The following is a 55563-nucleotide window of genomic DNA, read 5'->3' on the forward strand; positions in this document are numbered from 1 at the left end:
TATGCGGACGCGGTCACCTGGACGCGCGCCCGGCTGCGCGGCGAGACCCCGCCGGGAGCAGCCGACGCGTCACCCGACAAGGGGACGCCGGCCTGAGACGTAGGCCCACGGGCGCAGCTGCTCGACGGCCGTGCCGACGCGGAACACCGTCGCGTCGTCGTAGGTCCGGCCGACGATCTGCACGCCCGTCGGCACGCCGTTGGCGGCGAAGCCGGACGGCACCGAGAGCACCGGGCAGCGCGAGCAGATGTTGAAGCCGATGGTCATCGCCATCGCCATGTAGTGCTCCTGCTCCACCCCGGCGATGGAGAGCCCGGTCTGCGTGTACTCGTCGTCGGCCGCGAGCGCGGGTACCGCCGTGGTCGGGCAGAGCAGCGCGTCGTAGCGCTCCAGCACCGCGCCGAGCTCGGCGTAGAGGCGGCCCTCCAGCTCCAGGCCCTCCAGGAAGGTGATCTTCCCGGCGGCCTCGGCGGCCCGCTCGGCGAACGCGCGGGCGTAGCCGGTCAGCAGCTCCGGGGACTCGGCGGCGGCCTGGCCGATGGACGGACCGAAGATGGCGCCGAAGTGCGCCCACGCCGCCTGGTCGAGCAGCTCGCGGGTCCAGCCGAGCCGCACCTCCTCGACGACCGCCCCGGCCTCGCGCAGCGCCTCGGCGACGGCGCGGGTGTTGGCCTCGACATCCGGGTCCACGTCGTAGTCGCCCAGGTTGACGCAGAGCGCGATCCGCAGGCCCGCGACGCCCTCGTAGGACAGCGGCAGCTCCAGCTTGGGCCGCAGCGAGACCACGTCGCCCGGCCACGGACCGGCGATGGTGTTCTGGAGCAGCGCGGTGTCTGTGACCGTGCGGGCCATCGGGCCGTCGTGGCAGAAGGTGTCCAGGTTGAACGGCGGCATCGCCGGCACCCGGCCGTAGGGCGGCTTGAAGCCGACGACTCCGTTGAACGAGGCCGGGATCCGGATCGACCCGCCGATGTCCGAGCCCGTCGCCAGCGGCGCGTTGCCCGCCGCGAGCGCGGCGCCGGAACCGCCGGAGCTGCCGCCGCAGGAGTGGGCGAGCGACCACGGGTTGCGGGTGACGCCCCACAGCTTGGACTGCGTGAACGCGGCGCAGCAGAACTCGGGGGTGGTGGTGCGCGCGTGGATGATGCCGCCGGCGGCTTGCACGCGGGTGATCACCGGGTGGGTCTCCTCGGCGACCTCGTTCGCGAGCAGCAGCGAGCCCTCGGTGCACAGGCGTCCCGCGATCGGGTGCTCGTCCTTGGCGGCGACGGGCAGCCCCTCCAGCGCGCGCGGGGCGGGGCCGTGGCCGGCGTAACGCTTCTCCGCCTCCCGCGCGGCGGCGAGGCCCTCCTCGAAGAGCCGCTCGCTGAGGCAGTTGACGTCCGGCTCGGTGCGGTTCGCTCGCGCGATGACGGCTTCCATGAGCTCCACCGGCGACAGTTGCCGGGAGCGGAAGGCGCGCAGGGCGTCGGTGGCGGGGAGGTAGGCGAGTTCGAGTGAGTCCATGCGGACACCCTGAACGGAGTCAATGCCAGTGTCAATGGCGTTGACGCTGCACTCTCCAGGGGGACGGGGCTCTGCCGATATGCGGCTCCGCCGCGTGGGCGCGACAAGCCACCCACGTAGGTAGAGCCCCGAACGCGCAGGGCCATCCGCATGCCGGTGGTTTCTCGCGCAGTTCCTCGCGCCCCTGGGGGAAGGTGCAACTCCTCGCCCATGTAAACTGGCCCGAGCGAGATGTCCCGTGCCGCGTCGCAAGACGCGGCATCACCGGCGGGGCGTCATACAGGCCGCCCGCCCGCGAGGGCGAGCGGCAGGAGCGTTGCGCACCCTCTGGGTGTCGCGTGCAGCCCACCACCCTCACGGGGCGGTGGGCCACTCGCGTGCAGCACGTTGTGCCCGGTCCTGGGAGCGGCTCTCCCTCGATCGCGAGAAGCGACCTCCTTCAACAGCGGTGAGCCAGTAACAACCGAAAGAGGTAATGGTTCATGGCGAACCAGAAGCGTCCCAAGGTCAAGATTGCCCGCGCCCTGGGCATTCCGCTGACCCCGAAGTCCGTCAAGTACTTCGAGGCTCGCCCGTACCCGCCGGGTCAGCACGGCCGTGGCCGCAAGCAGAACTCGGACTACAAGGTCCGTCTGGTCGAGAAGCAGCGTCTGCGCGCCCAGTACGACCTGTCCGAGACCCAGCTCTCGCGCGCGTTCGACCGTGCCCGCAAGGTCGAGGGCAAGACCGGTGAGGCGCTCGTCGCCCTGCTGGAGACCCGCCTCGACGCCCTGGTCCTGCGTTCGGGCATCGCCCGCACCATCTACCAGGCCCGTCAGATGGTCGTCCACGGCCACATCGAGGTCAACGGCGCCAAGGTCAACCGCCCGTCGTACCAGATGAAGCCCGGCTTCGTCGTCACGGTCCGCGAGCGCTCCAAGGAGAAGACCCCGTTCGTCGTCGCCCGTGAGGGTGGCAACGCGGGTGAGGGTCAGACCGCGAAGTACCTCGAGGTCAACCTGAAGGCCCTGGCCTTCCGTCTGGACCGTCTGCCCCAGCGGCGTGAGGTTCCGGTCATCTGCGACGAGCAGCTCGTCGTCGAGTACTACTCGCGCTGACCCGCGAGCGGTTCTCGCAGCGCCCCCACGGCCTTCGGGCCGTGGGGGCGCTGTGCTGTCGGAGCCACCGCGCGCGGCGGGGTGCGCAGGGCGTGGCCGACGACCTCGTCGAGGGCGAGGCTCGTGCCGAGACGGAACGATTCGGCGCACTCGCCCGCCGGCAGGCCCTCCCGGACCCGTCGGTCGCAGACCTCGTGCGCGGCGTTGAAGCTGCCGGAGCCGAACAGGGGCTCGCCGACCGAGCGCCACAGCGTGTGCGCCGCGCCCTGGAGCAGCGCCGCCTCCCGCAGGTCGCCCGCCGCGCCCTGCTCGTCCGGCTCCGTGGCCAGCAGGGCCAGCAGCTCCACGCCCAGCACCAGGCCGACCAGGTCGCGGAACGCGTGGTTGAGCCGGACGCACTCGCGCGCCCGCTCCCGCGCGGCCGTCACGTCCCCCACCGACCAGGCCGCGTAGGCGGAGGCGAAGAGCCCGTAGGCGTAGGCCCAGCGCTCGCCGAACCGCACGCACTCGGCCAGCACCTTGCCGATCCAGGCCGCGCCGGTGGCCGCGTCGCCGCGGAAGGTGTGGGCCAGGCCCAGCTCGAACATGCCCATCAGCACGTTGCTGTTCAGCTCGCCGAGCTGGTCGTAGTGCCACAGCGCCTCGTCGAACAGCTCGACCGCCCGGTCCAGGTCGTCGGCGATCAGGGCGGCGCAGCCCTGCCGGTGGACGGCGTAGGCCAGCGCGCGGTCGTCGCCCGTGTCGAGGGCCTGCTGGCGGCACTCCTCCAGCAGGGCCAGCGCGTGCAGCCGGTCGCCCTGGAGGATCGACAGGTAGCCCGTCACCCACAGGGCCTTGGCCCGCGCCTCCGTCGGCTCGGGGGAGAGCTCCAGCGCGCGGTCCAGCCAGACCCGGCCCTCGCCGAGGTGGCCGCAGCCCACCCAGAAGTACCAGAGGGTCCCGGCCAGGAAGAGCGCCAACTGCTCCTCGCCCGGCTCCACCAGGCAGTACTCCAGCGCGGCGCGCAGGTTGCTGTGGGCGGCCTCGGTGCGCACCGACGTCTCCAGCTGGCGCGGGCTGAACCACTCCACCTCGCCCCAGGTGGCCAGGCCCAGGTACCAGTCACGGTGACGGCGGCGCAGCAGCGGCTCGGCGGTGGAGGCGCGCAGCCACTGCGCGCCGTACTCGCGCAGCGTGTCGAGCATCCGGAAGCGGGCGTCCCCGTCGACCAGGCCGGGCTCGCGCAGGACCACGGACTTGGCGACCAGCGCGCCGAGGATCTCCAGCACCTGGTCCGCGCTGAGGCCCTGGCCCGCACAGACGTACTGGGCCGCCTCCAGGTCGAAGGAGCCGACGAAGACCGTGAGCCGTGCCCACAGCAACCGCTCCTGCGGCGTGCACAACTCGTGGCTCCAGCCGATCGCGGTGCGCAGCGTCTGGTGACGCGGCAGCGCGGTGCGGGCGCCCCCGGTCAGCACGCGGAAGCGGTCGTCGAGCCGCTCGGAGATCTGCTGGACGGACAGCACGGGCAGCCGCCCCGCCGCGAGCTCCAGCGCCAGCGGGATGCCGTCCAGCCGCCGGCACAGCGCCGTGACCTGCTCGACGTTGTCGGCGGTGACGGCGAAGCCGGGCAGGGCGGACGCGGCACGCTCGGCGAAGAGGGCGACGGCGTCGGGGCGGGGCCCCTCGGTGGGCAGCGGGTCGAGCTGGAGCAGCTGTTCGCCCTCCACGCGCAGCGGCTCGCGGCTCGTGGCCAGCACCGTCAGCCCGGGCGCGGCGGCGAGCAGTGCGGCCAGGAGCGGGGCGGCCTGCACGACCAGGTGCTCGCAGCCGTCGAGCACCAGGAGCAGGGCCTCGCGATGGGAGAGGAAGTCCCGCAGCACCTCGACGGCGGGACGGGTGGTGCTGTCGGTCAGCCGCAGCGCCTCGGCGACGGCGTGCGCGAGGAGCGCGGGATCGCTCAACTCGGCACAGGGCACCAGCCAGCAGCCGTCCGGGAAGTCCGGCGTCGCGGACGCGGCGACACGCCGGGCGAGCCGGCTCTTGCCGACCCCGCCGGCGCCCACGACCGTCACCAGCCGCCAGCGGCGCAGCAGCCGCCGTGCGGCGGCGAGCTCGACCCGTCGACCCACGAACCCGGTGAGCTCGGCGGGCAGATTGCCGGTGCCTGGCATGGGACCCCCTTCGAGGTGGCACATCTCCTACCCCTGAACGGCTCAACGAGATGACTGATCGGTAGGTTACGGAGCGCTCCACTTGCGCATACCGGAAACCACCGACCTACCGATGACGCCGCCCCTTCGGTGATATGGCCAGCGCGTGGCCCCGGTTCCAGTCGGGAACTCGGTCCGCTTCGCGATAGGGTTTCGCAGATAGAACGGCTTTTGCTGCGAGGGAGCGCCAAGGTGTCGGGTGGAGAGGTTGCGGGCCTCGTCGTCGCCGTGTTCTGGGCGGTGCTGGTCACCCTCCTCGCCGTGGTCCTGGTCCGGCTCGCCCGCGCGCTGCGGGAGGCGACCGTGCTCGTCGAGGCGGTGACCGAGCGCGCCGTGCCGCTGCTCGACGAGGCCGCCCAGACGCTGCGCGCGGCCAACGACCAGCTCACCCGCGTCGACGCGATCACCGCGGACGTGCAGGACGCCGCCGCGAACGCGCAGGCGCTCTCCTCGACGATGGCCGCGACGCTCGGCGGCCCGCTGGTCAAGCTCTCCGCCTTCAGCTACGGCGTCCGCAGCGCCGTGGCCAAGCAGCGCGCGGCCGGGCGGCCGGAGAAGTACGTCCCGCACCAGTCGGAGCGGGAGATCATCGAGCGGATGGTGAAGGCCGAGGTGCAGCGGGTGACGGTGCGCCGCAACGGGCTGCTGCGCCTGGTGGGCCTGGGAAGGAGGAGCTGAGCCGATGCGCAGGATCTTCTGGATGGCGGTGGGCGCAGGCGCCACCGTCTGGACCATCAACAAGGCGAACCGCGTGGCCCGTTCGCTCACTCCCGGCAGCCTGGCCGAGGGCGCGGCCCTCGGCTCGCTCGAAGTCGGCCGAGCCGTGCGCCACTTCAGGGACGAGGTGAAGGCCGGCATGCTCCAGCGGGAGCTGGAGCTGAACCGTCAGCTCGGCCTCGACGGCAGCGTGCTGGCCACCCCCGGCTACACCGAGGACGCGAAGGTGCTGCGCGCCGCCGCGGTCCGCTCCGCGCTGCCGCGAGGCAGCGCGCCCGCGCCCGCCGAGTCGATCGACCGGGCGCCCCTGGAACTCCAGAGTCACACCACCATCAAGCTCGACCGGAATGAGGACCTGTAATGGAGTCGGCTGAGATCCGCCGCCGCTGGCTGCGCTTCTTCGAGGAGCGCGGCCACACCGTCGTCCCCTCGGCGTCGCTCATCGCCGACGACCCCACCCTGCTGCTGGTCCCGGCCGGCATGGTGCCGTTCAAGCCCTACTTCCTGGGTGAGGTCAAGCCGCCGTTCCCGCGCGCCACCAGCGTGCAGAAGTGCGTGCGCACGCCGGACATCGAGGAGGTCGGCAAGACCACCCGGCACGGCACCTTCTTCCAGATGTGCGGCAACTTCTCCTTCGGCGACTACTTCAAGGAAGGAGCCATCAAGTACGCGTGGGAGCTGCTGACCTCCTCCGTCGCCGACGGTGGCTACGGCCTGGACCCGGAGCGCCTGTGGGTCACCGTCTACCTGGACGACGACGAGGCCGAGCAGATCTGGCGTGACGTGATCGGCGTCCCCGCCGAGCGCATCCAGCGCCTGGGCAAGAAGGACAACTTCTGGTCCATGGGCGTCCCCGGCCCCTGCGGCCCGTGCTCGGAGATCAACTACGACCGCGGACCGGAGTTCGGCGTCGAGGGCGGCCCGGCCGTCAACGACGAGCGCTACGTGGAGATCTGGAACCTGGTCTTCATGCAGTACGAGCGCGGCGCGGGCGACGGCAAGGAGGACTTCCCGATCCTGGGCGACCTCCCGGCCAAGAACATCGACACCGGCCTCGGTCTCGAGCGCCTGGCGATGATCCTCCAGGACGTCCGCAACATGTACGAGACGGACACCCTGCGCGTCGTCATCGACAAGGCCACCGAGCTGACCGGCGTCAAGTACGGCGCCGCCCACGCCTCGGACGTCTCGCTGCGCGTGGTCGCCGACCACATGCGCACCTCCGCCATGCTCATCGGCGACGGCGTCACCCCCGGCAACGAGGGCCGCGGATACGTGCTGCGCCGCATCATGCGCCGCGCCATCCGCAACATGCGCATCCTCGGCGCCACCGGCCCGGTCGTCGAGCAGCTGCTCGACGTCGTGATCACCACGATGGGCCAGCAGTACCCGGAGCTGGTCACCGACCGCAAGCGCGTCGAGACCGTCGCGCTCGCCGAGGAGGCCACCTTCCTCAAGACGCTGCGCGCGGGCACCAACATCCTCGACACCGCCATCACCGAGACCCGCTCCGGCGGCGGCACGGTGCTGTCCGGCCAGAACGCCTTCCAGCTGCACGACACCTACGGCTTCCCGATCGACCTCACCCTGGAGATCGCGGCCGAGCAGGGCGTCTCCGTCGACGAGGACGGCTTCCGCCGTCTGATGAAGGAGCAGCGCGACCGCGCCAAGGCCGACGCCAAGGCCAAGAAGACCGGCCACGCGGACGTCCACGCCTACCGCTCGATCGCCGACAGCGCCGGCGAGACCGAGTTCACCGGCTACAACAACAACGTCACCGAGGCCTCCGTCGTCGGCCTGCTGGTCGACGGGGTCTCCTCCCCGGCCGCGTCCGAGGGCGACGACGTCGAGCTCGTGCTCGACCGCACCCCGTTCTACGCCGAGGGCGGCGGCCAGCTCGCCGACCACGGCCGGATCAAGACCGACACCGGCGCCGTCATCGAGATCCACGACGTGCAGAAGCCGGTCCCCGGCGTGGTCGTGCACAAGGGTGTCGTCCAGGTCGGCGAGGTCACCGTGGGCGCGCCCGTCCACGCCGAGATCGACGTGCGCCGCCGCCGGGCCATCGCCCGCGCCCACAGCGCCACCCACCTGACGCACCAGGCGCTGCGTGACGCGCTCGGCCCCACGGCCGCCCAGGCCGGTTCGGAGAACTCCCCGGGCCGCTTCCGCTTCGACTTCGGCTCGCCGACCGCCGTCCCCGGCACGGTGCTGACCGACGTCGAGCAGAAGATCAACGAGGTGCTCTCCCGCGAGCTCGACGTCACCGCCGAGATCATGGGCATCGACGAGGCCAAGAAGGCCGGCGCCATCGCCGAGTTCGGCGAGAAGTACGGCGAGAAGGTCCGTGTCGTCACCATCGGCGACTTCTCCAAGGAGCTGTGCGGCGGCACCCACGTGCAGAACACCGCCCAGCTGGGTCTGGTGAAGCTGCTCGGCGAGTCCTCCATCGGCTCCGGCGTGCGCCGCGTCGAGGCGCTGGTGGGCGTGGACGCCTACAACTTCCTCGCCCGCGAGCACACGGTCGTCGCCCAGCTGACCGAGCTGGTCAAGGGCCGTCCGGAGGAGCTGCCGGAGAAGATCTCCGGGATGCTCGCCAAGCTCAAGGACGCCGAGAAGGAGATCGAGCGCTTCCGCGCCGAGAAGGTGCTCGCGGCCGCCGCCGGGCTGGCCGAGGGCGCCGAGGACGTGCGCGGCACCGCGCTCGTCACCGGTCAGGTGCCGGACGGCACCGGCGCCGACGACCTGCGCAAGCTGGTCCTGGACGTGCGCAACCGCGTCGGCCAGGGCGGCCGCTCGGCCGTCGTCGCGCTGTTCACCGTGGCGAACGGCCGTCCGCTGACGGTCATCGCCACCAACGAGGCCGCGCGCGAGCACGGCATCAAGGCCGGCGAGCTGGTCCGCACCGCGGCCAAGACGCTCGGCGGCGGCGGTGGCGGCAAGGACGACGTCGCCCAGGGCGGCGGCCAGGACGCCGCGGCCGTGCCGCAGGCGATCGAGGCCGTGCGCGCCCTGGTCGCCGAGAAGGCCTGAGGCTGTTTCCGTGAGTGAGATGCGCCGGGGGCGCCGGATCGCGGTGGACGTCGGTGACGCCCGGATCGGGGTCGCCTCCTGCGACCCCGACGGGCTGCTGGCCACCCCGGTGGAGACGGTCCCGGCGGGCAAGAAGTCACTCGGACGGCTGACCGCGATCGTCGCGGAGTACGAGGCGATCGAGGTCGTGGTCGGGCTCCCGCGCTCGCTCAGCGGCCGTGAGGGCCCGGCCGCCGCCAAGGTCCGCGAGTACGCGGCACGGCTGGCGTTCCGGGTGTACCCGGTGCCGGTGCGCCTGGTCGACGAGCGGATGACGACCGTCAGCGCGGCGGCCGGCATGCGCGCGGCAGGAGTGAAGGCGAAGCAGGGCCGCTCGCGGATCGACCAGGCCGCGGCCGTGGTCATCCTCCAGAGCGCCCTGGAGACCGAGAAGACGAGCGGACGTCCTCCCGGGGAAACTGTCGAGCCGGCGGCCGAGGAGCTGTAGGCTGACGCCGAATCAAGGGGGTCCACCATCCGGTGGGCCCCCTTCGTCACTGTGAGCGACCTCATGTGAAGCTCTGCGTGGCGTGAACGTGGCCGCCGCCTCCGGTTGGCGTCGGTCAGGTAACGTTCCGTCCACGGCGGCGCCCATGGGCACGTCGGTTCGATTCAGTGCCGAATCCGAATATCCGCTGATCCCGAGGGGACGCATGACCGACCAGGGCCGGGGCTACGGCTCCGAACCGTGGGGCCAGGCCGGCTCGTACGGCGGGCAGGGCGGTTACCCGCCCCAGGCCCCCTACCCCTACGGACAGCAGCCGCAGCAGCCGCAGGGTCAGCAACCGCAGCAGCCGTACCCGTACGGGCAGCAGCCGCCGCAGCCGCAGTACGGTCAGCCGCAGCAGCCCTACCCCGGGCAGCCAGGTCAGCCCCAGTACCCCGGCGGCGCGCCCCACGGCCCCTACGGCACCGGCCAGCAGCCGGTCTATCCCGGTCAGCCCCAGCAGCAGCCCTACCCCGGGCAGCCGGGTCAGCCCCAGCAGCAGCCCTACCCCGGGCAGCCGGGTCAGCCGCAGTACCGGCAGCCCGGTCAGCCGCCGCAGGCCCCCTACGGCCAGCAGCCGCCGCAGCGCCCGCGCCCGCAGACCCCGCCGCCGTCCGGCCCCGGGCCGGACGGCATCGACTGGGTCGCCGAGGCGGCCCGCATGGAGGCCGAGGCGCGCGGCGAGGCCCCGGCCGAGGACACCGACGGGCACCACGGCTACCACTCGGACGAGGACGTCTACGTCGAGGAGCGAGAGGAGGGCGAGGAGGAGTACGTCCAGTTCCTCTCCGACGAGGACGAGAGCCGCAGCGGCCGCCGCAAGGACAAGGCCAAGGGCCGCACGGAGCGCAAGCGCAGCGGGATCGCCTGCCTGGGCGTCTCCCTGCTGCTGGTCGTTGCCCTCGGCGGCGGTGGCTACTTCGCCTACGACTGGTACAAGAACCGCAGTGCCGCCGCGGACTTCACCGGGGACGGCACCACCGACGTCCAGGTGCAGGTTCCGCTGGGCGCGACCGGCTGGGTCATCGGAAACACCCTCAAGGCGGCAGGTGTCGTCGAGTCGGCGCAGGCCTTCGTCAACGCCTACAATGGCGACCTCGCGAAGGCGTCGACCATCCAGCCCGGCTACTACGAGCTGAAGCTCAGGATGTCGGCGGCCTCGGCGCTCAAGGCACTGGAGAGCTCGCAGGGCGGTGAGGTGATCACCTTCCCGGAGGGGTCGACCGCGAAGACGATCTACTCGATGATCGACACGAAGCTGAAGCTCCCTGCCGGGACCACTGCCAAGGCCGCCAAGGACGACGTCGCGCAGCTGGGCCTGCCGGCCGAGGCGAAGGGCAACCCCGAGGGCTTCCTGTGGCCCACGCGCTACTCGATCGCCGCCAACATGAAGCCGATCGCCCTGCTCCAGCAGATGGTCCAGAACACCAAGACCCAGATCCAGGCGCTCAACCTGGACTCGGCCGGCCAGGGCGTCCACCTGGACAACGCCTACGCGGTGCTGACCGAGGCGAGCATCCTCCAGGCGGAGGGCAACAACACCGCCGACTTCGGCAAGATCGCCCGCGTCCTCTACAACCGCCTGAACACGAACGTGACCTACGGACGACTCGGGCTGGACACCACGATCCAGTACTACCTGGGGCGCAAGACCTTCACCAACGCGGAGAAGGCGCAGTCCCAGGCCGGCTACAACACCTATGTCGTCAAGGGCCTCCCGCCGACGCCGATCGACAACCCGGGCGCGCAGGCGATCCAGGCGGTGCTGAACCCGACACAGGGTGACTGGGCGTACTTCGTGGCGATCGACAGCAACAACACCGCCTTCTCCGCCACCTGGGCCCAGTTCCTCGACGACGTCAACACCTACTGCGAGAAGCACGGCCAGCACGTCAACCGCACGTCGGGACAGTGCCAGTGAGGCGGGCGGCGGTCCTCGGCTCGCCCATCGCGCACTCGCTCTCGCCGGTGCTGCACAACGCCGCGTACGCGGCGCTGGGCCTTGAGGGGGAGTGGCAGTACGGCCGCTTCGAGGTCGACGAGGCCGGGCTGCCCGGCTTCCTGGCCGGCCTGGACGTGGAGGGCGAGGGCTGGGCGGGCCTGTCGCTGACCATGCCGCTGAAGCGGGCCGTCATCCCGCTGCTGGACGAGGTCTCCTCGGACGCGCTCGCGGTCGACGCGGTCAACACCGTCGTCTTCCACGCCGACGGTCGCCGCACCGGCGACAACACCGACGTGCCGGGCCTCGTCGCCGCGCTGCGCGAGCGCGGCGTGGAGAAGGTCGGCAGCGCGGCGGTGCTCGGCGCGGGTGCGACCGCGTCCTCGGCGCTGGCGGCGGTCGGGCAGCTCTGCGACGGGCCGGTGCTGGCGTTCGTGCGCGGCGCGGAGCGGGCCGCGCAGATGCGGGCGCTGGGCGACCGCCTCGGCGTGGATGTCGTCCCGGAGGACTGGGACCGCGCGGCCGAGGCGTTCGACGCGGAGCTGGTCGTCTCCACGACCCCGGCCGGCTCCACGGACCACCTGGCGGGGGCGGTCCCCGCGGAGCCGGGCGCGCTCTTCGACGTGCTGTACCACCCGTGGCCGACCCCGCTGGCCGCTGCCTGGCAGCGGGAGGGCGGGGTGGTCCTGGGCGGCCTCGACCTCCTGGTCCACCAGGCGGTTCTCCAGTTCCGCGCGTTCACCGGCCTGCCGGACGCCGACGTCGTCCGCGCGATGCGCGCCGCAGGTCAGGCCGCCCTTTAGCTGCACCCTCCGGGGGCGCGGGGCTCTGCTTGATCGACTGCGGGCGCGAGAAACCCACCGGCGTGCCGACGGCCCTGAACGTTGAGGACCATCCGCACGCCGGAGGGGGCACCGCCCGGACGAAGGCTGGGGGAGGAGCCGCGTATCGGCACAGCCCCGCGCCCCTGGGTCGTGCATGGCTGCTCGCCACTGGCCAACTGCGGCGTGCCCGCGTGCTGGACGGATTCTGCCCCTGCCGGTGCGTCGTGGGAGGATCACGTCAAGGGATAGTCATCTGCACGAGCGGGATAGGAGCACACCCTTGGGAACGCTGCGCTGGCTGACGGCCGGGGAGTCGCACGGCCCGGCACTGGTCGCGACGCTGGAGGGGCTCCCGGCCGGGGTGCCCGTGACCACGGAGATGGTCGCCGACGCGCTCGCTCGGCGTCGCCTCGGTTATGGTCGCGGCGCGCGGATGAAGTTCGAGCAGGACGTCGTGACGTTCCTCGGCGGTGTCCGGCACGGACAGACCCTCGGCTCGCCCGTCGCGGTCATGGTGGGCAACACCGAGTGGCCCAAGTGGGAGCAGGTCATGTCGGCCGACCCGGTCGACCCGGAGATCCTCGCGGGCCTGGCCCGCAACGAGGCGCTGACCCGTCCACGCCCCGGCCACGCCGACCTCGCGGGCATGCAGAAGTACTCCCTCGACGAGGCCCGGCCGATCCTGGAGCGCGCCTCCGCGCGCGAGACCGCCGCGCGTGTCGCGCTCGGAGCCATCGCCCGCTCGTACCTGAAGGAGACCTGCGGGATCGAGATCGTCTCGCACGTCGTCGAGCTCGCCGCCGCCAAGGCCCCGGCCGGCGTGCTGCCGCTCCCCTCCGACGAGGCGCGCCTCGACGAGGACCCGGTGCGCTGCCTGGACGCGGACGCGTCGAAGGCGATGGTCGCCGAGATCGACCAGGCCCACAAGGACGGCGACACCCTCGGCGGCGTCGTCGAGGTGCTGGCCTACGGCGTGCCGGTGGGCCTCGGTTCGCACGTGCACTGGGACCGCCGGCTCGACGCGCGCCTCGCGGCCGCGCTGATGGGCATCCAGGCGATCAAGGGCGTCGAGGTCGGCGACGGCTTCGAGCTGGCCCGCATCCCCGGCTCGCAGGCCCACGACGAGATCGTCAACACGGCCGAGGGCGTGCGCCGGCTCTCCGGTCGCTCCGGCGGCACCGAGGGTGGTCTGACCACTGGCGAGCTGCTGCGCGTCCGGGCCGCCATGAAGCCGATCGCGACCGTGCCGCGCGCGCTGGCCACCATCGACACCCGCACCGGTGAGGCCGCCAAGGCGCACCACCAGCGTTCCGACGTGTGTGCCGTGCCGGCGGCCGGCATCGTCGCCGAGGCGATGGTCGCGCTGGTGCTGGCCGACGCCGTCAACGAGAAGTTCGGCGGCGACAACGTCTCCGAGACCCGCCGCAACGTGCAGGGCTACCTCGAGAACCTGGTCGTGAAGTAGTGGCCCACCCCGCTGTCATTCTGGTCGGTCCGCCCGGGGCCGGTAAGAGCTCGGTGGGTGTGCTGCTCGCGGAACGCCTCGGTGTCGGCTTCCGGGACACGGACGCCGACATCGTCGCCTCGGCGGGCAAGCCGATCGCGGACATCTTCGTCGACGAGGGCGAGCCGCACTTCCGTGCGCTGGAGGCGGCGGCGGTGCGGACCGCCGTCGCCGAGCACGCGGGTGTGCTGGCGCTCGGCGGCGGTGCCGTCATGCGCGCGGAGACCGAGGAACTGCTGAGCGGCCTGCCCGTGGTCTTCCTCGACGTCGACCTGCACGACGCGGTCAAGCGCGTCGGCCTGGACGCCCCGCGTCCGCTGCTGGTGGGCAATCCGCGCGCCCGCTGGCGTGAACTGATGGAGAAGCGCCGCCCGGTGTACACCCGGGTGGCCCGAGCGGTGGTGAGCACGGCCGGGTTGACGCCTGATCAGGTGGCCGACGCGGTCCTGGACGCACTGGAGCTGAGCAAGTCGTGAGCACAGAGATCACTCGTATCCGTGTCGGCGCGAGCGGCGGGGCGGACCCGTACGACGTGCTGATCGGGCATCAGCTGCTGGGCGAGCTGCCCGGGTTGATCGGCAACGCCGCGCAGCGCGTCGCCGTGATCCACCCCGAGGCGCTGTCCGCGACCGGTGAGGCGATCCGCGACGACCTGGCCGCGCAGGGCTACGAGGCCATCGCGCTGCAGGTGCCGAACGCGGAGGAGGCCAAGTCGGCCGAGGTCGCCGCCTACTGCTGGTCGGTGCTGGGCCAGACCGGCTTCACCCGCACCGACGTCGTCGTCGGTGTCGGCGGCGGTGCCACCACCGACCTCGCGGGCTTCGTCGCGGCCACCTGGCTGCGCGGCGTGCGCTGGGTCTCCATGCCGACGACGCTGCTCGGCATGGTCGACGCGGCGGTCGGCGGCAAGACCGGCATCAACATCGCCGAGGGCAAGAACCTCGTCGGCGCGTTCCACCCGCCGGTTGGCGTGCTGGTGGACCTGGACACGCTGCAGACCCTGCCGAAGCACGACTACGTCAGCGGGCTGGCCGAGGTCATCAAGACCGGCTTCATCGCCGACCCGGTCATCCTCGACCTGGTCGAGGCGGACCCGGAGGCGGCCCGTACGCCCGACGGCCCGCACACCGCCGAGCTGATCGAGCGCTCGATCAAGGTCAAGGCGGAGGTCGTCTCCAACGACCTGCGCGAGTCCGGCCTGCGCGAGATCCTCAACTACGGCCACACGCTCGCCCACGCGATCGAGCGCAACGAGCGCTACAAGTGGCGTCACGGCGCGGCCGTCAGCGTCGGCATGGTCTTCGCCGCCGAACTGGGCCGCCTGGCGGGCCGGTTGGACGACGAGACGGCCGAGCGGCACAAGAGCGTGCTCAAGTCGGTGGGTCTGCCGCTGACGTACAGGGCCGACGCCTGGCCGAAGTTGCTGGAGGCGATGAAGCTGGACAAGAAGTCCCGCGCCGACCGCCTGCGCTTCATCGTCCTGGACGGCCTGGCCAAGCCCGCGATCCTGGAGGCCCCGGACCCGTCGCTGCTGGTGGCCGCGTACGCGGAGGTGGCGGAGTGAGCGACGCGCCGCAGAAGGTCCTGGTGCTGAACGGCCCGAACCTGGGCCGGCTCGGCTCGCGGGAGCCCGACGTCTACGGCGCGACCTCCTACGCCGGGCTGGTGGAACGCTGCACGAAGCTCGGCGCGGAGCTGGGCTTCGAGGTCGAGGTGCGCGAGACCAACGACGAGGGCGAGATGATCCGCTGGCTGCACGAGGCGGCCGACGGCAAGCTCCCGGTCGTGATCAACCCGGGCGCGTTCACGCACTACTCCTACGGCATGCGCGACGCCGCGTCGCAGCGCACGGCACCGCTGATCGAGGTGCACATCTCCAACCCGCACGCGCGGGAGGAGTTCCGGCACCTGTCGGTCATCTCGGCGGTGGCCAGCGGCACGATCGCCGGATTCGGCATCGGCTCCTACGAGCTGGCGCTGCGGGCGCTGGCTTCCTGAGGTCCAGTCCGACGCGTGATCTGGTCACCTCCCGGAGGCGCGGTATCGTCGTCCTCCGGGAGGTGACCGGATGTCAGAGCGCCACAGCGACTACTACGGCGGCAGCCTGCCGCAGCAGCCCGCGGCGGGCCCGCCGCGGGCGACGCTGTCCCTGCGGGCCCTGCCGGAGTCCGCGGCGACGGGCCACTTCGTGCTGCCCACGCCCCCGCCCGCGGCCGTTCCCACGCCCGTCCCGGGCGGGGCGCTGGCGATCCTCCTGATCGGGCCCGCCGGCGCGGGCAAGACCTCGGTCGCCCGCCACTGGGCCGACCGGCGGCCCACCACGACGGCCCACATCAGCCTCGACGACGTCCGCGAGTGGGTCCGCGCCGGCTTCGCGGGCCCCCAGGCGGGCTGGAACGACCAGTCCGAGGGCCAGTACCGCCTCGCCCGCCGCACCTGCGGCTTCGCCGCGCGGAACTACCTGGTCAACGGGATCTCCTGCATCATCGACGACGCGGTCTTCCCCGACTTCCCGGCCGTGGGCCTGGGCGGCTGGAAGCGCCATGTGGGCCCCCAGCTGTTCCCCGTCATCCTCCTCCCGGGCCTGGACGTGGTCCTCGCCCGCAACGCCCGCCGCACCGGCCACCGCCGCCTCCCGGACGAGCAGGTGGCCGCCATCCACGGCCGCATGTCCGGCTGGTACGGCTCGGGCCTGCCTATCATCGACAACTCCCGCATGGACATCCCGGCGACGGCAACCGCCCTGGACCACGTACTGGCAGCCGTGCGGCGCTAGGGGCGCGCGGCCCTGCCGATATGCGGCTGCGCCGCGTGGGTGTGACAAGCCACCCGCGCAGCTGGTGACCGGCACGCACAGGGCCGTTCGCACCGGGTTGTCCTCGCGCGGGTCCCCGTGCCCCTGGCGGCTGCGCCGGCTGAGCTCCCGACGCGCGAGTGCGCGCTTGCGCGCCTAGCCTCGGAGCATGGGTGAGGTGTTCGCCGAGCGGCGTGAGCGTCTGCGGGAGCGGTGCAGTGGAGCCGGGGTCGATGCCGCGTTGGTGAGCGCGCCCGCGAACGTGCGGTGGCTGACCGGGGTGGCCGGGGCCGAGGCGTTGTTGGTGGAGCGCGACCGCGTGCTCCTCGCGGTGGCGCATCCCACGCGGGAGCGGGACGACGCGCTCGAGGAGCTGGTCGTGCCGGCCGGTCAGGACCCCGCCGTCGCGATCGCCGCGGCCGCGCAGGCGGAGGCGCTGCTGGGGGTGGAGGAGCACGACCTCACGGTCGCCCGGCACCGGGCCGTCGCCGAGGCGGCGGGCTGCCGGTTGCGGGACCTGCACCACTCCGTGGAGCAACTGCGGGTGGTCAAGGACGAACAGGAGCTCGCCAGCCTGCGGATCGCCGCGGAGATCGCCGACCAGGCGCTGGGTGAGCTGCTGGAGTCGATCCTGGTCGGCCGCAGCGAGCGGCACCTGGCGATGGAGCTGGAGCGCCGCATGGTCGACCACGGCGCCGACGGCCCGGCCTTCCCGGTGCGGGTCGGCGCCGGGGACCACGCGGGCCGGGCCCGGCACCTGCCGGGGGACCGGCGGGTCGAGGAGGGCGACTTCCTGACCGTCTCGCTCGGGGCCTGCTACCGGGGGTACCGGGCCTCCGCCACCCGCACCTTCGTGGTGGGCCTGGCCCCGCAGGACTGGCAGGTGGAACTGCACGCCGTGGTCTTCGCCGCGCAGCGCGCCGCGCGCGAGGCGCTCGCCGTCGGCGCGTCGCTGGACGACTGCGCGCGGGCGGCGACGCGCGTGCTGGAGGCGCGCGGGTACCCGCCGGAGCTGGAGGAGGGGGTTGGGCACGGTGTCGGCCTGGACGTCGAGGAGGAGCCGCGCCCGGGGGCCTTGGAACCTTGGCCTGGGGAGTTCGGTAAGCTTGAGAACCGTGTGCCGGTCACCGTCGGACTGGGAGTAGCCCTCCCGGGTCGTGGCGGGGTCCGGATCGAGGACACGCTCGTCGTCCGTCCTTCCGAGGACGGAGGGCCCGAGCTGCTCACCATCACGACCAAGGAGCTCCTCGCCCTGTGATTCCAGGTCCCGCAAGGGATCGGGAGCCGCAGGACACGCGTACTTGGTTCCTTGACAAACGAAATCCAGAAGTTAGGGCGACTGTGGCTTCCACCAACGACCTCAAGAACGGCATGGTGCTCAAGCTCGACAACGACCAGCTGTGGTCCGTCGTCGAGTTCCAGCACGTCAAGCCTGGCAAGGGCCCGGCGTTCGTGCGCACCAAGCTGAAGCACGTGCTGTCGGGCAAGGTCGTCGACAAGACCTTCAACGCCGGCGTGAAGGTCGAGACGGCCAACGTCGACAAGCGCACGATGCAGTTCTCGTACAAGGACGGCGAGCAGTTCGTGTTCATGGACATGGACACCTACGAGCAGACGCACGTCGACCCGGCGGTCGTCGGCGACGCCGCCAAGTTCCTGCTCGAGGGCTTCGACGCGCTCGTGGCCGTCTACGAGGGCGCCCCGCTCTACATCGAGCTCCCGGCCGCCGTCGAGCTGGTCATCGAGTTCACCGAGCCGGGCGTGCAGGGCGACCGTTCCACCGGTGGCTCCAAGCCCGCGCGTCTGGAGACCGGTGCCGAGGTCGGCGTCCCGCTCTTCATCAACCAGGGCGACAAGATCAAGGTCGACACCCGCACCGGTGACTACCTCGGCCGGGTGAACTCCTAACCGTGGCCACCGCGCGTAACAAGGCCAGGACCAAGGCCTTCCAGATCATCTTCGAGGCCGACCACCGGGGCGTGAAGCCGACGCTGGTCCTCGCCGAGTGGGTGGCGCGCGCCCGCAGCGGTGAGGAAGGCGTGCCGCAGGTTCCGGAGTACACCCAGGACCTGGTGGAGGGCTACAGCCGCCACGCCGCCCGGATCGACGACCTGATCTCCACCTACGCGGTGGGCTGGACGCTCGACCGGATGCCGATCGTGGACCGCAACGTGCTGCGCCTCGGCGCCTACGAGCTGATCTGGGTGGACGAGGTTCCCGACCCGGTGGTGCTGGACGAGTTCGTGGAGATGGCCAAGGACTTCTCCACCGACGAGTCCCCCTCCTTCGTCAACGGGCTGCTGGCCCGTCTGAAGGAGCTGAAGCCCTCGCTGCGGGCCGCCCGCGACTGACGCGGTCCCTGCGGAGCAACACACGAGCAACACACAGTGGCGCCCTGCACCCCTTTCCGGGGGCGGCAGGGCGCCACTGTTGCGCCATTAGAGGTCACTGATGGTGACGAGCCTGTGACACAGGGTGCGCATGAGGTGGCGGAGGCGGGGGAGGACGAGGAGCAGCGAACCACCCTCGCACCCCGTCCAGCCTCGGAGGCTCCCATGGCCAAGCACGCCCGTCCGCGCAGCCACCGCCCCGCCGTCTGCCAGGCGACCCCGCGCGTGGTCACTCCGCGCGACCGCCGCTGCGCCGCCCCGGCGGTGTCGGGGCGACGTCGTCCCACCATGGTCGGGGTCGTCACCAACCGTGCGGACTTCGAGCTGCTGCGCGCGGACGGCTGCACCGAGTACAGCGCCTTTGCCGACTACCTGGGGGACATCGAGTCGATGCTGACCGGGCTCGGCCGTGACGGTGCCGAGGTGTGCGGGCGCGCCTTCTCGCCCGCGGACCTCCGGGACTTCTGCGAGCGTGAGGGGCTCTCGCCCGCCGACGGCGACAGCCACTACGCCTACACGGCCGACCCGGCCGCCGAGGAGGAGTGGGTGCGCTGGCAGGGCGAGCCACTGGCGGAGTTCCTGCTCAGGATCGACCGCGCCCACGAGCGCGGCGTGGTCCGCCGTCACCTCGACCGCATGCTCGCCGAGACCGCGGAGGCCGCCCTGACCGGCGACTTCCCCGAGCAGCTGCTACGGATCGCCTACGCCCACGGCGCGGAAGCCCTGCGCGGCTTCCTGCTCGGCGCGGGCGAGGGCCAGTTCACGGCCGTGTGCAGCCTCTTCGACCCGGACCTGCCGCTGGTCGCCTGGGCGGACCTGCTGTTGGAGGAGGGCGGCGTGCTGCGCATCGACGACGAGGACCTGGACCTGCTGAACGAGGTCCTGTGCGTCGGGTACGCGCTGAACCTGCCGGGGGTGTTCTCGCTGGCCGGGATCTGCCCGGTGCGCGGCGAGGTGGGGTGGGAGTGGACCTTTGACGGGGAGTCGTTCCGGCGGGTGTGAGCCGGGTGCCCGGGCCGGAGGTGGTGCCCGCACCACCCCGAAAGCGGACCTGTGCGCCAGCGACGCGCGCCGCGCCGTCCGGAAGGCTGAGCGGTGTCCGGAGCGGACGGCACAGGAGCGGTTCGACGTCGTCGCCCGCACCTGCGGTGTCGGCACCGCGACCCACCTGCGCACGCTGATGCGTCGGCATACAGGCCTGTCTCCGAGCGAGTACCGCGCACGCTTCGGCGAGGTCTAGCGCGGTGCCAATGCCGTGTGACATAGTACTGAGCGTGCCAAGAAGCCCTCACTACGACGTAGTCGTCATCGGCGCCGGAATGATCGGCGCCGCGTGTGCCCACGCTCTCACGGAGCGGGGGATGACGGTCGCCGTCGTGGATCGGGGACCGGTCGCCGGGGGGACGACCGGAGCCGGGGAGGGGAACCTGCTCGTCTCGGACAAGGTGCCCGGGTCGGAGCTGGAGCTCGCGCTCGAGAGCCAGCGGCTGTGGCGGGAGCTCGCCGAGAGCCTCGGCGCGGACGCGCTGGAGTACGAAGCCAAGGGCGGCCTCGTCGTCGCCAAGGATCTCCAGTCCCTGGGTGCCCTCCAGGGGCTGGCCGCGCGTCAGCGGGAGGCGGGCGTCGAGGCCGTCCCCGTGCCCGCCGACGCGCTCGGGGAGCTGGAGCCCCACCTCGCTCCAGCACTGGCCGGGGGAGTCCTCTACCCGCAGGACGCCCAGGTGCAACCCGCCCTCGCGGCAGCGACCCTGCTGCGGGCGGCGCGGGACACCGGCCGCGCCGAACTCCTCGCCGGAACCGCCGTCACGGCCCTGGCCGAGGGGCGCGTGGAGACCGACACGCGCGGCACCCTGCACTGCGGCGCGGTCGTCAACGCCGCCGGGACCTGGGGCGGCGAGATCGCCGCCCTCGCGGGGGCAGCCCTGCCGATCCTGCCGCGACGCGGCTTCGTGCTGGTCACCGAGCCGCTGCCGCCGCTGGTGCGGCACAAGGTCTACGCCGCCGACTACGTCGCCGACGTGGCCAGCGGCTCCGCCGACCTGCAGAGCTCGGGTGTGGTCGAGGGGACCGCTGCCGGGCCCGTGCTGATCGGGGCCAGCCGCGAGCGGGTCGGCTTCGACCGGAGTCTTGCCGTGCCGGTGCTCGCGCGGCTTGCCGCGCAGGCGGCCGAGCTGTTCCCGGTCCTGCGCGACGTGCGGGTGATGCGGGCCTACCGGGGCTTTCGCCCCTACCTGCCCGACCACCTCCCCGCGATCGGCCCCGACCCGCGCCGGCCCTGGCTGCTCCAGGCCTGCGGCCACGAGGGCGCCGGCATCGGCCTCGCCCCCGCCACCGGCCGCCTGATCGCCCAGCTCCTCGGCGACGAGAAACCGTTCATGGACCCCACCCCCTTCGACCCCGCACGATTCCAGGAGGAGCAGCCGTGAGGCGCAACCCGCTCGACCTGGTCCGGGCCCGGCCCGAGCCCGGCTTCGAGTTCAGCTTCGACGGCGAGCCCGTCCCCGCGCTGCCCGGCCAGACCGTCGCCGCCGCGCTGTGGCAGGCGGACCGTCTCGCCTGGCGCCGCACCCGCGTCGGTGACCGTCCGCGCGGCGCGTTCTGCGGGATGGGCTCCTGCTACGACTGTCTGGTCGAGCTCGACGGCGTCCCCAACGTCCGCGCCTGCCTGGCCCCGGTACTGCCGGGCGCCGAGGTCCGCACGCAGAGAGGCGACGGCCATGACGAACTCCGCTGAGACGCACGAGCTCTACGACCTCGCCGTGATCGGCGCCGGGCCCGCCGGCCTGGCGGGCGCCGCGGCCGCCGCCGAGCGCGGCCTGCGCGTGGCCCTGCTCGACAGCGCGCCGCAGCCCGGTGGTCAGTTCTACCGGCAGCCCGCCGCCGCGTTCCGTGCCGCCCGGCCGCAGGTGCTGCACCACCACTGGGCTGAGTTCCGCCGCCTCCTCACCCGCGTCGAGAACGCTGAGGCCGACTTCTTGGCGGACCATCATGTCTGGTCGGTGGTGCGAGAGTCGGGTGCCTGGATCGTGCGCTCGCTGACCGGGCCGGACCAGCGACAGGCCCGATCGCTGACCGCGCGTCAGATCCTCTTCGCCACCGGCGCCCACGAGCGGCAGCTGCCCTTCCCCGGCTGGACCCTCCCCGGAGTCGTCGGCGCGGGCGGCGCCCAGGCCATGCTCAAGGCCGGGCTGGTCCTGCCCGGACGTCGGGTGGTCGTCGCCGGCAGCGGTCCGCTGCTGCTCGCCGTCGCGTCCTCGCTGGTCAAGGCCGGGGCGAGGGTCCCGCTCGTGGCGGAGGCAGCCGGCTACCTCGGCTACGCCCGAGGCGCCCGCACCCTCGCCGCCAACCCCGGCAAGCTCGTCGAGGGCGCCCAGCACGGCGCCGTCCTGCTGCGCCACGGCGTCCGGCTGGGCCCGCGCACCGCCGTCGTTGCCGCCCACGGCACCGACCGCGTCGAGGCCGTCACCCTCGCACGGCTCGACGCCACCTGGCGCCCGCTCCCCGGCACCGAACGGCGCATCGCCTGCGACGCCGTCGCCGTCGGGCACGGGCTCGTGCCGCAGTTGGAGCTCCCACTCGAACTCGGCTGCGCCACCGAACGGTTGCCCGACGGAAGCGCCGCGCTCGTCGTGGACGCCGCCCAGCGCACCACCGTCCCCGGCGTCTGGGCGGCGGGGGAGAGCACCGGCATCGGCGGCGTCCAACTCGCGATCGTGGAGGGCGAGCTGGCCGGTCGCGCCCTCGCCGGTGAGACGACCGCGCCCGCCTCCCTGCTGCGCCGCCGCACCCGGCTGCGGGCCTTCGCCGCGCTGATGGCGGCGCGGCACGCGCCCGGCAGCGGATGGCCGGAGTGGCTGGAGGACGCCACCGAGGTCTGCCGCTGCGAGGAGGTCACGGCCGGCCAGGTCCGCGAGGCCGTCACCGAACTCGGCGCCGCCGACCAGCGCACCGTCAAACTCCTCACCCGCGCGGGCATGGGCTGGTGCCAGGCCCGCATGTGCGGACCGGCCGTGGCCCGCCTCTGCGGCGCGGCCGACGACGGCGCGCCCACCCGACCCCTGTCCACCCCTGTTCCCCTCGGCCTGCTGGCCGAGTCCACCACCGCACCATCCTCACAAGGAGCACCCCGATGACCGCCGCCGACGTCACCACCCCTGACCGCCAGGCTCCCTGGCACGGCATCATGGTCGCCACCGCACTGCCGTTCCACGAGGACGGCTCGGTCGACTACGACGCGTTCGCCCGCCACGTCGCCTGGCTCATCGAGAACGGCTGCGACGGGGTCGTCCCCAACGGGTCCCTCGGCGAGTACCAGACGCTGACCGAGGCCGAGCGTGCGCAGGTCATCCGCGTCGCCGTCGAGGCCGCGGGCGACGGCAGCCGCGTCATGGCCGGCACGGCCGCGTACGGTTGCGCGCAGTCGCGCCGCTGGGCCGAGCAGGCCGCTGAGGCCGGCTGCGGCTCCGTCCTCCAGCTCCCGCCGAACGCGTTCCGCGCGGAGCGCGACGCGGTCCTCGCGCACTACGCGGAGGTCGCGAAGGTGGGCCTGCCCGTCGTCGCCTACAACAACCCCTACGACACCCGCGTCGACCTGACCCCCTCGCTGCTCGCCGAGCTGCACGCGGCCGGGCACATCGTCGCCGTCAAGGAGTTCAGCGGCGACGTGCGCCGTGCCTACGAGATCGCCGAGCTGGCCCCCGGCCTGGACCTGCTGATCGGCGCGGACGACGTCCTGCTGGAGCTGGCTCTCGCAGGCGCGGTGGGCTGGGTCGCCGGCTACCCCAACGCCCTGCCGACCGCGTGCGCGGAGCTGTACCGCGCGGCGGTGGCGGGCGACCTGGCGGTGGCGCTGCCCCGCTACCGGCAGCTGCACCCGCTGCTGCGCTGGGACTCCAAGACGGAGTTCGTCCAGGCCATCAAGCTCTCCATGGACCTCGCCGGCCGCTACGGGGGTCCGTGCAGGGCCCCGCGCTCGGCACTTCAGGGCGAAGCCCTGAGCGCAGTGACGCTCGCCACGGAGAAGGCTCTGGCCGAGGGACTGCGGTAGTACCGCAGGGGCGCGGGGAACTGCGCGGGCAACCAACGGCGTGCGGATGGCCCTGCTCGTTCGGGGACCCACCACGCGGGGTGGCTTGTCGCGCAGTTCCTCGCGCCCCCAGGTGGTTGCAAGCAACTCACAGGGGGCAAAGCCGATGAAGACCCGTCACATCTACCACGCCGTCGACTCCCACACCGAGGGCATGCCGACCCGAGTGATCACCGGTGGTGTCGGTGTCATCCCGGGATCCACCATGGCCGAGCGCCGCGTGTACTTCATGGAGCACCTCGACGACCTGCGCACGCTGCTGATGTACGAACCCCGCGGCCACGCCGCGATGAGCGGGGCGATCCTGCAACCCCCGACGCGGCCCGACGCCGACTACGGGGTGCTGTTCATCGAGGTGTCCGGGCTGCTGCCCATGTGCGGGCACGGCACCATCGGGGTGGCCACCGTGCTGGTCGAGACCGGGATGGTGCCGGTCACCGAGCCGGTCACCACCGTGCGGCTGGACACCCCGGCCGGGCTGGTCAGCGTCGACGTCGCCGTCGCGGACGGTTCCGCGACCGCGGTGACGCTGACCAACGTGCCCGCGTTCTGCGAGCGGCTGGACGCCAAGACGCACGTGCCGGGCTTCGGGGAGATCCGCTACGACCTCGCGTTCGGTGGCAACTACTACGCGATCGTCGACCTCGCCGACTACGGCCTGCCGTTCGACCGCGAGCGTGCCACCAAGGAGCAGATCCTCAAGGCCGGCCTCGCCACCATGGCCGCGATCAACGGCGCGGACGAGCCCGTGCACCCGGAGGACGACCGGATCCACGGCGTCCACCACGTCTACTTCGCCGCGCCCGGCTCCACCGCCGCGCACTCGCGGCACGCGATGGCGATCCACCCCGGATGGTTCGACCGCTCGCCCTGCGGTACCGGCACGTCCGCGCGGATGGCGCAGCTGCACGCGCGCGGCGAGCTCGCGCTCGGCGCGGCGTTCGTCAACGAGTCGTTCATCGGCACGCGCTTCCTCGGGCGGCTGGTCGAGGAGACCACCGTGGCCGGACGCCCGGCCGTGGTGCCGACGGTGACCGGGCGGGCCTGGATCACCGGGACCGCGCAGTACTTCCTGGACCCGACCGACCCGTTCCCCAAGGGGTTCTTGTTGTGACAGTGGTGCCCACCGTCGACTGCGTCGACTACCACACGGCCGGCGAGCCGTTCCGGATCGTGCCGGCCGGCACCGTGCCGATCGCCGGCGACAGCGTCGCCGAGCGGCGGGCGATCGCCGTCCAGGCGGACGGGACGCCGCGCCCGACCGCGATGGAGAGCGTCCGCCGCCTGCTCTGCCACGAGCCGCGCGGCCACGCGGACATGTACGGCGGGTTCGTCGTGCCGCCGGACGACGACGGCGCCCACCTCGGGGTGCTGTTCTGGCACAAGGACGGCTACTCCACCGCCTGCGGCCACGGCACGATCGCGCTCGGCGCCTGGGCCGTCGACAGCGGCCTGGTCGTCGCACCCGAGGACGGGGAGGTGACGGTCCGCATCGACGTCCCCTCCGGCCGTGTCGCGGCGCGCGTGCGGCGCGCGGGCGGGCAGACTCGGGCGGTGACCTTCCGCAACGTCCCGGCCCGGACGAGCGCGCTCGAGGTCGAGGTGCGGACCGCCGACTTCGGCGAGGTCAGCCTGGACCTCGCGCATGCCGGCGCCTGCTACGCGGTCCTCTCGGCCGACCGGCTGGGGCTGGCCCCGACGCCCGAGGCGTTGCCGGAGCTGATCCGCGCCGGGCGGCAGATCCGCGCCGCGCTGGAGGGCCACCCGGCCACCCGCGAGCCGCGCGACCCGCGCCTGTCCGGCGTCTACGGCGTGCTGCTCCACCAGCGCGAGCCCGCCCCGGACGGCTTCGCGCTCGCGCTGCGCAGTGTCACCGTCTTCGCGGACGGCCAGGTGGACCGCTCGCCGTGCGGGTCCGGCACGTCCGCGCTGCTGGCGGTGCTGACCGAGCGCGGCCTGCTGCCGATGGGGGAGGAGCTGCACCACCGTTCGGTGATCGGCAGCGTCTTCACCGCGCGGGTCGCGGAGACGGTGGCGGCGGGGTTCGTCACCGAGATCACCGGCAGCGCGCACCGCACCGGGGCCCACCGCTTCGAGCTGGACCCGCTGGACGCGCTCGGCACGGGGTTCGTGCTGCGATGATCCCCGGATTCCAGGTGCTCGACGCGGAGGCCGTCGCCGCCCGGCTCGGCCCGGCGGCGGCGGTCGCCGCCCTGGAGGCCGCCCTGCGCGGCGGCCTCGACCCCGACGCGTCCGCGCCCCGCTCGCGGGTGCCGGTGCCGGGCGGTGAGCTGCTGCTGATGCCCGCTCACGACGACCGCTACGCCGTCGTCAAGATCGCCGGGGTGGCGCCGGACAACCCGCTCCATGGCCTGCCGACCATCACCGGCGGGGTCCTGCTGCTCGACGCGCACACCCTGCTGCCGCTCGCGCTGATGGACGCACCGGCCCTCACCGAGCTGCGCACCGCCGCGGTCTCCGCGCTCGCGGCGTCGCGGCTGGCGCCCGCCGACGCTCGCCACCTCGTGCTCTTCGGCGCGGGCCCGCAGGCGCGCGCCCACCTGCGCGCGCTGGCGGCGGTGCTGCCGTCGCTGCGGCGCGTCACCGTCGTCACACGCTCGCCCGGACGGGCGGCGGAGCTGCTCACGCTGGCGTCCCGTCTCGGTCTCGACGCAGTGACGGACCGCGCTGAACGTGTCGAGGACGCGGACGTGGTCTGCTGCTGCACGACCTCCCGCACCCCGCTGTTCGACGGTGCGGCGGTCCGCGACGGCGCGCTGGTCATCGCCGTCGGCGCTCACGAGCCCACGGCCCGCGAGGTCGACACCACGCTGGTCGGCCGCGCCGCGCTGGTGGTGGAACACCGCGCCACCGCGCTGCGGGAGGCCGGCGAGCTCGCGGGCCTCCGCCCCCGCGACGTCGACGCGGACCTGCCCGAACTCGTCTCCTGCGGCCTCACCGCGACGGACGACCGCCCGGCGCTCTTCAAGAGCGTCGGCATGGCCTGGGAGGACCTGGTGATCGCCGCTGCGGTCGTTCAGTTGCCCCAACCCTCCGGGGGCGCGGGGAACTGCGCGAGAATCCAACGGTGTGCGGATGGCCCTGCTCGGTGAGGAGCATCCGCGCTGGGTGGCTTGTCGCGCAGTTCCCCGCGCCCCCGGAGGGCTACTCCAGGCCCGCCGCCCTGCACGCCGCCGCGTACTGCGCGGTGCAGATCTGACCCACCGTGTACAGCCCGTCCGCCACCACCGTCTGGCGGATGTTCGCTCGGGTGAGCAGCACCGGCGTCAGGAGGTCCGCGTGGACGGCGTCGCCGGACTCGCTGATCTTCATCCCCGGCGCCAGCGAGACGATCTCGTGGCCCTGGAGCAGGTCCACCGCCAGCTCCGCCGCCGCCTCGGCCTCGGGGCGGTACGCCTTGTAGACCGTGTAGGCCTGCGTGCCGGCCACGATCCGCTGGACCGCGTCCAGTTGGGCGTCCTGTCCGCCGAGCGGGACGCCGGTGAGGCCCGCGCCGCGCAGCGCGCTGACGACGCCCGCGGCCATGCCGTCGTTCGCCGAGTAGATCCCCGCGATGTTCCGCCCGCCCAGCTGGTTGATCGCGGCCGTGACCTTCTGCGCGGCGACGTCCGGCTTCCACATGCCCGAGGCGTCGTAGGCGATGTTCACCCGGCCCTGCACGGCCGCCAGGAAGCCGCGTTCGTAGTCGAGGGTGTTGGGGTCGGCGGCGTCGCCGTCGATCTCGACGACCTTCGCGCTCGGGGTGGCCTTGTCGCCCATGGCGCCGAGCAGGCCCTGGCCCTGGAGCTCGCCGACCTTCTCGTTGTCGAACGAGACGTACGCGTCGACCGGGCCCTGGGCCAGGCGGTCGTAGGCGACGATCTTGACGCCCTTCGCCTTCGCGTCCTCGAGGGAGGACTTGATCTGGGCGGAGTCCTCGGCGTCGACGACCAGGACGGCGACGCCGGCGTTCACCATCGTGCGCACCTGCTGCGCCTGCGTCTGAGCGCTGCCGCCCGCGTTGGCGTACCGCACCTGGACGGTGGGGGCGAGGGCCTTGACCTTGGCCTCGAACAGCGGCCGGTCGAACTGCTCGTACCGGGTGGTGGTGTCCTCCGGCAGCAGCAGGCCGATCATCGGCGGGGTGCCGACGCTCGTCCCCGGGCCGGCCGCGGCCGACGTGCTGCCGCAGCCCGCCGCCCCGAGCCCGAGCAGGAGGGTCAGGGCGGTGGCGGCGGCGAGGGTGCGCTTCATGGTGCGGGAGTCAACCGCTGTCCGTGGCGGCGCGTCAAGAAGTGAACACACTCCCGTTACCACGCGGACATCTTCGTTCACGCCCTAAAGGGCGTCAGATCCGGCCGGAGACCATGTCCATGAGCCGGCCGAGCACGCGCTCGCCGTCCGCCCGGACGCCGTCGTGCTCCCACTCGTTGGTCACCCAGGCCCGCACCGAGCCGACCTCGGCGGCCGTGCGCAGCGAGAGGCCGGCGTCGACGTACATGTCGTCGAAGTAGACCGCGGCCGCGACCGGCACCTGGTTGGCCGCCAGCCGGGCCGGGTCGTAGAGGGCGGGCCAGTCGGTGCGCTCCGCCAGGATCCGAGCCGCGTCCGTGAACGGGCGCAGGGCGGTGACGTCCTCGAACATCCAGGGCAGGATCATCTCGCCGGTCAGCAGCAGCGGGTCCGCGTCCTCGGCGAACCGCGGCAGCGAGTCCAGCACGCGCTGCGCGGCCCAGGCCGTCGGGCCCGACCCCGGCTGGGCGTAGATGGACTCGTGCAGGACGCCGAAGAGCGGGTTGGCGACGAAGCCGGTCAGCTGTGCCACGTCGTTCAGGAACACCTCGGTGGGCGCGCCGTCGGCGTCCAGCGCCTCGTCCAGCAGCCAGTGCAGCCGCTCGAAGCCGTCGCCCGTGCCGAGGGCGAAGCCGAGGTAGCGCAGTCGTCGCACGGTCAGCAGGTCCCCGTCGGGCAGCCGCGCCGGCTCCTTTGCGAGGCGCTCCGCGAGGCGGCGCAGGGTCAGCTGGTCGGCGGGGTAGCGGGCGGCGAAGGCCGCGTTCTTGGCCTCGACGCGGGGCGCGGTGGCGCGGTAGACGTCCTCGGCGGTGGCCGCGAGGCCGGCGAGGCCGCCGGTGACGTAGCAGGCGGCGAGGCCCTCCGGGGCCTGCGACAGGTAGGTCAGCGTGCAGAACCCGCCGTAGCTCTGACCGAGCGTCTCCCACCGTTGCCCGCCGGTCAGCGCCCGCCGCAGGGCCTCGGCGTCGGCGACGATCGCGTCCGCGCGGAAGTGGCCGAGGTACGCGGCGAACGCCTCCGCGTTCGGGAAGCGCGCGGCGGTACGCCCGGTGACGGGCGTGCTGCGCCCGGTCCCGCGCTGGTCCAGCAGCAGCACGCGGTGCGTGCGCAGGGCACGCCGCAGCCAGCTCGGACTCCCCGTGGTCGGCCGGGGCGCCTTCCCCCCGGGGCCGCCCTGCAGGTACAGCAACCACGGCAGCTCCTGCCCCACCCGCGCGGGGTCCACGACCTCCCGGGCGAAGACCTCGATACTGCCGGCCGCGGGGTCCTGATGGTCGAGTGGCACCTCGAGGGTGTGGTCGGTGACGGCGAGACCGGGGAGGCGGTAGCTCAGGCTGTTCATGGGTGGTGCGGTGTCCGTTCTGTTGGGGAGGTCGACGTCGCGTCGGAGCAGCCGGGGGTGGTGAGCCCAGTAAAGCGGAGCTGAAAGCCGGGTGCAGCAGAGCTTGCTGGTGCCGTCGCTCCGACGCCAGCACGCTCGACCCCATGACGACGATTGAGGATCGACGCCCCCGCCCCTTCAGCTCGCGGCCCGAGAGCTTCCTGGGCGTGCTGCGGGGCGGTGCCCGCGCCGTTCAGCGCCTCGCGACACCCGTGGTGCTCGCCGGTCTCGCCGCGGCCGCGTTCGCCGGATGGGGCTCCACGGTGGCGCACGCCGGTTGGACGGCGGCCGCGGACGCCGGGACGGCCGGTGCCGGCGCCGGGCTGCTGCGCGTTGTCCTCGGTGCGCGGCCACCGGGCCCGGGTGGCCCGGGGCAGCGCGGTGGCATGCTGGCCTCGCTGCTCAGCCGGGTGCTGCTCTGGAGTCTCGCGGGCGTCTTCGCCTTCAGCCTGAGCTACTTCTTCCAGGCGCACGCCCTCGACCGGCGCGCCACGCTCACGGTCACGGCGACGGTGACGAACTGTGAGGCACGCGGGGACGCCGGCAACCTGTGCACCTACCGCTGGAGTGACGGCGGACACCGGTACAGCTCCCGTGACGCCGCGTCCGAGGCCTGGCCCGACGGGCACCGGACGGCGGTGCGCATCGACCCCGGCCACCCCGGTCGCCCGGCCCGGATCACCAGCGGTTACTGGGCCCTGTGGATCGGCGTCGCCGTCGGCCTGCTGGGGACGCCCCTGGCGGGCCTGATGGTCTGGGTCACGGACGAGAACCTGGAGGACCTCTGAACGGACAGGGCTGCGAGGATGGCCCCGAGGGGCGACGACCGGCAGCAGGAGAGGCGGACCACGGTGGAACTCGACCCGCGGCGACTGCTGCTCCTGCGCACGATCGCCGAGAACGGCGGCGTGGCCGCGGCCGCCCGCGCTCTCGGGCACACGCCGTCGGCGGTGTCGCAGCAGTTGCAGCGACTGGAGCAGGAGGTCGGCCTGCCGCTCGTCGACCGTGCCGGCGGGCGCGTCGAACTGACGGCCGCGGGCGGCCTGCTGGCGGAGGTCGGCGGTCGGATCCGGGAGGCGCTCGCCGATGCCGCCCGGGCGCTGGAGGCGCTGAGCGGCCCGGCCTCCGGTCCGGTCGCCATCGGGCTGCCCGGACCGGCCATCACCTACTTCGCCACCACGGCACTGCACCACCTCGCCCGGACGCATCCCGCACTGGTGCCCCGGCTGGTGGAGACCGGACGCCAGGAGGGCCTGCGGGCCCTGCGGTTGGGCGAGCTCGACGTGCTGCTGGTCGAGGACGACGGCGAGGCCCCCACGCCGCTCCCGCCGGGTGTCACCGCGCGGGTGATGTTCGAGGACGAGTACCGCCTGGTGCTGCCCCCGGGCCGACCGGCACCCGTCGATCCCGCCGCACTGACCGGTCAGGCATGGATCGGGGCGCCGGCCGGCTCGCCCCGGGCGCTCGCCTTCGCGCGGCTCGCGGCCCGGCACGGGATCGTGCCCGCGGTCGAGCACCACGCGGTCCACCGGTTCGCTGTCTACTCGCTGCTCGCCGCCGGTGTCGGACCGGCGATCCTGCCGGCGCACGCCGCCGCGCAGATCACGCACGGCGGCGTGACCGCCGTGCCCGTCGCCGGTCGCTACCTGCTCCGCGCAGTGTGCCGGGGCGGGAACGGAGCACCCGTCCCCGCCGCGGAGGCCGCTCTCACGGCGCTGCAGAGCGCGCTGCTGACCACGGCCGAATCGCTCGCGACCCGTGGCCTGACCGAGGTCGAGCCCCGGGTCGCGGCGAGGCTGGTGGACCCGGGCGAACGTGGAGCCTAGGACGTCCACCTACCCGTCACCGGGAAAGTGGCAGGCGGTCAGGTGGCCGTCGCCGGAGTCGGTGAGGGAGGGCCGCTGCTCGGCGCAGATCGCTGCCGCCTTGGGGCACCGCGTGCGGAACCTGCAGCCCGAGGGTGGGTCCAGCGGGCTCGGGACGTCGCCCGTCAGCGGGATGCGTTCCGCCGCCGCGGCAGCCGCCAGGCGGGGGTCGGGTTCCGGGACGGCGGACAGCAGGGCGCGGGTGTACGGGTGGCGCGGAGCGCCGTACAGCTGTTCGCGGGTGCCGGACTCCACCACCGCGCCGAGGTACATGACCATGACCCGCTGGGAGAAGTGCCGCACCACCGCCAGGTCGTGCGCGATGAAGACGAAGGCGATGCCGCGTTCCCGTTGCAGCCGCTGCATCAGGTTGACGACCTGCGCCTGGATCGAGACGTCCAGCGCCGAGACGGGTTCGTCCGCGACGATGACGTCCGGTTCCAGGGCCAGCGCACGCGCGATGCCGATGCGCTGGCGCTGCCCGCCGGAGAACTCGTGCGGGAACCGGTTGGCGTGCTCGGGGTTGAGGCCGACCGTCTCCAGCAGCTCCTCGACACGGGCCGTGCGGCCGCCCGGCGGGGTGATGCCGTGGACCTCCAGCGGGGTGGAGATGATGGAGCCGACGGTCTGGCGTGGGTTGAGCGAGGCGTAGGGGTCCTGGAAGACCATCTGGATGCGCGAGCGGATGGGGGCCAGCCGCCGCCGCGAGGCGTGCGTGATGTCCTGCCCGGCGAACCGCAGTTGGCCCGCGCTGGGCTCCAGCAGCCGGGTGAGCAGCCGGCCCATGGTGGATTTGCCGCAGCCGGACTCGCCGACCACGCCGAGGCTCTCGCCCGCCCGTACGGTCAGGTCCACCCCGTCCACCGCGCGCAGCAGCGCGCGCCGACGGCCGTTGCCGCCGCCCCGTACGGGGAAGTCCTTGGTCAGGCCGACGGCCTCCAGCAGCGGACGCGCGTCGGTCGTCGGCGTGGTCATCGGGTGCTCTCCAGCTGATCGGTGGGGCCGACGGTGTCCTCGGGGGTGTTCTCGTGCGCGACGAGCGGGAAGTGGCAGGCGGCGTGTCGGCCACCGGCGCCCGTCAGCTGCGGGAGGTCCTCGCCGCACCGGTCCCGCGCGTGGTCGCAGCGGGGACGGAACGCGCAGCCCGGCGGCAGGCCGCCCAGCAGCGACGGCGGGTTGCCGCGTACGGGCGTGAGCGGCACGTCGACGTCGCCGGTGAGACGCGGGACGGAGGACATCAGACCGGACGTGTACGGGTGCTGGGGTGCGGTCAGTACCTCTTCCACGCTGCCCTGTTCGACACAGCGCCCGGCGTACATCACCAGCGCGTCGTGCGCGTTCCCGGCGACCACGCCGAGGTCGTGCGTGATCAGGATGATCGCGGTGCCGAACTCCCGTTGCAGGTCGCCGAGCAGGTCCAGGATCTGGGCCTGGACGGTGACGTCCAGGGCGGTGGTCGGCTCGTCCGCGATCAGCAGTTCCGGGTCGCAGACCAGCGCGCAGGCGATCATCGCGCGCTGGCGCATGCCGCCGGAGAACTGGTGCGGGTAGTCCTCGGCGCGCCGGGCCGGGGAGGGGATCCCGACGCGGCCGAGGAGTTCGACGGCGCGGGCCTTGGCCTCGCGCCGGTTCGCGCCGGTGTGCCGGCGGAAGCTCTCGGCGATCTGCTCGCCGACGGTGTAGTAGGGCGACAGGGCGGTGAGCGCGTCCTGGAAGACCATCGCCATCCGGCTGCCGCGCAGGCCCCGCAGGGTGGCCTCGCCGGCGCCGAGCAGCTCCTGGCCGTCCAGGGTGACGCTGCCGGTGAGCGTGGTGCGCGCCGGGTCGTGCAGGCCGAGGACGGCGAGGCTGGTCACCGACTTGCCGGAGCCGGACTCGCCGACGATGGCGAGGGTGCGGCCGCGCCGCAGCGTGAACGAAAGGCCGTCGACGGCCTGCACCGGGCCGTCCTCGGTCCGGAACCGGACGCCGAGATCGGAGACGGACAGAAAGGTGTCGGTCATGCTGTTCCTTTTCAAGCCGGTCCCCGTCAAGACGCGCGCACCCGGGGGTCGATGAGGGCGTAGCAGGCGTCCACGGCGATGCTGGCCAGCACCATCGCGGTGGAGGCGACCAGGACCGTGCCCATCATCATCGGCAGGTCCTGGGCGGCCACGGAGTCCACCGCCAGCCGGCCGATGCCGGGGATGTTGAACGTGGTCTCGGTGATCAGCGCGCCGCCGAGGAACATCCCCATGTCGATGCCGAACATGGTGAGCACCGGTGTCATCGCGCCGCGGAAGGCGTGCTTGAGGTAGACGGCCTTGGTGCTGAGCCCCTTGGCGCGCACCGCCCGCACGTACTCCTCGCTGAGCGACTCCAGCATCGTGGAGCGTGTGAACCGGGCGTAGGTGGCGGCGTTGACCACGGCGAGGGTGACCCAGGGCAGGATCATCCCGCCGGCCCACTGGAGCGGATTGCTGGTGGGCGAGGTGTAGTCGGGCCGCGGCAGCCAGCCCAGCTGGTCCACCAGCAGGTAGCGGGCGATGATGCCGAAGAAGTAGATCTGGAACGAGGCCCCGACCAGCGCGATGCCCATCGAGGCCTTGTCGATCGGCTTGCCGCGGCGCAGCGCCGCGATCAGGCCGAGGCCCACGCCCATCGTCAGCACCAGCGCGCCCGCGCCGAAGGCCACCGAGAGCGTGGCCGGCAGCCGGTTCAGCAGGGTCTGCAGCACGGGCTGCTGGTTGACGAAGGAGTAGCCCAGGCACGGAGCCGGGCAGTGCTGCCCGCTGCCGAAGTCCCGGCCGGCCACGAGGCCGGCCAGGAAGTGCCAGTACTGCACGGGCACGGGGCTGTCGACCCCGAGGTTGTGCCGGATCGCCGTCAGTGTCTCCGGTGTGCAGGCCTTGCCGCAGGAGAGCAGGGCCGGGTCGGGGGTGACGGCGAAGAACAGCAGGAAGGTCGCGGCGCTGATCACCAGGAGGATCAGTGCCGCGCCCAGCAGACGGCGGATCAGGAAGCGCAGCACGGCACGGCTCCACAGCTGGACATCGGAAGGGACAACGGGCTCGGCGGGGGCGCTACTTGACGTAGACGTCCAGCGGGTAGACGGTCCCGATCATGCCGAGGTGGACACCGCCCAGGCCCGGGCCGTACATGACGACCAGGCGGCTGTAGACGAACGGGATCGCCGGGACCTCGGTCATGATCTTCTCCTCGAGCTTGGACCAGTCGGTGTTCTGCTGGTCCAGGTTCGGCTCGGCGCTGATCCGGTCGATCTCGGAGTTCACGGCCGGGTCGTTGAAGAGCATCGTGTTCGGGCCCGCGGGGGCGATGCCGCGGCCGTCGAAGATCGGGGCGATGACGGAGGTCGGGCTCGGCCAGTCCGGGCCCCAGCCGGCCCAGTACAGGTCGAACTGGTTGTCCACCGCGCCCATCTCGTCGTAGTAGTTCTGGTCCGAGATGGGGTGCTTGACCACGGTGAAGCCGGCGGCCGTCAGCGCGTTGGAGATGACGACGGCGGCCTGCTGCCACTGGTCGGTGTTGGCGTAGGCGTAGACGATCGTGGGGTGCGGGTTGCCGCTGGACGCCAGCAGCTTCTTGGCGGCGGCCGGGTCGCCGGTGTTGGGCGCGCCGAACAGGTCGAACTTGTGGTAGCCGTTGACCTGCGGGGAGAGGAACGTGGTGGAGAAGTCGCCGTAGAGCGGACCGCCGAAGATCTTGCGGACCTGCTCCTTCGGGAAGGCCATCAGCAGGGCCTGACGCTCCTTCACGTCCGTGACCCGCTTGTTGTTGATCGAGAAGTACTCGGTGAACGGGTTCACCGAGTTGACCGTGCGGGACTTGAGCGAGGGGTCGCTCATCACCTGCTCGGCGAGGTCCGGGGTGACCTGGGTGCGGAAGGTCATCGCGTCGGCGTCCTCGCCCTTGGCGGCGATCAGGCGCTGGTCGATGTCGAGGTTCTGGCCGCCGAACTCGAAGTTCCACTTGTCCGGGTAGGCGTGGCGGGTGGGGTCGGTGTTCGGGTCCCAGTAGGTGTTGCGCACCAGCACCAGGGACTTGCCGGCGTCGTGGCTCAGCACCTTGTACGGGCCGGAGGAGAAGGGGCGCTGGTCGAAGGCGGCGTGGGTGTCCTTGGCCTTCGGCACGGGGGAGTAGGACTGCATGGCGGCCGCGAAGGGGAAGTCCGCGTGCGGGGACTTGAGGTGGAAGACGATGGTCTTCGCGTCGGGCGTCTCGATGGCGGGCAGGTCCTTGCCGCCCCACGGACCGGGGTAGACCTTGGCGAAGTCGCTCGTCCCGGTCAGCCACGTCTGCAGGTACTGCGGGCCGCCGCTGAGCTCGGCCTGGAAGGTGCGCTCGATGCCGTACTTGACGTCCTGCGCGGTGATCGGCGAGCCGTCCTCGTACTTCAGGCCGTCCTTGAGGGTGTAGGTCCACGTCTTGGCGCCGTCGCTGGAGCGGCCGGTGTCGGTGGCCAGGTCGCCGACAAGGGTGTTCTTGCCGTTGACCCACTGGTAGGAGGTGAGCTGGCGGGTCAGCAGCAGGTCCGCCATCTGGTTGCCGGAGCTGTAGACGCGGGCCGGGTCGAGGTGGCTGAAGTCGGCGCGCTGAAGCTCGGTGACCGTGCCGCCGGACTTGGCGCCGGGGATCGCCGGGTCGGCGCCCGTGGACTGGGCGGCGGTGCCGATGCTGACCGCCTCCTGCTGCTGGCCGAAGCCCGGACCGGAGCCGGCGCCGGCGTTCTTGGCACTGCCGCTGTTGCTGCTGCAGCCGGCGGCGGTGACGGTCAGCGAACCGGCGACGAACAGCGTCGCGAGCACGCGGGCGGATCTCTTGGAGAGCACGGTTTCGTCCCTTGGGTGGTGGTGAACGGTGCGGTGCGGTTGCAGGAGCTGGGCGGCGTCAGCGGTTCGACTTGGGGTCCAGCGCGTCGCGGACCGAGTCGCCGAGCAGGTTGAAGGCCAGTACGAAGATCAACATGGCCAGGCCGGGGAAGAGCATGTAGGTGAAGTCGGCGTTGTAGACCTCGGCGCCGCGGTGGATCATCCGGCCCCAGTCGGGGGTGGGCTCGATCATTCCCGCGCCCAGGTAGGACAGCGCGGCCTCGGTGGTGACGTAGGCCGGGACGCCGAGCGAGGCGGAGATGAGGATCGGGGTCCACAGGTTCGGCAGCAGCTCGCGCAGCAGCACCCGCAGCGGGTGCACCCCCATCACCCGTGCGGCCTGCACGAACTCACGGTCCCGCAGTGACAGCACCTGTCCGCGCAGCAGCCGCGCGGTGCTCGGCCAGCCGAAGAGGGAGAGCAGGACGATCAGCAGCGTGGCGCGCAGCCACGTCGGCGTCTCCTGGTTCGGCGCGACGAAGCGGGTGGTGACGATGGGGATGAACGCGATGAAGAAGAGCGTGGAGGGGAAGCAGAGCACGACGTCGATCACCCGGCTGAGCGCGTAGTCGACCCAGCCGCCGAAGTAGCCGGCCACCAGCCCGACGACGGTCCCGACGACGGTGATCAGCAGCACGATGGCCAGGGCGATCAGCAGCGAGGTGCGGATGCCGTACAGCAGCTGGGTGAACACGTCCCGTCCGAGCTCCGGCTCGACGCCGAGCCAGAACTGACTGCTCATGCCGCCGAACCGGCCCGTCGGGTAGCCGAAGTCGTCCAGCAGGTCGGTCCGGTTCTGCCCGTAGGTGGTGTACGGGTCCTTGCCGTACAGCTTCGCGATGAGCGGAGCGCCGAGGCCTGCCACGAAGAAGAGCGCGACCACGAGCCCGGAGACGACGCCCGTCCGGTCGCGGCGGAAACGGCGCCAGGCGAGGCGGGCGGGTGAGCGGTGCTCAGGAGCCTTCTCCTGCACGGGTGTCGGTGGAGCTGCCGTCGTCGTCATCGCCTCGGCCATCCCTGCTTGGTCAACTGTGCAATGTCACGTTGTTCTGCGCGGTGGGCAAAACTGTCGGGCAAGAATGGGCGGGCGTCAAGTGTCATGTATGAGGTGTGACATTGCAGTGATCATTCCGCGCACGAGGCTTCGGCTGTGACGGGTGATGGTGCAGGATGATGTTGCACACAACCATGAGGTGAGAGGTCCCGAGGTGAACACGGAGTCCATCGAGAACCCCGGCGGCGCACTCAACCTGCCCTCGGTCCAGGAGCGACGCAGCCTTCGTGAGCAGGTCACGCACGCCCTGCGGGCCGCGCTGGTCGCGGGTGAGCTGCGGCCGGGCATCGTCTACTCGGCGCCGGTGCTCGCGGGCGAGTTCGGCGTCTCGGCGACGCCGGTCCGCGAGGCGATGCTCGACCTCGCGAAGGAGGGCCTGGTCGAGGTCGTCCGCAACAAGGGCTTCCGCGTGATCGGGCTCACCGAGCAGGACCTGGACGACTTCACCGAGATCCGCGAGCTCATCGAGATCCCGGCCACCGTCCGCGTCGCGGAGACGGCCACCCCGGAGCAGTTGGAACCCCTGCGCGTCCACGCCCGCGCCATCGTCAAGGCCGCGCGCAAGGGCGACCTGGTCGCCTACATCGAGTCCGACCGCCAGTTCCACCTCGGCCTGCTGGCCCTGCACGGCAACCGCCACCTCGTGGACACCGTCCGCGAACTGCGCAGCCGTTCCCGCCTCTACGGGCTCAACGCCCTGGTCTCGGCGGGTCGCCTGGTGGAGTCGGCGGAGGAGCACGAGCGCCTGCTCGATGCGATGATCGCCCGCGACCTGGAGTCGGTGGAGGAGCTCATCGCCGAACACCTCGGCCACGTCCGCCGCCTGTGGGCCCAGGGCGACTGACCCGCGCTACCCCCTGCGGCCGGCCACCACGGCGTCGAAGAGCGGCCACCCGTCCACATCCGCGACGCCGTGGCCCTCGAACGCCCGGCCACGCCCGGCCGCCTCGTCCAGCAGCGCCCGCACCACGCCGGGCTCGTGCAGGTTGAGCCACGCGTCGCCCGTCCCCACGGCGCCCGAGTGCAGCCACCCGTCGGGGACCAGCCGCCCTTCCCCCTGCCCGAACACGACGCGCAGCTGAGCCTCGCCGCCGAGGCGGCGGATCGTCAGGATCTCCCGGCAGTCCAGGAACCGCTCCAGCGCGGTCGCACCGTCCGCGACGTACCGGTGCGCGTGGCCCACCCGCCACAGGTACGTCGCCTCGCCCACGACCAGGCGGCGGGCGGTTCGGCTGCGTCGGGGCATGGCCGGCAGCCTACCGGCGGATCACGCCCCCGCGGCCAGGCTCAGGCCGGTGGCCAGCATCGTGGTCGCGACGAGGGCGTCGAGGGCGCGCCAGGAGGAGGGGCGGCGGAAGAAGGGGGCCAGGAGGCGGGCGCCGAAGCCGAGGGTGGTGAACCAGCAGAGGCTGGCGGCCGCCGCGCCGGCGGCGAACTGCCAGCGGAGGGCGCCGTGGCCGGCGGCGACCGCGCCCAGCAGGAGAACGGTGTCGAGGTAGACGTGGGGGTTGAGCCACGTCATGGCGAGGCAGGTGAGGACCGCACGGCGGCCGGAGTGGACGGCGGGGCCGCCCGCCTCCAGCCGGGAGGGCCGCAAGGCCCGCCGCGCCGCGAGCAGCGCGTAGCAGAGCAGGAACGCCGCGCCCACCGCGCGGATCGCGACCAGGGCCGACGGCCACGCCGTCACCAGCACCCCGAGACCGCCCACGCCGCAGGCGATCAGCACCGCGTCGGACACCGCGCAGATCGCCACGACCGGCAGCACCGCCTCGCGCCGGATGCCCTGCCGCAGCACGAACGCGTTCTGCGCTCCGATGGCGACGATCAGCGACAGGCCCGTCCCGAAGCCGGCCACCGCGGCCGTCAGTGCGTTTCCCATGGTCACCACGGTAGGGAGCGGACTGTGGCGAAGGCCAGCTAAAGATTTTTACGTAGCATTAGCGGTTGTGAAGAACGAGCTGCCGCACGACCTGGTCCGGACCCTGCTGGCCGTCGTCGACGAGGGCACCTTCGACGCCGCCGCGACCGTCCTGCATGTCACGCCCTCCGCCGTCAGCCAGCGCGTCAAGGCGCTGGAGCAGCGCACCGGACGCGTGCTGCTGACCCGGACCCGGCCGGTCCGGGCGACCGAGTCCGGACAGGTCGTCGTCCGCTACGCGCGCCAGCTCGCGCGTCTGGAGGACGACGCCCGCAGCGCGCTCGGGATGGACCAGGCGGCGCACGCCGACGCGCCGACGTGGCTGGCGATCGCCGTCAACGCGGACTCCCTTGCGACCTGGTTCGTCCCCGCGCTCGCCGTGCTCGCGCGCGACGCCCGGATCTACCTCGACCTGCGCCGCGAGGACGAGGCCCACACGACCGCGCTGCTGCGCGAGGGCGAGGTCATGGCGGCGGTCACCTCCTCGCCCGACCCGGTCGCCGGCTGCTCCGTCCGCCCGCTCGGCGCCATGCGCTATCTCCCCTCCGCCGCACCGGCGTTCGCCGCGCGCTGGCTCGACGGCGATCCCGCCGCGTGGATCCCGCGGGCGCCGGTCGTCTGCTTCGACCGCCGCGACGACCTGCAGGACGCCTTCGCCCGCGAACTGACGCACGGTCGACCGGCCGGCCCGCTGCGCCACTACGTGCCGTCGAGCGAGGGCTTCGCGGACGCGGTGACCGCGGGCCTGGGCTGGGGCCTGGTTCCGGAGGGTCAGGCGCGGGCGGGGCTGGCCGACGGCCGGCTGGTCGAGCTCCTGCCCGGCCGTACGGTCGAGGTCCCGCTCTTCTGGCAGCAGTGGCGCCTCGACTCGCCCGCGCTGTCGGCGGTCGCCGAGATCGTCGCCGACGTGGCACGGACCGCTCTCGCGGTGCCCCGCCCGTCCACGAGGTGAAACGACGGGTGCGTCCCGCCGGGGTGGCAGCCTGATCGGCCTGGGGATCCGCCTGGCCGTGGAACGGTGAACCACCGGCACGCCGCAGGGCCTCCCGCCGGCGTTCCGGCGGGAGGCCCTGCGGGGCGTGGGGGTCAGCGCTCGCGCGGCCGGAGCTGCATCAGCCCCGCCAGCGCCAGCTCGGTGACGGCCAGGACCAGCACGCCCTCCCGGAAGGCGTTGGCGTAGCCGCCCCCGAGGGAGCCGTAGAAGACCAGGCCGAGGAGGGCAACCCCGATCGCGCCACCCACCTGCTGCAGCGCGGTGACCACGCCGGAGGCGGCGCCCACGAGCTCGGCGGGCACGCGGGAGAGCGCGTCGCCCGTCAGCGGGCCGAGGACCAGGCCCATACCGACGCCGTCGACGACCAGGCCGGGCAGCAGCCACAGCACCCGCTCGGTGCCGCCCGCGTCACCGGCCAGGCCCGCGCCGGCCCACAGCAGCGCCAGACCGGCGGCCATGCCCAGGGCGCCCAGCGTCACCGCGTGGCGGCCGAGCCGGGCGGCGACCAGGTGCGAGCGGCGCGAGGAGGCGAAGTAGCCGACGGCGAGGACGGTGAAGACCAGACCAGAGCCGAGGGCGTCCAGGCCACGGCCGAACTGCAGGTAGAGGGCCAGGACCAGGAAGAACGAGGCCTGCCCGGAGGCGAACAGGACCTGCGCCACCGCGCTGACGGCGAACCCGGGGCCGCGGAAGAGCTGCGGCGGCACCAGCGGGGACCCACCGCGCGCCGCCGAACGGCACTGGTGGGCGACGAAGACGAGCAGCAGCACCACCGACGCGGCCAGGCTCAGCCAGGTCCACAGTGGCCATCCGGCACTCCGGCCCTGGACCAGCGGCAGCAGCAGCGCGACCAGCGAGGTGGAGACCAGCACGGTACCGGTGTTGTCCAGGCGCGGACGCCGTGCCGCGCGTGACTCGGGGAGGCTGCGGCGCACCAGCGCCAGCGCTGCCAGGCCCACCGGAAGGTTGATCAGGAAGCAGGCGCGCCAGCCGCTGCCGAACAGGTCGGCCTTGATCAGAAGCCCGCCGATCAGCTGGCCGCAGACCGCGCCGAGGCCCATGGTCACGGCGTAGAGGGCGATGGCCCGTGCCTGCGCCGCGCCCTGGTAGGCGGTGCGGATGATGGCGAGTACCTGGGGCGCCATCAGCGCGGCGGCCAGGCCCTGGGCCACCCGGGCGGCGACCAGCAGGTCCGTCTGCGGCGCGAGGCCGCACGCCGCCGACGCGGCGGTGAACAGGCCGAGCCCCAGGGCGAACATCCGGCGCCGCCCGTGGATGTCGCCGAGGCGGCCCGCGGTGATCAGCCCGGCGGCCAGCGCCAGCGAGTAGCCGACCATGATCCACTGGATCGCCCCGGCGCCGGCGCCGAGCCCCCGCTGCATGGACGGGATGGCCACGTTGACGATGAAGAAGTCGAGCGCGTACATGAACGTGGCCGTCAGGACGACCGGGAGCAGGCCGCGCGGGGCGGCGGTCGTGCCGGGCGCGTCGGCCTCGGCGGGCCGCTCGTCCCGGACGGCCGGGACACGGGTGCTGGACATCGACTGCTCCGCTTTCTCTCGAGCTGTGGTGAGGAGGGGGCCGCGCGGGGCTGTGGGAGCAGCCCCGCGCGGGGTCTGCGGGGGAGGTGCGGTCCTCAGACGGCCGGGACCTTGTCGAGGAAGCCGTGGACCTGGGCGATCCGGCCCTCGGCGTCGGCGACCAGGACGTCGAACCCCACCACCAGCGCCTCGCCGCCGGCCGGGCCGAGCTCCCAGGTGAACCGGGCGATGTCGTGGTGTGCGTCGACCGGTCCGCCCATCCGGAACACCAGGCCGGGGAACTGCGCCTGGACCGCGCCGAGGGTGGCGTCCACGGCGTCGCGGCCCTCCGCGACGACCAGCGGGTCGGTGTACCGGCCGTCCTCGGCCCAGCTGGCCTCGACCAGGCGGCGGCGGGCGGCCGGGTCGGTCTCGTTCCAGGCGGCGAGGTAGCGGTCGGCGAGGTCCTGCAGGGTGGTGGCGGTGATCTCCATGACGGACTCCCAAGGTTCTTGTTTCTCTGTGTTCTTGCAGGTCAAAACGGTACGGACGGGCGCGCGACGCCGAATCAGTCGTGCTTAGGTACTTTCGGCGCGGGTAGGGTGCTGGGCATGCTGTACGGACGGGGGGCCGAACAGGCCGCCATCGACGAACTGCTGGCCGCCGCACGGGCGGAGCGGCGCAGCGGGGTGCTGGTGCTGCGCGGCGAACCCGGGATCGGCAAGACCGCCCTGCTCGACCACGCGGCGGGCGCCTGCACCGGCGCCGCCGGGTGGACGGTGCTGCGCACCGCCGGGGTCGAGGCCGAGTCGGATCTGCCGTTCGCTGCGCTTCAGTTGCTGCTCGCGCCCGCGCTCGACGGCCTCCCCGCGCTGCCCGCGCCGCAACGGGCGGCGCTGGAACGCGCCTTCGGCCTCGCGGAACCGGACACGTCCGGCGCGTCCGGCGCCCGCCTGCTGGTGGGCCTCGGCGTGCTCGGGCTCCTCGCGGAGCTGGCCGAGGCCGGTCCGGTGCTGTGCCTGGTCGACGACGTGCAGTGGTGCGACACGGCTTCGGCGGACGCCCTCCTGCTGGCCGCGCGCCGACTGCGCGCGGAGGGCGTCGTCGTCGTCCTCACCGCCCGCGAGGGTGAGGGCCCCACGCCCGCCGCCGGCCTCCCGGAACTGCGCCTCACCGGCCTTGACGAACCCTCGTCGCGCGCCCTCCTGACACACTCGGCGCCCACGGCCAGCGAGCCGACGCTGCGTCAACTGCTCACCCTGGCCCAGGGCAACCCGCTGGCGCTGCGCGAACTGCCGACGTTGGGGACCACGCTCGGTGGCGCACTGGACCTGGGCGTCGGCATCGCCGCGCCGGCAGGCGTGGGCCTCGACGGCGATGGCACCGCCTTCGGCGACGCGGGGCCCGCGCGTGCGGACAGTGCCGAGGCGGGCCTCGGAGGCGATGCGGCCGCTTTGGGCGACGCGGGGCGGGCGGGCAGCGTCGGGAGCCCGTCCGTGCCCGCCGCCCCGCGCGGGGAGGCGGCGCTGCCGCTGGTGGGGCGGTTGCAGCTCGCGTACCACGGGCAGCTCAGCCGGCTGCCCGCCGCGACGCAGACGCTGCTGCTGGTCGCCGCCGCCGAGGAGAGCGGGGAGTTGCCGGTCGTGCTCGACGCCGCCGGGCGGCTCGGCGCCCTCGCCGCCGATCTGGCGCCCGCCGAGGAGGCCGGGCTGGTCGTCGCCGGTGGGCCCACGGGCAGGCTCGGCTTCCGGCATCCGCTGCTGCGCTCCGCCGTGCTGAGCCGCGCGCCGCTCGCGCAGCGTCTCGCCGCGCACGCCGCGCTCGCCGAGGCGCTCGCCGAGCGGGACGTTCCCGGCGGTGACGCGGCCGTGCGCCGCGCCTGGCATCTCGTGCAGGCCGCGCCGGGACCCGACGAGGCCGTCGCCGCCACCGTGGAGCGCGTCGCCGAGACGGCCGCCGCCCGCGGCGGCCACACGGGCGCGGCCTCCGCCTACGAGCGCGCCGCGCTGCTCAGCCCCGCCCCGGAGGACGTCACCCGCCGCCTGGTCCTGGCGGCGGAGGCCGCCGCCGAGGCGGGCGAGGTCGACCGCGCCGAGTCCCTCGCCCGGCGCGCGCTCGCCCGCAGGCCCACCGACCCGGTGATGCTCGCGCACGTGATGTTCATCGAGGGCTTCGCCCAGTTCTGGCGCGGCGCCCCCGAGCCGGCGCACCGCCTGATGCTGGACACGGCCGATCTGGTCGCCGACGCCCACCCCGGCCCGACCGCCAGGGTCCTGCTGCACGCCCTGGAGATCGCCCGCACCGTGGACGAGGCCGCCGTCCGGGAGACCCTGCGCCGTCTCGCCGCTCTCGAGCTGAAGCCCGAGGACGGTCTGGCCCCGGTCGTGGCCTACCTCCTCGCCGCCTCCACAGGTGACGCCGAGGCCGCGCCGCTGGCCCGGGTGCTGGGCGACGCGCGGGCCGGCGGAGCCGTCGTCCCCGTCGACCTGGGGCACGCCTGCGCCGCGGCGCTGGGGCTGGGGCGCGACGAGGAGGCCCTGGTGGTGACCGGAGAGGTCGTCGCCGAGGCCCGTGCGGGCGGGGTGCTGGCCGTCCTGCCGCCGCTGCTGGTCACCCTCGCCGAGGCGGAGCTGTTCCAGGGCCGCGCCGCGCAGGCGCGGGCCCACGCCGAGGAGGCCCTCGCGCTGGCCGGGGACGTGCGGCAGTCGCAGTGGGCCGCTCCCGTCCACAGCCTGCTCGCCCACCTGGCCGCGCAGCGCGGCGACGAGGAGGCCTGCCACGCCGCCCTGCGCGCCGCCGACGCCGGGACCCACGGTGGCGCGGCCGCGCTCTCCGGTGCGCCGTGGCGGCAGTGGGCGCCGGGGCTGCTGGATCTCGGTCTCGGCCGCGCGGAGGAGGCCTTCGCCGCCCTGGACGCGCTGGTACGCGGTCCCGACCTCGGCCACATCCCCGCCGCGCGGGCCTTCCCCGACGCCCTGGAGGCCGCCGTGCGGCTGCGTCGCGGGGAGGAGCTGGCCGAGCCGCTGGCCGCGTTCGAACGCTGGGCGGCGCGCGCCGAGCGGGACGGGGCCAGGGCGCTGCTGCTGCGTTGCCGCGCGCTGCTCGCGCCGGACGAGTTCGCCGAGCCGCTGTACCGCGACGCGCTGGCCCTGCACGCGGGCTCCGGCCACCCCTGGGACGAGGCCCGGACGGCGCTGCTGTTCGGCGAGTGGTTGCGCCGGGCCCGGCGCAAGTCCGAGGCGCGGGCTCCGCTGCGGGCCGCGGCGCGTGCCTTCGACGCCCTCGACGCGGCGCCGTGGGCGGCCCGCGCCCGCGCCGAGCTCGACGCCTCCGGTGCGGCCCCCGTCGAGCCGCGTGCGGCGGGCCCGCTGTCGGGGCTGACGCCGCAGGAGAACCAGATCGTCCGCCTCGCCGCCCAGGGCCTGTCCAACCGGGACATCGCCGCGCAGCTCTTCCTGAGCTCGCGGACGGTGGGGTACCACCTGTACAAGGCCTACCCGAAGCTCGGCGTCGCCTCCCGGGGGGAGCTCTCGGCCCTGGTCTGACGCCCTGGGTGGCTGCGCCCGGCCGGGCGCGTTGAACTGGAGGGGACATCCGTCCGCCGTCCCGGGAGGTTCCCATGGCCGCCGGTGCTGTCCCCGATCCGGAACCCATCGTCCGTACCGCCTGCGGTTTCATGGCGGCGAAACACCTCTTCGCCGCCAACGAGCTCGGTCTGTTCAGCGCTCTCGCCGACGGCCCCGCCGATCTGGCCACGCTCGCCGGCCGCACCGGTCTGACCCCGCGCGCCGCGCGGATCAGCGCGGACGCGATGGTCGCGCTCGGGCTGCTGGAACGGGAGGGGGACGCCTACCGCAACTCCCCGGCCGCGCAGTTCTACCTGGCCGGGGTGACCCCGGCGGACCTGCGGCCGTTCCTGCGCTTCTGGGACCGGATCAGCTTCCCGGCCTGGGAAGGCCTCGCCGGCGCCCTGCGGAAGGGGCCGGACACGCAGCTCACCGAGGTGGACGAGGACAGCCAGCGGATCGCCTCCGCCGGCATCCAGGCGATCACCGCCGGAGCGGCCCTCGGCCTCGCGCAGGGCGACGAGCTGGCCGGGCGGTCGCGGCTGCTCGACATCGGCGGTGGTACCGGATTCTGGTCGATGACCCTGGTCGGCGCGCAGCCGCAGTTGTCCGCGACCGTGGCCGAGCTGCCGACGGTGGCCACGATCGCGCGCGAGCACATCGCCGCCGGGGGATTCGCCGACCGGGTCGCGGTGGTCGGCGTCGACGCCCGGACGGAGCCGCTCCCCACCGGCCACGACGCCGCGCTGCTGGCCAACCTGGTGCACTACTTCTCGCCGGAGGAGAACCAGGCCCTGCTGGGCCGTGTCCGCGGGGCGGTCGAGCCCGGCGCGCTGTTGCTGCTGGCCGACTTCTGGACCGATCCGACACACACGCAGCCGCTGATGGCGGCCCTGATGGCCGGCGAGTTCGCGGTGCACCTGCGCAACGGGGACGTGTACAGCGTCGACGAGGGCCGTGCGTGGCTGGCGGCGACGGGCTGGCGCTTCTCCGGCCACCGGGTGCTCGCCGGGCCGTTCAGCGTGGTCGTCGCGGAGGCGGCGTAGCCAGGCGCAGCAGAGGCGGCGGCGCCGGGCGCGGGTGATGATCGGAGGGTGACCAACGCAGCGCAGTCGCCGTCGCAGCCCCGGCCGCGCCCGGACGGGCGGGTCGTCTCCGTGGACGCCGCCCATCAGGCGGTGGTGTTCTACCGGCAGCTGCCGTACGCCGTCGCCGAGGTCTGGCCGTACCTGTCCCGGCCCGCGCTGCTGCGGCGCTGGCTCGCGGCCGCGGACCGCCTGGACCCGGCCGAGGGCGGCGGAGTGGTGCTGCGGTGGCTGAACACCGACCCCGAGGGCCGGACTGTCGTCGCGACCGGAACGGTCAGCGCCTACGACCCGCCGACGCTGTTGCAGTGGGACCTGGAGCCGCACGGCCGGGTGCGGTTCGAGCTCGCGGACGAGGGTGGCGGGGCGGCGCTCGCGTTCAGTGCGGCGCTGCCCGCGCCGATCGAGCGGCCGGCCCTGCTGCTGGCCGGGTGGCATCTCCATCTCGACTACCTGGCGCAGGCGTTGGCGGGCAGCGCGGTCGACTGGCCGGCCTGGGACCCGGCCGGTGAGTGGCAGCCGCTGTACGACGCGTATGCGGCGCAGGGCAGCTGAGCGGGAGTCAAAACACCCCCTGTGGTGCATCCGGGCCCTATCCCGCACTCCTGCATGAAATGTCACATGTCGCATGCGCAACGGCAATCGATCTTGTCAAAGGTCTTGACGTGAATATCACGTGACATGTGTCATAGCACTGCTCTAGCCAGGGTGGTGCGACGAACCGGGCATCGCGCCCCGCTCCATGGCTCCTTCCCTTCCTTCCCCCATGGAGAGGACGCCTGTGTCCACATCCCGTGCCAGTCGGCTGTCGCCGATGAGGCGTGGTCTCGTCGCCGCCCTGGCCTTCGGCCTCGCGGCCGTCGGCATGGCCGGCACCGCCGCGGCCGCCGCCCCGCACAGCACGTCGAGCGCGACCCCCATCACCGTGGTCCACAAGCCCAAGCCGAAGCCGCACCCCAAGCCGAAGCCCAAGCCCAAGCCGAAGCCCAAGCCGAAGGGCCCCGCGGACGCCCACCCGGCATCCGAGGGCTGGGTGAAGATCAACGGCATCTGGGTGCAGAGCACCGAGACGAAGCCCCAGGTGATGCTGAACCAGCAGACCTACACCGCGCGGAAGGCGCAGCAGGCCGCGCTCGCCGCGGAGGCCGCCAAGCACAGCAAGGCGGGCGGCATCCAGCCGCGCAACAACTACGACCTCAACATGACCTACCGCGGCAGCCAGGACTCGATCGGGGTCACCACCGGTCCGCCGCAGGTCTATCTGGTCTACTGGGGCAGCCAGTGGGGTACCCAGGGCACCGACGCCAGTGGGCACACGACGTTCAGCGGTGACCCTGAGGGCGCGTCCCCGTACCAGCAGGACTTCTTCAACGGTCTTGGCTCCAGCGGTGACACCTGGTCCAAGGTGCCGACGCAGTACTGCGAGAACATCGCGGCGGGCAGCGTCTCCTGTCCGAGCGGCGCCAACCACGTCGGCTACCCGGTCGCGGGCAAGACGCTGGCCGGCATCTGGTACGACAACTCCGCCGCCGCGCCGAACGCCGCCACCGAGCCGCAGATCGCGGCCGAGGCCCTCGCCGCCGCGCAGCACTTCGGCAACACCACGGCCAACCAGAACCGCAACGTCCAGTACGTCATCAACACCGTGCCCGGGGCCGACCCCGACCACTGGCAGGAGCTCGGCTACTGCGCCTGGCACACCTTCTCGCGCAGCAGCTACGGGACCGTCGCGTACACGCTGATGCCGTACCTGACGGACAACAAGTACTGCGGCACCAACTGGATCAACTCCGGCCAGCGCGGCCACCTGGACGGCTACGGCATCATCGGCGGCCACGAGTACGCCGAGACCATCTCCGACCAGAACCCGATCGGCGCCTGGACGGACGCCACCGGCCAGGAGATCGCCGACAAGTGCAGCTGGATCCCGGCCGGCACCATGGGCGGCCTGTTCAACATGACGCTGTCGACCGGTGTCTTCCCGGTGCAGACGCTGTGGTCCAACTACGACCACAACTGCATGGGCAACGACCCGCTCTTCGCCAACCAGCCGCTGCTGGTCACCAAGCCCTGTGACCAGAGCCTGTCGACGAACACGCCGATGGACTACGCGGTGCTCGCCTCGGACACGGCCGGCAGGATCACCTACGGCGCGACGGGCCTGCCCTCCGGTGTGTCCATCGACCCCAACACCGGTCACATCACCGGCCAGACCTCGGCCACCGGCTGGAACTCCGTCACCGTCACCGGCACGGACGCCAAGGGCAACAGTCAGTCCCAGACCAGCTGGATGGGCTTCTTCAACGGTCCGCAGCAAGGCTGCACACCGATCGAGCAGCTGATCGACTCCGGCTTCGAGAACGGCAGCTACGACCACACCGCGTGGAACGAGAGCGGCTGGAACGTCGTCACCCAGGCGACCGCCCACCAGGCCCGCACCGGCAACGGCTACGCCTGGCTCGGCCAGGACACCGACGACTCGATCACCCAGTGGATCGAGACGACGCCGGGCTACAAGCACATGTCGTTCTCGTTCTACCTGAACATCACCGGCACCGCGCCGAGCAGCAGCGCCGCCGACACGATGTCGCTGGTCCTCTACGACCAGTACAGCGGCAACGAGATCGGCGTGGTCAAGACCTGGTCCAACCAGGACGCGACCAACGGCTACCAGCTGCAGAGCTTCGACCTCACCCCGTACGTCGCGAGTGAGCTGGGCTCCACGGTCGGCCTGAAGCTGGTCTCCCACTCGACCACCGGCCAGACCGCCTTCCTCGTCGACGACGCGTCGGTGCACCTGACCTGACGCCAAGTCACCACAGTTGCGGGGCCCCGGCCGTCGGCCGGGGCCCCGCTCCCTGTTCAGGCCGGGACGCTCAACTCGCGCTCCAGCGGGGTGCGGAAGCGCGGGGTGACCCGCGCGTCGCCGAGGAACGGCACGAGCAGCGCCGCCTCGGCCTCGACGGCGGCCTCGGCCGCCGCGCCCACGTCCTCCAGCAGGCGCCAGACCACCGAACCGTCCGCCGCCTGGGCCCAGCCGCCGACGACGCGGCCGTCCCACCAGACTGTCGGGCCGATGTTGCCGGTGCGGTCGAAGAGGCGGTCCGCGTGGGCGGGATCGGTGTACCAGGAGCGCTCGCGCCAGCCCATGGCCGTGGGGTCCAGCGCCGGCAGGAGGGCGGCGCGCGGCGCGACCGACCCGGTGGGTGCCGTGTCGCCCGGCAGGACGAAGCCGTCGCCGCCGGCCGGGTCGCCGTCCGGCAGGGTCACGCGCTCCGCGCCGACCTCGGCCAGCGCCTTGCGCACCGCGCCGAGCGGCCAGCCCGTCCACCACTTCAGGTCGGCCTCGGTGCCCGGACCGTAGCTCGCCAGCCAGCGGCGCACGAGCTCCGCGCGCGCCTGCGCGACCGGAAGCTCCGGCCAGGGTGTGCTCTGCGTCCAGCGGTAGGCGCTCGAGGTCCAGCTGCCGCGCGGGCGGTCCCGGCGGATGGTGTTCTCCGCCGCCAGCACCCGCAGCACCCGGGACGCGACGGTCTGCACGGCCTCGTACGGCTTGCCGGCCGCCACCGTCACCCGCTCCTGCAACGCGGGCACGGCCGCGCCCAGCTCCTGCCCCGAGGCGGGGCCGAGCCGGTGCAGCGCCGCCAGCGTCTCCCGCTCGGCGGCGGCGAGCCAGGCGGCGTCCCAGCCGCCGCCCTCCCGCAGGAAGGTGAGCAGGTTCTGGCGCTCCTTCGCGGCGATGGCGCGGGCGGCCGCGGTGTCGACCACGGGCGCGAGGTCCACCGGGACGACGAACAGGGTGCGCCGCATGGCCAGCAGCCGTACCAGGGTGACCTCGTCGTACAGCGCCCGCTCCACCGCCGCGACGGCGGGCTCGCGCAGGCGGGCCGCCAGCGAGAGGTAGACGGTGGCGGCGTCCGTGGCGTGCAGCGCCACCAGGTCGTCCGCGACGGCGAGCGGCGTCTCGCGGCGGACCAGCAGGCGGGCGTTGATCCGTGCCCGGCGTTCGGCGGTGTCGAGGCTCGGGAGCGACATGGCAGCACCCTAGGCGACACCACCGACAGCCCACCGGAACCTCGCCGGTCGCGGGCCGGTCGCAGGCCGTGTGCGCGCCGGGTGCGTGATGCGCGCTGCGCGGTGCGACGCCGCAGGTCAGGGCCGGGGTGCCCGGTCTGGCGGTGTGCTACCGTCGAAGACGAGGCCGGGCGGAACGCCGGGCCTCCCGGACGAGCGCGTCGTACCCGGTCCGACAAGACGGCGCAGCAAGAGCGGAACCCCTCGTGGGCCCCCGCCCCCTACTGCGAAAGGTTCGCCGTCATGGCCTGGATCGTGCTCCTCTTCTCCGGCGTTCTCGAGACCGTCTGGGCGTCCGCCCTCCACGCGTCCAAGGGCCTCTCCCGCCCGCTGCCCACCGCGGTCTTCGGCGTCGCTGTCCTGCTCAGCATGGGCGGCCTCTCCTACGCGCTGCGCACGCTGCCGCTGGGCACCGGCTACGCGGTCTGGGTCGCGGTCGGTACCGTCGGCACCGCCCTCTACGGCATGTTCGCCCTGGGCGAGCCGGTGACCGTCTTCCGCGCGCTGTTCCTGGCGATGATCGTCGGCGGCGTCGTCGGTCTCAAGCTGGCCCACTGACAGCCGGTCCAGCCGGCCCACGGGGGAACGCCTCGGCCCCGGCCCGCAGCAGTGGGAGGAAGGCGGCGGCCGCCGCCCCCGGGGTGACCCCGCGCGGCGTCGCCGCCCACACGGTGCGCACGGGCACGTCGTCCGGGTGCACGGTGGCGCGCGCCAGGTCGGGGCGGAGCGCCGCGGCGGCCAGCGCCGGCACCAGCGTGATGCCGAAACCCGCGGCGACCAGGCCCTGTTTGGCGATCCAGTCGCCCACCACGTAGCCGACGTGCGGCCGGAAGCCGCTGCCGAGCGCGGAGCCCAGCAGGGTGTCCCCCGGTCGCTCGCTGCCCGCGATCCAGCTCTCGTCGGCGAGTTCGGCCAGGCGCAGGTCCCGGCGTCCCGCGAGCCGGTGGCCCGGCGGCAGTGCGACCAGCATCCGCTCGTCCAGCAGCGGCTCCAGCAGCACCCCTCGCGCGTCCGCGGCCGCGCGCGTGGCGACGGGGTCGCCCGCGACGACGGCCAGGTCCAGGACGTCCTCGGCGAGCCGCCGGAGCAGATCGGCCGTCAGGCTCGACTCGAGCGTGACCACGACGCCCGGATGGGCCGCCCGGAACGCGCCCAGCACCTGCGGCACCAGCGACGCGGCCGCCGTCGCGAAGCAGCCGACCCGCAGCCGTCCCGACTCCAGCCGTCCCAGTGCGGCGAGCTCGACGCGGGCCCGGTCGAGCTGCGCGAGCGTCGCCTCGGCGTGCCGCAGGAGGAGTCGCCCGGACTCGGTCGGCCTGACCCCGCGCGGCAGCCGGTCGAACAGAGGCGTCCCGAACTCGGCCTCCAGCGCGGCGATCTGCCGGGAGACGGCCGACTGCGTGTAGTCGAGTGCGGCGGCGGCCGCCGTGAACGAGCCCGTCCGGGCGACCTCGACGAAGACCCGGAGCCAGGCCGTGGGAAAGTCATGCGAGTCCGGCATGGGAGCCATGCTAGACATTCGCTGGTGGCATGACGCGAGTGGATCTAGCGTCGGGACCATGGAAACCGTCAACAAGCCGGACATGGACAAGAACCCACGCGTCGCCTGGCTCGGTCTCGGCCGGATGGGCCTGCCGATGGCCCGCCGCCTCCTCGACGCCGGGCATCCGCTGACCGTCTGGAACCGCACCGCCTCGCGGGCGCAGGGTCTCGGCGCGGCCGGGGCGAAGGTGGCGTCGACGGCGGCGGAAGCCGTCGCGGGGGCGGACGTCGTCGTCACGATGCTGGCCGACCCCGCCGCGCTGACCGAGGTGGCCGAGGCGGTCCTCCCGGCGCTGCGCCCGGGAACGGTCTGGGTCGAGATGTCGAGCGTGGGTCCGGAGGCCGTCCGCGCCCTGGCCGCGCGGCTGCCGCAGGGGGTGCGGCTGGTGGACGCGCCCGTCATGGGCAGCGTCGACTGCGCCGCGAGCGGGGAGTTGGCCATCCTCGCGGGCGGCGAGGTCGCGCCGGTCGCCGACCTGCTGGCCCGCCTCGGCACGGTGCAGGCGGTCGGCCCCGTCGGCGAAGGCGCCGCGCTGAAGACGGTGCTGATCGGCGCGGTCGTCGGCGGCGTCGCGCTGGTCGCGGAGGCCCTGGCCCTCGCGGACGCGCTCGGCCTGCCCGAGGGCGTCGCCGAACGCGCCCTCGCCGCTGGGCCGCTGGCCCCGCTGCTCGCGCGGGCGCGGGCCACGACGGCCGAGTTCGCGGTCTCCCTCGCGGCGAAGGACGTCGCACTCGGCACCGCCGCCGCCCACCTGCCGATCGCCGAGGCGGTCCTCGCGACCCTCCGCGCCCACCCGGCGATCGCCGACGCGGACCTCTCGGCCCTCACGGACGCCGGGCGGGCCGCCTCGGCGTCGGCCTAGGAGCCGCCCTCGGCGTCGGCCCGGGCTCCGCGCAGCGTGTCGCCGAGGAGCGCGAGCAGATCGTCCCAGTGGCGACGCAGCGCGGCGGCGTCGAACGCCTCGGTGTCGGACATCGTGTAACCGTGGACGGTGCCGGGGTAGATCTCGGTCGTGTGGTCCACGCCCGCGTCGTCCAGCGCCCGCACGAGCTCGGTGAGCGACGCCGGCGACATGTCCTGCTCGGACAGGCCCAGATGGACCCGCGCCGTCAGCTCGGCGACGAGGCGGTGCGGGCTGTCGGGGGCCTTGGTCACCAGGAAGCCGGGATGGAACCCGGCGACGGCGGCCACCCGGCCGGGGTGGGCGGCCCCGGTGCGCAGCGCGAGTGCCGCGCCGATGCAGTAGCCGACCACGCCGACCGGTCCGGGCGCGACCTCCTGTCGCGAGGCGAGGAAGGCGAGGTAGGCCTCGGCGTCGAGCAGGACGCGCTCGGAGGTGTGCGCCTCGACCAGGGGCATCACGCGGGCGATGAGCCCGGGCCGGACGTCCTCCCCGATGAACGCCGGAAGGTCGAGCACGGGTGCCGGGCCGTGCCGGTGGAACAGGTTGGGCACCAGCACGTAGCAGCCGTGGCCGGCCAGCTCGCGTGCCTTGCGCTCCAGTTCGGGCCGCAGACCGAAGGCGTCGGCGTACAGCAGCACGCCGGGGTGCGGGCCGTCGCCCTCGGGGAAGGCGGCGAAGGCGTCGGCGGGGTTGTCGGGGTTGTCGGGCATGGGGATCGTCAGCATTGTCCCGATAGTCGTCATCGTGCCCAAACTATCCCGGCGCGACCGAGCGGGCAGGCGATTATTCGCTGGCCTTCCGCGGCCGTGTCGTTCATGATCCACTCAATGGTGGATCAGACTCTGCGACCCGCGCTCCTGCGCGCCGCCGCGCGCAACAACGCCGACTGGTGCGAGGCGATGTGCCGCGCCCACGGACTGCGCGGCGAGTTCCGCGCCGACGCCTGGAGCAGCCCGGCCCGCACGCCCCCGTACTACCCCGACGCGGTCACGCTCGGGCCCCACGTCAGGGCGGCGGACCTGCTCGCCCGTGTCGACACCCGGACGGCCGGGGCGACGCTCAAGGACAGCTTCGCCGTCCTCGATCTCCACCCGCACGGGTGGACGCCGCTCTTCGACGCGAACTGGATCGCCCGCGCGCCGCTCTCGGCCGCCTCCGGCACACACTGGCGCCGGGTCAGGACCCTGACGGAGCTGGGGCACTGGGAGCAGGCCTGGGACGGGGGAGTGGACGCTCTCTTCCGCTCCTCCTTGTTGGACGACCCTTCCGTCCTGCTGCTCGCCGCGCCCGACTACGGCGCCGGCGCCATCCTGAGCCTCGGTGCGGGAGTGGTCGGCGTGTCCAACCTCTTCGGCGCGGGCGAGGACGCGGACGATCCCGACCGTGCCTGGCACGACTGCGTCGCGGCCGCCTCCGTGTTCTGCCCGGGGCTGACCCTCGTCGGCTACGAGCAGGGCCAGGACCTCGCCGCCGCCGAACGCGCGGGCTTCGCCCGGCTCGGCCCGCTGCGGGTGTGGCTGGCGCCGGACGCCGTCCGTATCTGACAGTACGTCAGATCTTCTCTGCGCACCTTATTGATGGATCGTCAGATCGTGACTAGCCTCCGCTGAGAGTCAACTCAGTGCCCGAGGAGGAACGGCCATGCCCGAGGTATCCGTCAGCGCCACCCTCGCCGCCCCGGCGGACAAGATCTGGGCGGTCATCACCGACTTCGAACGCTTCGGCGAGTGGAACACCATCCACACCGCCTTCCCCAACGGCGGCCCCGCCGAGCTCGCCGTCGGCGCCGTCTACGGCGAGAAGATGACGCTCATGGGCATGCCCGCGGAGGTCAGCTGGACCGTCAGCGAGGTCAGCGCGCCCACCACCCTGTCCATGGACGGCAAGGGCCCGATGGGCATCGCCCTGCGCCAGCAGTACACCCTGAGCGCGGACGGGGACGGCACCAAGGTCACCGTGGACAGCGAGTTCAAGGGCGCCGCCGTCAACATGCTGGCCGCGCGCGTCAAGGAGGCCACCTCGAAGGCCCTGGTCGAGTCGCTGGAGAAGCTCGCCGGTCTGCTCGCCTGAGGCCCACGCGCTGTCGCAGGCGGTCAGCCGCCCTCGCCGTCGATGGACACGCCGTCCACGGCATCGAATGCGACACGAGCGAGCACACCCACGGAGATCGCACAGCAGGTCAAGAGCGCTCTGGCCGACCGGCCGACTCCGACGGCATTCACGAGGATGCGCGACCCGAAGGCGGAAACCGGCTCGTCGCACGCCGCCCGAGGCCGTCAGCCTCGGCGGTCATGGGAGCACGAGCGCAGTACGTGGTGGTGCGGGACGGCGCCTGGCAGCGGTCCTACTCGCACCGGGCGGCGAACCGGGTGGCGGAGGACCTGCTGCCCGGCCCCGCGCCGGGGCCTGAGGGAACCACCGTCGCGGTGAATCCGGCCGCGCATGCGCCCCACGAGCCGGCCCGGCCCGCCCCGGACGAGCTCGCCGCCCTGCGGGCCGCCCTCGACGCGCTCATCGCCGAGGCCGGCACGGCTCCCTGACGGTTCCACCGATAGCGTGAGCGCCATGCGGACTGCACTCATCACCGGCGCCAGCGCCGGCATCGGCGCGGCCTTCGCGCGCCGACTCGCCAAGGACGGCCACGCGCTGGTCCTCGTCGCCCGCGACGAGACCCGGCTGGCGGCGTTCGCCGACGAACTCGCCAAGGAGCACGGCGTTCCCGCCGAGGTGCTCGTGGCCGACCTCGCCACCGACGCGGGCATCGCCGCCGTGGAGGCGCGCCTGACCGACCCGGAGCGCCCGGTCGACCTGCTGGTCAACAACGCCGGGTTCGGTTTCCGCAAGGGCTTCCTCGACGTGCCCGTCGAGGACGAGCTGACGATGGTGAAGG

Annotated in this window: 54 protein-coding genes and 1 riboswitch (2 of these 55 only partly in view); of the genes, 38 read left to right on the forward strand and 16 right to left on the reverse strand. The window is 73.1% G+C overall.

The genetic code is table 11. From position 1 onward, the window contains the following. Window positions 1-96, forward strand: the final stretch of a protein-coding gene (locus tag ABH931_RS14560; RefSeq protein ID WP_370113124.1) for a replication-associated recombination protein A. Its footprint begins 1299 nt before the window's first position; only the last 96 of its 1395 coding nucleotides appear in the window; its start codon lies off the left edge, out of view; the stop codon is at window positions 94-96. On the opposite strand, the gene ABH931_RS14565 is transcribed toward ABH931_RS14560, so the two are convergent. Continuing rightward, window positions 70-1506: an amidase gene (locus ABH931_RS14565; protein ID WP_370113125.1), complete on the reverse strand. Its 1437-nt coding sequence runs from the start codon at window positions 1504-1506 to the stop codon at window positions 70-72. The two genes, ABH931_RS14560 and ABH931_RS14565, sit on opposite strands and share 27 nt — an antisense overlap. 482 nt (window positions 1507-1988) lie before the next feature. Here ABH931_RS14565 and rpsD point away from each other — a divergent pair, with 482 nt between their 5' ends. After that, window positions 1989-2603 (forward strand): 30S ribosomal protein S4, encoded by a 615-nt coding sequence (gene rpsD, locus ABH931_RS14570; protein WP_037606475.1) that lies wholly within the window; start codon window positions 1989-1991, stop codon window positions 2601-2603. On the opposite strand, the gene ABH931_RS14575 is transcribed toward rpsD, so the two are convergent. After that, window positions 2591-4756, reverse strand: a complete 2166-nt coding sequence (locus ABH931_RS14575) for an AAA family ATPase (protein WP_370113127.1) — start codon at window positions 4754-4756, stop codon at window positions 2591-2593. The genes rpsD and ABH931_RS14575 overlap by 13 nt on opposite strands. 231 nt (window positions 4757-4987) lie before the next feature. Here ABH931_RS14575 and ABH931_RS14580 point away from each other — a divergent pair, with 231 nt between their 5' ends. From ABH931_RS14580 to ABH931_RS14685, 22 genes are all read left to right on the forward strand, one after another. Next, window positions 4988-5473 (forward strand): DUF948 domain-containing protein, encoded by a 486-nt coding sequence (locus tag ABH931_RS14580; RefSeq protein WP_370113129.1) that lies wholly within the window; start codon window positions 4988-4990, stop codon window positions 5471-5473. Between the two features lie 4 nt (window positions 5474-5477). Then, entirely contained in the window at window positions 5478-5873 is a 396-nt protein-coding gene (locus tag ABH931_RS14585; protein ID WP_370113131.1) for a DUF6167 family protein, read from the forward strand. Further along, window positions 5873-8545: an alanine--tRNA ligase gene (gene alaS / locus ABH931_RS14590; protein ID WP_370113133.1), complete on the forward strand. Its 2673-nt coding sequence runs from the start codon at window positions 5873-5875 to the stop codon at window positions 8543-8545. Before ABH931_RS14585 ends, alaS begins: the two co-directional genes overlap by 1 nt. Window positions 8546-8564: 19 nt before the next feature. Further along, complete coding sequence (gene ruvX / locus ABH931_RS14595) at window positions 8565-9032, forward strand: Holliday junction resolvase RuvX (RefSeq protein ID WP_370113259.1); 468 nt, start codon at window positions 8565-8567, stop codon at window positions 9030-9032. Between the two features lie 205 nt (window positions 9033-9237). Beyond that, window positions 9238-10992 carry an endolytic transglycosylase MltG gene (gene mltG, locus ABH931_RS14600; RefSeq protein ID WP_370113134.1) on the forward strand — a complete coding sequence of 585 codons (1755 nt, stop codon included), beginning with the start codon at window positions 9238-9240 and terminating at the stop codon, window positions 10990-10992. Continuing rightward, window positions 10989-11813 (forward strand): shikimate dehydrogenase, encoded by an 825-nt coding sequence (locus ABH931_RS14605; RefSeq protein WP_370113136.1) that lies wholly within the window; start codon window positions 10989-10991, stop codon window positions 11811-11813. Before mltG ends, ABH931_RS14605 begins: the two co-directional genes overlap by 4 nt. Before the next feature lie 301 nt (window positions 11814-12114). Further along, window positions 12115-13299: a chorismate synthase gene (gene aroC, locus ABH931_RS14610; RefSeq protein ID WP_370113138.1), complete on the forward strand. Its 1185-nt coding sequence runs from the start codon at window positions 12115-12117 to the stop codon at window positions 13297-13299. Further along, a complete protein-coding gene (locus tag ABH931_RS14615) occupies window positions 13299-13814 on the forward strand; it encodes a shikimate kinase (protein ID WP_370113140.1) in 516 nt (171 codons plus the stop codon). The genes aroC and ABH931_RS14615 overlap by 1 nt, the downstream gene beginning before the upstream one ends. Further along, window positions 13811-14902, forward strand: a complete 1092-nt coding sequence (gene aroB / locus ABH931_RS14620) for a 3-dehydroquinate synthase (RefSeq protein ID WP_370113142.1) — start codon at window positions 13811-13813, stop codon at window positions 14900-14902. Before ABH931_RS14615 ends, aroB begins: the two co-directional genes overlap by 4 nt. Then, window positions 14899-15336 (forward strand): type II 3-dehydroquinate dehydratase, encoded by a 438-nt coding sequence (aroQ, locus tag ABH931_RS14625; protein WP_370113144.1) that lies wholly within the window; start codon window positions 14899-14901, stop codon window positions 15334-15336. Before aroB ends, aroQ begins: the two co-directional genes overlap by 4 nt. Before the next feature lie 70 nt (window positions 15337-15406). Further along, entirely contained in the window at window positions 15407-16114 is a 708-nt protein-coding gene (locus tag ABH931_RS14630; RefSeq protein ID WP_370113145.1) for an AAA family ATPase, read from the forward strand. Window positions 16115-16301: 187 nt separating this feature from the next. Then, window positions 16302-17390, forward strand: a complete 1089-nt coding sequence (locus ABH931_RS14635; RefSeq protein ID WP_370113147.1) for a M24 family metallopeptidase — start codon at window positions 16302-16304, stop codon at window positions 17388-17390. Window positions 17391-17473: 83 nt separating this feature from the next. Then, window positions 17474-18040, forward strand: a complete 567-nt coding sequence (gene efp / locus ABH931_RS14640; RefSeq protein ID WP_370113149.1) for an elongation factor P — start codon at window positions 17474-17476, stop codon at window positions 18038-18040. A gap of 2 nt (window positions 18041-18042) precedes the next feature. Beyond that, complete coding sequence (nusB, locus tag ABH931_RS14645; RefSeq protein ID WP_370113151.1) at window positions 18043-18483, forward strand: transcription antitermination factor NusB; 441 nt, start codon at window positions 18043-18045, stop codon at window positions 18481-18483. A 204-nt stretch (window positions 18484-18687) separates the two neighbouring features. Beyond that, complete coding sequence (locus ABH931_RS14650; protein ID WP_370113153.1) at window positions 18688-19524, forward strand: hypothetical protein; 837 nt, start codon at window positions 18688-18690, stop codon at window positions 19522-19524. Between the two features lie 248 nt (window positions 19525-19772). Continuing rightward, complete coding sequence (locus tag ABH931_RS14655) at window positions 19773-20948, forward strand: NAD(P)/FAD-dependent oxidoreductase (protein ID WP_370113155.1); 1176 nt, start codon at window positions 19773-19775, stop codon at window positions 20946-20948. After that, the gene (locus ABH931_RS14660) at window positions 20945-21256 is read left to right on the forward strand and encodes a (2Fe-2S)-binding protein (RefSeq protein WP_370113157.1); all 312 of its coding nucleotides are present in this window, start codon (window positions 20945-20947) and stop codon (window positions 21254-21256) included. Before ABH931_RS14655 ends, ABH931_RS14660 begins: the two co-directional genes overlap by 4 nt. Then, entirely contained in the window at window positions 21240-22655 is a 1416-nt protein-coding gene (locus tag ABH931_RS14665) for an NAD(P)/FAD-dependent oxidoreductase (protein ID WP_370113158.1), read from the forward strand. Before ABH931_RS14660 ends, ABH931_RS14665 begins: the two co-directional genes overlap by 17 nt. Further along, window positions 22652-23569: a dihydrodipicolinate synthase family protein gene (locus ABH931_RS14670; RefSeq protein WP_370113159.1), complete on the forward strand. Its 918-nt coding sequence runs from the start codon at window positions 22652-22654 to the stop codon at window positions 23567-23569. The genes ABH931_RS14665 and ABH931_RS14670 overlap by 4 nt, the downstream gene beginning before the upstream one ends. Before the next feature lie 145 nt (window positions 23570-23714). Further along, window positions 23715-24722, forward strand: a complete 1008-nt coding sequence (locus tag ABH931_RS14675; protein WP_370113161.1) for a proline racemase family protein — start codon at window positions 23715-23717, stop codon at window positions 24720-24722. After that, complete coding sequence (locus ABH931_RS14680) at window positions 24719-25750, forward strand: proline racemase family protein (RefSeq protein WP_370113163.1); 1032 nt, start codon at window positions 24719-24721, stop codon at window positions 25748-25750. The genes ABH931_RS14675 and ABH931_RS14680 overlap by 4 nt, the downstream gene beginning before the upstream one ends. Then, complete coding sequence (locus ABH931_RS14685) at window positions 25747-26721, forward strand: ornithine cyclodeaminase family protein (RefSeq protein ID WP_370113165.1); 975 nt, start codon at window positions 25747-25749, stop codon at window positions 26719-26721. The genes ABH931_RS14680 and ABH931_RS14685 overlap by 4 nt, the downstream gene beginning before the upstream one ends. A gap of 52 nt (window positions 26722-26773) precedes the next feature. Here the strand turns inward: ABH931_RS14685 and ABH931_RS14690 are convergent, their stop codons facing one another. Next, the gene (locus ABH931_RS14690) at window positions 26774-27862 is read right to left on the reverse strand and encodes a sugar ABC transporter substrate-binding protein (RefSeq protein ID WP_370113167.1); all 1089 of its coding nucleotides are present in this window, start codon (window positions 27860-27862) and stop codon (window positions 26774-26776) included. 94 nt (window positions 27863-27956) lie between these two features. Further along, a complete protein-coding gene (locus ABH931_RS14695) occupies window positions 27957-29243 on the reverse strand; it encodes an alpha/beta fold hydrolase (RefSeq protein WP_370113169.1) in 1287 nt (428 codons plus the stop codon). 143 nt (window positions 29244-29386) lie between these two features. On the opposite strand from ABH931_RS14695, the gene ABH931_RS14700 reads away from it, so the two are divergent. After that, window positions 29387-30070: a DUF3592 domain-containing protein gene (locus ABH931_RS14700; RefSeq protein ID WP_370113171.1), complete on the forward strand. Its 684-nt coding sequence runs from the start codon at window positions 29387-29389 to the stop codon at window positions 30068-30070. 63 nt (window positions 30071-30133) lie between these two features. Next, window positions 30134-31108 (forward strand): LysR family transcriptional regulator, encoded by a 975-nt coding sequence (locus ABH931_RS14705; protein ID WP_370113173.1) that lies wholly within the window; start codon window positions 30134-30136, stop codon window positions 31106-31108. A gap of 9 nt (window positions 31109-31117) precedes the next feature. On the opposite strand, the gene ABH931_RS14710 is transcribed toward ABH931_RS14705, so the two are convergent. The 5 genes from ABH931_RS14710 to ABH931_RS14730 are packed head-to-tail and all read right to left on the reverse strand — an operon-like array spanning window position 31118 to window position 37018. Next, window positions 31118-32122, reverse strand: a complete 1005-nt coding sequence (locus ABH931_RS14710; RefSeq protein WP_370113174.1) for an ABC transporter ATP-binding protein — start codon at window positions 32120-32122, stop codon at window positions 31118-31120. Then, on the reverse strand, window positions 32119-33150 hold the full coding sequence (locus ABH931_RS14715) for an ABC transporter ATP-binding protein (RefSeq protein WP_370113176.1): 1032 nt from the start codon (window positions 33148-33150) through the stop codon (window positions 32119-32121). Before ABH931_RS14715 ends, ABH931_RS14710 begins: the two co-directional genes overlap by 4 nt. 26 nt (window positions 33151-33176) lie before the next feature. Beyond that, window positions 33177-34157, reverse strand: coding sequence for an ABC transporter permease (locus ABH931_RS14720; protein ID WP_370113178.1), 981 nt, complete (start codon window positions 34155-34157; stop codon window positions 33177-33179). Between the two features lie 52 nt (window positions 34158-34209). Beyond that, window positions 34210-35976: an ABC transporter substrate-binding protein gene (locus ABH931_RS14725; protein WP_370113180.1), complete on the reverse strand. Its 1767-nt coding sequence runs from the start codon at window positions 35974-35976 to the stop codon at window positions 34210-34212. 58 nt (window positions 35977-36034) lie between these two features. After that, window positions 36035-37018, reverse strand: a complete 984-nt coding sequence (locus ABH931_RS14730; protein ID WP_370113181.1) for an ABC transporter permease — start codon at window positions 37016-37018, stop codon at window positions 36035-36037. 205 nt (window positions 37019-37223) lie between these two features. Here ABH931_RS14730 and ABH931_RS14735 point away from each other — a divergent pair, with 205 nt between their 5' ends. Further along, entirely contained in the window at window positions 37224-37913 is a 690-nt protein-coding gene (locus tag ABH931_RS14735; protein WP_370113183.1) for a GntR family transcriptional regulator, read from the forward strand. Window positions 37914-37919: 6 nt separating this feature from the next. On the opposite strand, the gene ABH931_RS14740 is transcribed toward ABH931_RS14735, so the two are convergent. Both ABH931_RS14740 and ABH931_RS14745 read right to left on the reverse strand, forming a co-directional pair. Then, window positions 37920-38315, reverse strand: a complete 396-nt coding sequence (locus ABH931_RS14740; RefSeq protein ID WP_370113185.1) for a hypothetical protein — start codon at window positions 38313-38315, stop codon at window positions 37920-37922. A gap of 21 nt (window positions 38316-38336) precedes the next feature. Beyond that, entirely contained in the window at window positions 38337-38948 is a 612-nt protein-coding gene (locus tag ABH931_RS14745; RefSeq protein WP_370113187.1) for a LysE/ArgO family amino acid transporter, read from the reverse strand. A gap of 67 nt (window positions 38949-39015) precedes the next feature. On the opposite strand from ABH931_RS14745, the gene ABH931_RS14750 reads away from it, so the two are divergent. Beyond that, window positions 39016-39939: a LysR family transcriptional regulator ArgP gene (locus tag ABH931_RS14750; RefSeq protein WP_370113189.1), complete on the forward strand. Its 924-nt coding sequence runs from the start codon at window positions 39016-39018 to the stop codon at window positions 39937-39939. A 134-nt stretch (window positions 39940-40073) separates the two neighbouring features. Here the strand turns inward: ABH931_RS14750 and ABH931_RS14755 are convergent, their stop codons facing one another. Continuing rightward, window positions 40074-41522, reverse strand: a complete 1449-nt coding sequence (locus ABH931_RS14755) for an MFS transporter (protein WP_370113191.1) — start codon at window positions 41520-41522, stop codon at window positions 40074-40076. A gap of 95 nt (window positions 41523-41617) precedes the next feature. After that, window positions 41618-41995 (reverse strand): nuclear transport factor 2 family protein, encoded by a 378-nt coding sequence (locus tag ABH931_RS14760; protein WP_370113193.1) that lies wholly within the window; start codon window positions 41993-41995, stop codon window positions 41618-41620. Window positions 41996-42112: 117 nt separating this feature from the next. Here ABH931_RS14760 and ABH931_RS14765 point away from each other — a divergent pair, with 117 nt between their 5' ends. The 4 genes from ABH931_RS14765 (at window position 42113) to ABH931_RS14780 (ending at window position 48958) form a co-directional block, all read left to right on the forward strand. Next, window positions 42113-45046 (forward strand): AAA family ATPase, encoded by a 2934-nt coding sequence (locus ABH931_RS14765; protein WP_370113195.1) that lies wholly within the window; start codon window positions 42113-42115, stop codon window positions 45044-45046. A gap of 74 nt (window positions 45047-45120) precedes the next feature. Next, on the forward strand, window positions 45121-46113 hold the full coding sequence (locus ABH931_RS14770) for a methyltransferase (RefSeq protein WP_370113197.1): 993 nt from the start codon (window positions 45121-45123) through the stop codon (window positions 46111-46113). Between the two features lie 48 nt (window positions 46114-46161). Next, window positions 46162-46707 (forward strand): SRPBCC domain-containing protein, encoded by a 546-nt coding sequence (locus tag ABH931_RS14775; protein WP_370113200.1) that lies wholly within the window; start codon window positions 46162-46164, stop codon window positions 46705-46707. A gap of 259 nt (window positions 46708-46966) precedes the next feature. Continuing rightward, the gene (locus tag ABH931_RS14780; protein ID WP_370113202.1) at window positions 46967-48958 is read left to right on the forward strand and encodes an Ig domain-containing protein; all 1992 of its coding nucleotides are present in this window, start codon (window positions 46967-46969) and stop codon (window positions 48956-48958) included. Window positions 48959-49014: 56 nt separating this feature from the next. On the opposite strand, the gene ABH931_RS14785 is transcribed toward ABH931_RS14780, so the two are convergent. Then, entirely contained in the window at window positions 49015-50187 is a 1173-nt protein-coding gene (locus ABH931_RS14785) for a winged helix DNA-binding domain-containing protein (RefSeq protein ID WP_370113204.1), read from the reverse strand. 172 nt (window positions 50188-50359) lie between these two features. Then, window positions 50360-50416, forward strand: a riboswitch (guanidine-III (ykkC-III) riboswitch). A gap of 53 nt (window positions 50417-50469) precedes the next feature. Here ABH931_RS14785 and ABH931_RS14790 point away from each other — a divergent pair. Next, on the forward strand, window positions 50470-50784 hold the full coding sequence (locus tag ABH931_RS14790) for a multidrug efflux SMR transporter (protein ID WP_370113206.1): 315 nt from the start codon (window positions 50470-50472) through the stop codon (window positions 50782-50784). Here the strand turns inward: ABH931_RS14790 and ABH931_RS14795 are convergent. Beyond that, a complete protein-coding gene (locus tag ABH931_RS14795) occupies window positions 50768-51727 on the reverse strand; it encodes a LysR family transcriptional regulator (RefSeq protein WP_370113208.1) in 960 nt (319 codons plus the stop codon). The two genes, ABH931_RS14790 and ABH931_RS14795, sit on opposite strands and share 17 nt — an antisense overlap. Window positions 51728-51785: 58 nt before the next feature. Between ABH931_RS14795 and ABH931_RS14800 the strand changes: the two genes are divergently transcribed. Then, window positions 51786-52631 carry an NAD(P)-dependent oxidoreductase gene (locus ABH931_RS14800; RefSeq protein WP_370113210.1) on the forward strand — a complete coding sequence of 282 codons (846 nt, stop codon included), beginning with the start codon at window positions 51786-51788 and terminating at the stop codon, window positions 52629-52631. On the opposite strand, the gene ABH931_RS14805 is transcribed toward ABH931_RS14800, so the two are convergent. Next, entirely contained in the window at window positions 52628-53398 is a 771-nt protein-coding gene (locus ABH931_RS14805; RefSeq protein WP_370113212.1) for a dienelactone hydrolase family protein, read from the reverse strand. The genes ABH931_RS14800 and ABH931_RS14805 overlap by 4 nt on opposite strands. Window positions 53399-53500: 102 nt before the next feature. Between ABH931_RS14805 and ABH931_RS14810 the strand changes: the two genes are divergently transcribed. The 4 genes from ABH931_RS14810 to ABH931_RS14825 all read left to right on the forward strand — a co-directional run. After that, window positions 53501-54217, forward strand: a complete 717-nt coding sequence (locus ABH931_RS14810) for a hypothetical protein (protein WP_370113214.1) — start codon at window positions 53501-53503, stop codon at window positions 54215-54217. Window positions 54218-54314: 97 nt separating this feature from the next. Continuing rightward, window positions 54315-54743 (forward strand): SRPBCC family protein, encoded by a 429-nt coding sequence (locus tag ABH931_RS14815; protein WP_370113215.1) that lies wholly within the window; start codon window positions 54315-54317, stop codon window positions 54741-54743. Between the two features lie 221 nt (window positions 54744-54964). Further along, on the forward strand, window positions 54965-55213 hold the full coding sequence (locus ABH931_RS14820) for a hypothetical protein (RefSeq protein WP_370113217.1): 249 nt from the start codon (window positions 54965-54967) through the stop codon (window positions 55211-55213). Between the two features lie 25 nt (window positions 55214-55238). After that, window positions 55239-55563: the 5' end (the start) of an SDR family NAD(P)-dependent oxidoreductase gene (locus tag ABH931_RS14825; RefSeq protein WP_370113219.1), read on the forward strand. Its footprint extends 476 nt past the window's final position; only the first 325 of its 801 coding nucleotides appear in the window; its start codon is at window positions 55239-55241; its stop codon lies off the right edge, out of view.

Source organism: Streptacidiphilus sp. MAP12-33, assembly GCF_041261265.1.
In the GTDB taxonomy this organism is placed as follows: domain Bacteria; phylum Actinomycetota; class Actinomycetes; order Streptomycetales; family Streptomycetaceae; genus Streptacidiphilus.

What these genes read in the sequence shown, in the direction of transcription:
- ABH931_RS14635 (WP_370113147.1), top strand. Translation starts at nt 16,302, where the DNA reads ATGGGTGAGGTGTTCGCCGAGCGGCGTGAGCGTCTGCGGGAGCGGTGC.
- ABH931_RS14655 (WP_370113155.1), top strand. Translation starts at nt 19,773, where the DNA reads ATGCCGTGTGACATAGTACTGAGCGTGCCAAGAAGCCCTCACTACGAC.
- ABH931_RS14585 (WP_370113131.1), top strand. Translation starts at nt 5,478, where the DNA reads ATGCGCAGGATCTTCTGGATGGCGGTGGGCGCAGGCGCCACCGTCTGG.
- ABH931_RS14665 (WP_370113158.1), top strand. Translation starts at nt 21,240, where the DNA reads ATGACGAACTCCGCTGAGACGCACGAGCTCTACGACCTCGCCGTGATC.
- ruvX (WP_370113259.1), top strand. Translation starts at nt 8,565, where the DNA reads ATGCGCCGGGGGCGCCGGATCGCGGTGGACGTCGGTGACGCCCGGATC.
- alaS (WP_370113133.1), top strand. Translation starts at nt 5,873, where the DNA reads ATGGAGTCGGCTGAGATCCGCCGCCGCTGGCTGCGCTTCTTCGAGGAG.
- ABH931_RS14730 (WP_370113181.1), bottom strand. Translation starts at nt 37,018, where the DNA reads ATGACGACGACGGCAGCTCCACCGACACCCGTGCAGGAGAAGGCTCCT.
- ABH931_RS14630 (WP_370113145.1), top strand. Translation starts at nt 15,407, where the DNA reads ATGTCAGAGCGCCACAGCGACTACTACGGCGGCAGCCTGCCGCAGCAG.
- rpsD (WP_037606475.1), top strand. Translation starts at nt 1,989, where the DNA reads ATGGCGAACCAGAAGCGTCCCAAGGTCAAGATTGCCCGCGCCCTGGGC.
- ABH931_RS14800 (WP_370113210.1), top strand. Translation starts at nt 51,786, where the DNA reads ATGGAAACCGTCAACAAGCCGGACATGGACAAGAACCCACGCGTCGCC.
- ABH931_RS14785 (WP_370113204.1), bottom strand. Translation starts at nt 50,187, where the DNA reads ATGTCGCTCCCGAGCCTCGACACCGCCGAACGCCGGGCACGGATCAAC.
- ABH931_RS14755 (WP_370113191.1), bottom strand. Translation starts at nt 41,522, where the DNA reads ATGTCCAGCACCCGTGTCCCGGCCGTCCGGGACGAGCGGCCCGCCGAG.
- mltG (WP_370113134.1), top strand. Translation starts at nt 9,238, where the DNA reads ATGACCGACCAGGGCCGGGGCTACGGCTCCGAACCGTGGGGCCAGGCC.
- ABH931_RS14780 (WP_370113202.1), top strand. Translation starts at nt 46,967, where the DNA reads ATGAGGCGTGGTCTCGTCGCCGCCCTGGCCTTCGGCCTCGCGGCCGTC.
- ABH931_RS14650 (WP_370113153.1), top strand. Translation starts at nt 18,688, where the DNA reads ATGGCCAAGCACGCCCGTCCGCGCAGCCACCGCCCCGCCGTCTGCCAG.
- ABH931_RS14675 (WP_370113161.1), top strand. Translation starts at nt 23,715, where the DNA reads ATGAAGACCCGTCACATCTACCACGCCGTCGACTCCCACACCGAGGGC.
- ABH931_RS14710 (WP_370113174.1), bottom strand. Translation starts at nt 32,122, where the DNA reads ATGACCACGCCGACGACCGACGCGCGTCCGCTGCTGGAGGCCGTCGGC.
- ABH931_RS14790 (WP_370113206.1), top strand. Translation starts at nt 50,470, where the DNA reads ATGGCCTGGATCGTGCTCCTCTTCTCCGGCGTTCTCGAGACCGTCTGG.
- ABH931_RS14820 (WP_370113217.1), top strand. Translation starts at nt 54,965, where the DNA reads ATGGGAGCACGAGCGCAGTACGTGGTGGTGCGGGACGGCGCCTGGCAG.
- ABH931_RS14810 (WP_370113214.1), top strand. Translation starts at nt 53,501, where the DNA reads ATGGTGGATCAGACTCTGCGACCCGCGCTCCTGCGCGCCGCCGCGCGC.
- ABH931_RS14715 (WP_370113176.1), bottom strand. Translation starts at nt 33,150, where the DNA reads ATGACCGACACCTTTCTGTCCGTCTCCGATCTCGGCGTCCGGTTCCGG.
- ABH931_RS14795 (WP_370113208.1), bottom strand. Translation starts at nt 51,727, where the DNA reads ATGCCGGACTCGCATGACTTTCCCACGGCCTGGCTCCGGGTCTTCGTC.
- ABH931_RS14700 (WP_370113171.1), top strand. Translation starts at nt 29,387, where the DNA reads ATGACGACGATTGAGGATCGACGCCCCCGCCCCTTCAGCTCGCGGCCC.
- ABH931_RS14760 (WP_370113193.1), bottom strand. Translation starts at nt 41,995, where the DNA reads ATGGAGATCACCGCCACCACCCTGCAGGACCTCGCCGACCGCTACCTC.
- ABH931_RS14670 (WP_370113159.1), top strand. Translation starts at nt 22,652, where the DNA reads ATGACCGCCGCCGACGTCACCACCCCTGACCGCCAGGCTCCCTGGCAC.
- ABH931_RS14690 (WP_370113167.1), bottom strand. Translation starts at nt 27,862, where the DNA reads ATGAAGCGCACCCTCGCCGCCGCCACCGCCCTGACCCTCCTGCTCGGG.
- ABH931_RS14685 (WP_370113165.1), top strand. Translation starts at nt 25,747, where the DNA reads ATGATCCCCGGATTCCAGGTGCTCGACGCGGAGGCCGTCGCCGCCCGG.
- ABH931_RS14765 (WP_370113195.1), top strand. Translation starts at nt 42,113, where the DNA reads ATGCTGTACGGACGGGGGGCCGAACAGGCCGCCATCGACGAACTGCTG.
- ABH931_RS14565 (WP_370113125.1), bottom strand. Translation starts at nt 1,506, where the DNA reads ATGGACTCACTCGAACTCGCCTACCTCCCCGCCACCGACGCCCTGCGC.
- ABH931_RS14815 (WP_370113215.1), top strand. Translation starts at nt 54,315, where the DNA reads ATGCCCGAGGTATCCGTCAGCGCCACCCTCGCCGCCCCGGCGGACAAG.
- ABH931_RS14740 (WP_370113185.1), bottom strand. Translation starts at nt 38,315, where the DNA reads ATGCCCCGACGCAGCCGAACCGCCCGCCGCCTGGTCGTGGGCGAGGCG.
- ABH931_RS14770 (WP_370113197.1), top strand. Translation starts at nt 45,121, where the DNA reads ATGGCCGCCGGTGCTGTCCCCGATCCGGAACCCATCGTCCGTACCGCC.
- ABH931_RS14695 (WP_370113169.1), bottom strand. Translation starts at nt 29,243, where the DNA reads ATGAACAGCCTGAGCTACCGCCTCCCCGGTCTCGCCGTCACCGACCAC.
- ABH931_RS14745 (WP_370113187.1), bottom strand. Translation starts at nt 38,948, where the DNA reads ATGGGAAACGCACTGACGGCCGCGGTGGCCGGCTTCGGGACGGGCCTG.
- ABH931_RS14805 (WP_370113212.1), bottom strand. Translation starts at nt 53,398, where the DNA reads ATGCTGACGATCCCCATGCCCGACAACCCCGACAACCCCGCCGACGCC.
- ABH931_RS14575 (WP_370113127.1), bottom strand. Translation starts at nt 4,756, where the DNA reads ATGCCAGGCACCGGCAATCTGCCCGCCGAGCTCACCGGGTTCGTGGGT.